General features: G+C 61.9%; 58 protein-coding genes and 2 pseudogenes (1 of these 60 cut by a window edge). 32 read left to right on the forward strand and 28 right to left on the reverse strand.

All coding sequences use genetic code 11. The annotated features are described in order from the left end of the window. From ACR3FF_RS10265 to ACR3FF_RS10280, 4 genes are all read left to right on the forward strand, one after another. A partial coding sequence (locus ACR3FF_RS10265; RefSeq protein ID WP_458187917.1) for a transposase occupies positions 1-202 on the forward strand: 202 nt, incomplete at its 5' end. 478 nt (positions 203-680) lie between these two features. Then, the gene (locus ACR3FF_RS10270) at positions 681-881 is read left to right on the forward strand and encodes a DUF7835 family putative zinc beta-ribbon protein (RefSeq protein ID WP_458187918.1); all 201 of its coding nucleotides are present in this window, start codon (positions 681-683) and stop codon (positions 879-881) included. A 14-nt stretch (positions 882-895) separates the two neighbouring features. After that, on the forward strand, positions 896-1,078 hold the full coding sequence (locus tag ACR3FF_RS10275; RefSeq protein ID WP_458187919.1) for a DUF7563 family protein: 183 nt from the start codon (positions 896-898) through the stop codon (positions 1,076-1,078). Then, positions 1,059-1,475 carry a DUF7344 domain-containing protein gene (locus ACR3FF_RS10280; RefSeq protein ID WP_458187920.1) on the forward strand — a complete coding sequence of 139 codons (417 nt, stop codon included), beginning with the start codon at positions 1,059-1,061 and terminating at the stop codon, positions 1,473-1,475. The genes ACR3FF_RS10275 and ACR3FF_RS10280 overlap by 20 nt, the downstream gene beginning before the upstream one ends. 204 nt (positions 1,476-1,679) lie before the next feature. On the opposite strand, the gene ACR3FF_RS10285 is transcribed toward ACR3FF_RS10280, so the two are convergent. Next, positions 1,680-1,997, reverse strand: a complete 318-nt coding sequence (locus tag ACR3FF_RS10285; protein ID WP_458187921.1) for a hypothetical protein — start codon at positions 1,995-1,997, stop codon at positions 1,680-1,682. A gap of 483 nt (positions 1,998-2,480) precedes the next feature. Here ACR3FF_RS10285 and ACR3FF_RS10290 point away from each other — a divergent pair, with 483 nt between their 5' ends. Next, on the forward strand, positions 2,481-3,131 hold the full coding sequence (locus ACR3FF_RS10290; protein ID WP_458187922.1) for a helix-turn-helix domain-containing protein: 651 nt from the start codon (positions 2,481-2,483) through the stop codon (positions 3,129-3,131). A gap of 33 nt (positions 3,132-3,164) precedes the next feature. Here the strand turns inward: ACR3FF_RS10290 and ACR3FF_RS10295 are convergent. Together ACR3FF_RS10295 and ACR3FF_RS10300 are read right to left on the reverse strand one after the other, a co-directional pair. After that, positions 3,165-4,462, reverse strand: a pseudogene (locus ACR3FF_RS10295) (IS4 family transposase). 371 nt (positions 4,463-4,833) lie between these two features. Further along, complete coding sequence (locus ACR3FF_RS10300) at positions 4,834-5,016, reverse strand: hypothetical protein (protein ID WP_458187923.1); 183 nt, start codon at positions 5,014-5,016, stop codon at positions 4,834-4,836. A 203-nt stretch (positions 5,017-5,219) separates the two neighbouring features. Between ACR3FF_RS10300 and ACR3FF_RS10305 the strand changes: the two genes are divergently transcribed. The 8 genes from ACR3FF_RS10305 to ACR3FF_RS10340 all read left to right on the forward strand — a co-directional run bounded on the left by ACR3FF_RS10305 (position 5,220) and on the right by ACR3FF_RS10340 (position 10,609). Continuing rightward, entirely contained in the window at positions 5,220-5,417 is a 198-nt protein-coding gene (locus ACR3FF_RS10305) for a site-specific integrase (protein ID WP_458187924.1), read from the forward strand. 38 nt (positions 5,418-5,455) lie between these two features. Then, the gene (locus ACR3FF_RS10310; protein ID WP_458187925.1) at positions 5,456-5,617 is read left to right on the forward strand and encodes a DUF7563 family protein; all 162 of its coding nucleotides are present in this window, start codon (positions 5,456-5,458) and stop codon (positions 5,615-5,617) included. A gap of 353 nt (positions 5,618-5,970) precedes the next feature. Beyond that, positions 5,971-6,597: an MBL fold metallo-hydrolase gene (locus tag ACR3FF_RS10315; RefSeq protein ID WP_458187926.1), complete on the forward strand. Its 627-nt coding sequence runs from the start codon at positions 5,971-5,973 to the stop codon at positions 6,595-6,597. Positions 6,598-6,822: 225 nt separating this feature from the next. Next, positions 6,823-7,272, forward strand: coding sequence for a hypothetical protein (locus tag ACR3FF_RS10320; protein ID WP_458187927.1), 450 nt, complete (start codon positions 6,823-6,825; stop codon positions 7,270-7,272). Between the two features lie 177 nt (positions 7,273-7,449). Then, the gene (locus ACR3FF_RS10325) at positions 7,450-8,043 is read left to right on the forward strand and encodes a peroxidase-related enzyme (protein ID WP_458187928.1); all 594 of its coding nucleotides are present in this window, start codon (positions 7,450-7,452) and stop codon (positions 8,041-8,043) included. A gap of 236 nt (positions 8,044-8,279) precedes the next feature. Further along, positions 8,280-9,467 carry an MFS transporter gene (locus ACR3FF_RS10330; RefSeq protein ID WP_458187929.1) on the forward strand — a complete coding sequence of 396 codons (1,188 nt, stop codon included), beginning with the start codon at positions 8,280-8,282 and terminating at the stop codon, positions 9,465-9,467. Between the two features lie 81 nt (positions 9,468-9,548). After that, positions 9,549-9,824: a hypothetical protein gene (locus ACR3FF_RS10335; RefSeq protein ID WP_458187930.1), complete on the forward strand. Its 276-nt coding sequence runs from the start codon at positions 9,549-9,551 to the stop codon at positions 9,822-9,824. Positions 9,825-9,991: 167 nt separating this feature from the next. Next, positions 9,992-10,609, forward strand: coding sequence for a class I SAM-dependent methyltransferase (locus ACR3FF_RS10340; protein WP_458187931.1), 618 nt, complete (start codon positions 9,992-9,994; stop codon positions 10,607-10,609). 127 nt (positions 10,610-10,736) lie between these two features. On the opposite strand, the gene ACR3FF_RS10345 is transcribed toward ACR3FF_RS10340, so the two are convergent. From ACR3FF_RS10345 to ACR3FF_RS10355, 3 genes are all read right to left on the reverse strand, one after another. Continuing rightward, positions 10,737-11,921, reverse strand: a complete 1,185-nt coding sequence (locus ACR3FF_RS10345) for an AI-2E family transporter (RefSeq protein ID WP_458187932.1) — start codon at positions 11,919-11,921, stop codon at positions 10,737-10,739. A 206-nt stretch (positions 11,922-12,127) separates the two neighbouring features. Then, a complete protein-coding gene (locus ACR3FF_RS10350; RefSeq protein ID WP_458187933.1) occupies positions 12,128-13,258 on the reverse strand; it encodes a hypothetical protein in 1,131 nt (376 codons plus the stop codon). Between the two features lie 154 nt (positions 13,259-13,412). Continuing rightward, a complete protein-coding gene (locus tag ACR3FF_RS10355; protein WP_458187934.1) occupies positions 13,413-14,633 on the reverse strand; it encodes an SLC13 family permease in 1,221 nt (406 codons plus the stop codon). A 7-nt stretch (positions 14,634-14,640) separates the two neighbouring features. On the opposite strand from ACR3FF_RS10355, the gene ACR3FF_RS10360 reads away from it, so the two are divergent. From ACR3FF_RS10360 to ACR3FF_RS10375, 4 genes and pseudogenes are all read left to right on the forward strand, one after another. Further along, positions 14,641-14,925, forward strand: a complete 285-nt coding sequence (locus ACR3FF_RS10360) for a hypothetical protein (protein WP_458187935.1) — start codon at positions 14,641-14,643, stop codon at positions 14,923-14,925. A 138-nt stretch (positions 14,926-15,063) separates the two neighbouring features. Continuing rightward, on the forward strand, positions 15,064-15,300 hold the full coding sequence (locus tag ACR3FF_RS10365) for a hypothetical protein (protein WP_458187936.1): 237 nt from the start codon (positions 15,064-15,066) through the stop codon (positions 15,298-15,300). A 264-nt stretch (positions 15,301-15,564) separates the two neighbouring features. Beyond that, positions 15,565-16,159, forward strand: a pseudogene (locus ACR3FF_RS10370) (SLC13 family permease); the annotation flags it as partial. Between the two features lie 35 nt (positions 16,160-16,194). Next, positions 16,195-16,935, forward strand: a complete 741-nt coding sequence (locus ACR3FF_RS10375) for a universal stress protein (protein ID WP_458187937.1) — start codon at positions 16,195-16,197, stop codon at positions 16,933-16,935. Positions 16,936-17,174: 239 nt separating this feature from the next. Here ACR3FF_RS10375 and ACR3FF_RS10380 read toward each other — a convergent pair whose 3' ends face one another. Further along, positions 17,175-18,794 (reverse strand): alpha-amylase family protein, encoded by a 1,620-nt coding sequence (locus tag ACR3FF_RS10380; protein WP_458187938.1) that lies wholly within the window; start codon positions 18,792-18,794, stop codon positions 17,175-17,177. A 120-nt stretch (positions 18,795-18,914) separates the two neighbouring features. Then, positions 18,915-19,655: a CPBP family intramembrane glutamic endopeptidase gene (locus tag ACR3FF_RS10385; protein WP_458187939.1), complete on the reverse strand. Its 741-nt coding sequence runs from the start codon at positions 19,653-19,655 to the stop codon at positions 18,915-18,917. Positions 19,656-19,863: 208 nt separating this feature from the next. Here ACR3FF_RS10385 and ACR3FF_RS10390 point away from each other — a divergent pair, with 208 nt between their 5' ends. Both ACR3FF_RS10390 and ACR3FF_RS10395 read left to right on the forward strand, forming a co-directional pair. Then, on the forward strand, positions 19,864-20,076 hold the full coding sequence (locus ACR3FF_RS10390) for a DUF8070 family membrane protein (RefSeq protein ID WP_458187940.1): 213 nt from the start codon (positions 19,864-19,866) through the stop codon (positions 20,074-20,076). Between the two features lie 256 nt (positions 20,077-20,332). Continuing rightward, positions 20,333-21,472, forward strand: coding sequence for an MFS transporter (locus tag ACR3FF_RS10395; protein WP_458187941.1), 1,140 nt, complete (start codon positions 20,333-20,335; stop codon positions 21,470-21,472). Between the two features lie 129 nt (positions 21,473-21,601). On the opposite strand, the gene ACR3FF_RS10400 is transcribed toward ACR3FF_RS10395, so the two are convergent. The 5 genes from ACR3FF_RS10400 to ACR3FF_RS10420 form a co-directional block, all read right to left on the reverse strand. Further along, positions 21,602-22,507, reverse strand: a complete 906-nt coding sequence (locus ACR3FF_RS10400; protein ID WP_458187980.1) for an NmrA family NAD(P)-binding protein — start codon at positions 22,505-22,507, stop codon at positions 21,602-21,604. Positions 22,508-22,532: 25 nt separating this feature from the next. Next, positions 22,533-24,017 (reverse strand): MATE family efflux transporter, encoded by a 1,485-nt coding sequence (locus ACR3FF_RS10405; protein ID WP_458187942.1) that lies wholly within the window; start codon positions 24,015-24,017, stop codon positions 22,533-22,535. Continuing rightward, the gene (locus ACR3FF_RS10410) at positions 24,014-24,622 is read right to left on the reverse strand and encodes a TetR/AcrR family transcriptional regulator (RefSeq protein WP_458187943.1); all 609 of its coding nucleotides are present in this window, start codon (positions 24,620-24,622) and stop codon (positions 24,014-24,016) included. The genes ACR3FF_RS10405 and ACR3FF_RS10410 overlap by 4 nt, the downstream gene beginning before the upstream one ends. An 86-nt stretch (positions 24,623-24,708) precedes the next feature. Then, on the reverse strand, positions 24,709-26,043 hold the full coding sequence (locus tag ACR3FF_RS10415) for a serpin family protein (RefSeq protein ID WP_458187944.1): 1,335 nt from the start codon (positions 26,041-26,043) through the stop codon (positions 24,709-24,711). 142 nt (positions 26,044-26,185) lie between these two features. Further along, positions 26,186-27,511, reverse strand: a complete 1,326-nt coding sequence (locus ACR3FF_RS10420) for an aspartate aminotransferase family protein (protein WP_458187945.1) — start codon at positions 27,509-27,511, stop codon at positions 26,186-26,188. A gap of 280 nt (positions 27,512-27,791) precedes the next feature. Between ACR3FF_RS10420 and ACR3FF_RS10425 the strand changes: the two genes are divergently transcribed. Further along, entirely contained in the window at positions 27,792-28,319 is a 528-nt protein-coding gene (locus ACR3FF_RS10425) for an Lrp/AsnC family transcriptional regulator (RefSeq protein WP_458187946.1), read from the forward strand. Positions 28,320-28,338: 19 nt separating this feature from the next. On the opposite strand, the gene ACR3FF_RS10430 is transcribed toward ACR3FF_RS10425, so the two are convergent. From ACR3FF_RS10430 to ACR3FF_RS10455, 6 genes are all read right to left on the reverse strand, one after another. After that, positions 28,339-29,778, reverse strand: coding sequence for an amidase (locus ACR3FF_RS10430; protein WP_458187947.1), 1,440 nt, complete (start codon positions 29,776-29,778; stop codon positions 28,339-28,341). After that, a complete protein-coding gene (locus tag ACR3FF_RS10435; RefSeq protein WP_458187948.1) occupies positions 29,775-30,569 on the reverse strand; it encodes an ABC transporter permease in 795 nt (264 codons plus the stop codon). The genes ACR3FF_RS10430 and ACR3FF_RS10435 overlap by 4 nt, the downstream gene beginning before the upstream one ends. Next, complete coding sequence (locus ACR3FF_RS10440) at positions 30,566-31,516, reverse strand: ABC transporter permease (RefSeq protein WP_458187949.1); 951 nt, start codon at positions 31,514-31,516, stop codon at positions 30,566-30,568. Before ACR3FF_RS10440 ends, ACR3FF_RS10435 begins: the two co-directional genes overlap by 4 nt. Positions 31,517-31,576: 60 nt before the next feature. Beyond that, positions 31,577-32,785: a M24 family metallopeptidase gene (locus ACR3FF_RS10445; RefSeq protein ID WP_458187950.1), complete on the reverse strand. Its 1,209-nt coding sequence runs from the start codon at positions 32,783-32,785 to the stop codon at positions 31,577-31,579. Then, a complete protein-coding gene (locus ACR3FF_RS10450; protein WP_458187951.1) occupies positions 32,782-33,885 on the reverse strand; it encodes an ABC transporter ATP-binding protein in 1,104 nt (367 codons plus the stop codon). Before ACR3FF_RS10450 ends, ACR3FF_RS10445 begins: the two co-directional genes overlap by 4 nt. Before the next feature lie 76 nt (positions 33,886-33,961). After that, positions 33,962-35,077 carry an ABC transporter substrate-binding protein gene (locus tag ACR3FF_RS10455; RefSeq protein WP_458187952.1) on the reverse strand — a complete coding sequence of 372 codons (1,116 nt, stop codon included), beginning with the start codon at positions 35,075-35,077 and terminating at the stop codon, positions 33,962-33,964. 232 nt (positions 35,078-35,309) lie between these two features. On the opposite strand from ACR3FF_RS10455, the gene ACR3FF_RS10460 reads away from it, so the two are divergent. Genes ACR3FF_RS10460 through ACR3FF_RS10480 form a run of 5 tightly spaced genes read left to right on the forward strand, consistent with a single transcriptional unit; the run spans position 35,310 to position 40,702 of the window. Then, positions 35,310-36,608 carry an ArgE/DapE family deacylase gene (locus tag ACR3FF_RS10460; protein WP_458187953.1) on the forward strand — a complete coding sequence of 433 codons (1,299 nt, stop codon included), beginning with the start codon at positions 35,310-35,312 and terminating at the stop codon, positions 36,606-36,608. Next, a complete protein-coding gene (locus tag ACR3FF_RS10465; RefSeq protein ID WP_458187954.1) occupies positions 36,598-37,470 on the forward strand; it encodes a creatininase family protein in 873 nt (290 codons plus the stop codon). The genes ACR3FF_RS10460 and ACR3FF_RS10465 overlap by 11 nt, the downstream gene beginning before the upstream one ends. Positions 37,471-37,473: 3 nt before the next feature. After that, the gene (locus ACR3FF_RS10470; RefSeq protein WP_458187955.1) at positions 37,474-38,379 is read left to right on the forward strand and encodes a CoA transferase subunit A; all 906 of its coding nucleotides are present in this window, start codon (positions 37,474-37,476) and stop codon (positions 38,377-38,379) included. Beyond that, the gene (locus ACR3FF_RS10475) at positions 38,376-39,329 is read left to right on the forward strand and encodes a CoA-transferase subunit beta (RefSeq protein WP_458187956.1); all 954 of its coding nucleotides are present in this window, start codon (positions 38,376-38,378) and stop codon (positions 39,327-39,329) included. The genes ACR3FF_RS10470 and ACR3FF_RS10475 overlap by 4 nt, the downstream gene beginning before the upstream one ends. After that, a complete protein-coding gene (locus tag ACR3FF_RS10480) occupies positions 39,326-40,702 on the forward strand; it encodes an aminotransferase family protein (RefSeq protein ID WP_458187957.1) in 1,377 nt (458 codons plus the stop codon). Before ACR3FF_RS10475 ends, ACR3FF_RS10480 begins: the two co-directional genes overlap by 4 nt. Positions 40,703-40,759: 57 nt before the next feature. On the opposite strand, the gene ACR3FF_RS10485 is transcribed toward ACR3FF_RS10480, so the two are convergent. Both ACR3FF_RS10485 and ACR3FF_RS10490 read right to left on the reverse strand, forming a co-directional pair. Continuing rightward, positions 40,760-41,971 carry a GNAT family N-acetyltransferase gene (locus ACR3FF_RS10485; RefSeq protein ID WP_458187958.1) on the reverse strand — a complete coding sequence of 404 codons (1,212 nt, stop codon included), beginning with the start codon at positions 41,969-41,971 and terminating at the stop codon, positions 40,760-40,762. 59 nt (positions 41,972-42,030) lie between these two features. Beyond that, positions 42,031-43,650 carry an AMP-binding protein gene (locus ACR3FF_RS10490; RefSeq protein ID WP_458187959.1) on the reverse strand — a complete coding sequence of 540 codons (1,620 nt, stop codon included), beginning with the start codon at positions 43,648-43,650 and terminating at the stop codon, positions 42,031-42,033. A 141-nt stretch (positions 43,651-43,791) separates the two neighbouring features. Here ACR3FF_RS10490 and ACR3FF_RS10495 point away from each other — a divergent pair, with 141 nt between their 5' ends. Next, positions 43,792-45,216, forward strand: a complete 1,425-nt coding sequence (locus ACR3FF_RS10495; RefSeq protein WP_458187960.1) for a carotenoid oxygenase family protein — start codon at positions 43,792-43,794, stop codon at positions 45,214-45,216. A 43-nt stretch (positions 45,217-45,259) separates the two neighbouring features. Here ACR3FF_RS10495 and ACR3FF_RS10500 read toward each other — a convergent pair whose 3' ends face one another. The 4 genes from ACR3FF_RS10500 to ACR3FF_RS10515 all read right to left on the reverse strand — a co-directional run bounded on the left by ACR3FF_RS10500 (position 45,260) and on the right by ACR3FF_RS10515 (position 48,296). Beyond that, complete coding sequence (locus ACR3FF_RS10500) at positions 45,260-45,832, reverse strand: MaoC family dehydratase (protein ID WP_458187961.1); 573 nt, start codon at positions 45,830-45,832, stop codon at positions 45,260-45,262. 75 nt (positions 45,833-45,907) lie between these two features. Beyond that, positions 45,908-47,476 (reverse strand): long-chain fatty acid--CoA ligase, encoded by a 1,569-nt coding sequence (locus ACR3FF_RS10505; protein WP_458187981.1) that lies wholly within the window; start codon positions 47,474-47,476, stop codon positions 45,908-45,910. Positions 47,477-47,519: 43 nt separating this feature from the next. Beyond that, positions 47,520-47,843: an ATP-binding cassette domain-containing protein gene (locus ACR3FF_RS10510; protein ID WP_458187962.1), complete on the reverse strand. Its 324-nt coding sequence runs from the start codon at positions 47,841-47,843 to the stop codon at positions 47,520-47,522. Between the two features lie 39 nt (positions 47,844-47,882). Next, positions 47,883-48,296: a cupin domain-containing protein gene (locus ACR3FF_RS10515; RefSeq protein WP_458187963.1), complete on the reverse strand. Its 414-nt coding sequence runs from the start codon at positions 48,294-48,296 to the stop codon at positions 47,883-47,885. Between the two features lie 143 nt (positions 48,297-48,439). Here ACR3FF_RS10515 and ACR3FF_RS10520 point away from each other — a divergent pair, with 143 nt between their 5' ends. Next, on the forward strand, positions 48,440-49,030 hold the full coding sequence (locus tag ACR3FF_RS10520; protein WP_458187964.1) for a DUF6663 family protein: 591 nt from the start codon (positions 48,440-48,442) through the stop codon (positions 49,028-49,030). Here ACR3FF_RS10520 and ACR3FF_RS10525 read toward each other — a convergent pair. Further along, positions 48,997-49,713, reverse strand: coding sequence for an SRPBCC family protein (locus ACR3FF_RS10525; protein ID WP_458187965.1), 717 nt, complete (start codon positions 49,711-49,713; stop codon positions 48,997-48,999). The two genes, ACR3FF_RS10520 and ACR3FF_RS10525, sit on opposite strands and share 34 nt — an antisense overlap. 141 nt (positions 49,714-49,854) lie before the next feature. On the opposite strand from ACR3FF_RS10525, the gene ACR3FF_RS10530 reads away from it, so the two are divergent. Continuing rightward, complete coding sequence (locus tag ACR3FF_RS10530) at positions 49,855-50,559, forward strand: bacterio-opsin activator domain-containing protein (protein ID WP_458187966.1); 705 nt, start codon at positions 49,855-49,857, stop codon at positions 50,557-50,559. 145 nt (positions 50,560-50,704) lie between these two features. Beyond that, positions 50,705-51,547 (forward strand): alpha/beta fold hydrolase, encoded by an 843-nt coding sequence (locus tag ACR3FF_RS10535; protein WP_458187967.1) that lies wholly within the window; start codon positions 50,705-50,707, stop codon positions 51,545-51,547. Between the two features lie 54 nt (positions 51,548-51,601). Here the strand turns inward: ACR3FF_RS10535 and ACR3FF_RS10540 are convergent, their stop codons facing one another. Beyond that, positions 51,602-52,645: an NAD(P)-dependent alcohol dehydrogenase gene (locus ACR3FF_RS10540; protein WP_458187968.1), complete on the reverse strand. Its 1,044-nt coding sequence runs from the start codon at positions 52,643-52,645 to the stop codon at positions 51,602-51,604. A gap of 96 nt (positions 52,646-52,741) precedes the next feature. On the opposite strand from ACR3FF_RS10540, the gene ACR3FF_RS10545 reads away from it, so the two are divergent. Both ACR3FF_RS10545 and ACR3FF_RS10550 read left to right on the forward strand, forming a co-directional pair. Continuing rightward, positions 52,742-53,794 carry an amidohydrolase family protein gene (locus tag ACR3FF_RS10545; RefSeq protein WP_458187969.1) on the forward strand — a complete coding sequence of 351 codons (1,053 nt, stop codon included), beginning with the start codon at positions 52,742-52,744 and terminating at the stop codon, positions 53,792-53,794. Between the two features lie 3 nt (positions 53,795-53,797). Continuing rightward, on the forward strand, positions 53,798-54,568 hold the full coding sequence (locus tag ACR3FF_RS10550; RefSeq protein WP_458187970.1) for an iron-sulfur cluster assembly protein: 771 nt from the start codon (positions 53,798-53,800) through the stop codon (positions 54,566-54,568). Between the two features lie 93 nt (positions 54,569-54,661). Here the strand turns inward: ACR3FF_RS10550 and ACR3FF_RS10555 are convergent, their stop codons facing one another. Then, positions 54,662-54,817: a hypothetical protein gene (locus tag ACR3FF_RS10555; protein ID WP_458187971.1), complete on the reverse strand. Its 156-nt coding sequence runs from the start codon at positions 54,815-54,817 to the stop codon at positions 54,662-54,664. 189 nt (positions 54,818-55,006) lie between these two features. On the opposite strand from ACR3FF_RS10555, the gene ACR3FF_RS10560 reads away from it, so the two are divergent. Beyond that, positions 55,007-55,519: the 5' portion of an FAD-binding oxidoreductase gene (locus ACR3FF_RS10560; RefSeq protein WP_458187972.1), read on the forward strand. Its footprint extends 888 nt past the window's final position; the window shows 513 of its 1,401 coding nt (coding positions 1-513); the start codon lies at positions 55,007-55,009; its stop codon lies off the right edge, out of view.

Raw genomic sequence — 55,519 nt, forward strand, 5'->3', positions numbered from 1 at the left:
GCACAGGGAGCAGACACCGTTGCAGAAGGCCCACAACGCACGAATGAACGATGACTACAACCAGCGCTGGATGAGTGAAACCGGCTTCTCGCAGTTGAAGCAAGACGACGGCGAGAAGCTCCGCTCCCGGAGCTGGCACGGCCAGTTCCGGGAGCTAACTCGCAAGTGCATCGTGCATAACCTAACGCAGGCGGCGAGTTAGGGCTCGCCGCCTGCTCCCCTTTTCCGGACATATCCGGGAGAGGCATCGCCGTCGTCACCGGAACAACGGAGCAAGGTACCATAGTTTTGACTCATCAGCAATTGCTGTGACTGACAGCTACTGCATCTTCTGAGGTCGAAAAGCCGTCTCTAACGCCGTGAAATTGTAGATCAGCAACCCCACCCCGATGCCGTCTTGCGTTCAACAAGGCAACAAAGAAACAAGATATGAACAACATTCCGACTTATGGTCTAACAGCGATTTTAGAGCCATCAAGAGCGGTATAGTGTCGCTAAGGAGTGTAAATTCCCTGATTTTCAAGCAGCTGTACCAGTGACATCAAAGAGTGGTATCTGCCGGGTTTAGTATGACTTGCATTCAAAGACAGTACATAAAGAGGGTTCCTCATTGTTCTACTCTACTGTAGCAACGTGCAACTGATCGGGATGCAATGCAGTCCTCCGAACCTACCAAAATCATGGTCACCACATCAACTGCTGACAGTCAATCCGGCGAACTGTGCGAGAACTGTGATGCGATGACGCCGCACCAAGTGACGATCGAGATCGTTACCGAGAACGAGGAGAATTCAAATGCAGCGTTCTCCCGAGAGCCCTATCGTGTCACGGAGTGCCAGCAGTGTGGCACCACGAGCAAACAGCGCGCAAACAACATGTAGAGTGGTGATGATTCATGTCAAGAGCGACTACGCCGAAGCAAACAAAGTCACGAATCGCAGATACACAATGTCAGAACTGTGGGAGTTTCGTCACCCGTGATTTCGCACGCGTCTTTGGTGATAATCAAAACACCGTCCACGGGTGTTTAGACTGTATGAATGGCACCGACGTGAAGAATGGCCAAGCAACCCACTGATAACAGATTAGATAATCATCACATGATATCTGGAAAAGCGACCGGAGATCCCGGAAGCACAACCGACGAAGAAACCGACCAGAGGCTTTCGGAGACAGAAATCAATGAATTGCTTGCGAACCGCCGGCGACGAATGATCCTTTCGTACTTACAAGTACAGGACGGTCCGGTCGAAATCGAATCGCTAATCGAACACCTCACGTACCAAGAATTGGAGGGGTGTTCAGGTGACACACCAACTCGGCTCTTCGAAGAGATTTCAGAGACTGTCTGGAGCGATCATTTGCCACTACTCGCTGAGCACGATGTCATTAAGTATGATCGGGAGAGCGGAAAAGTGAGTGGATGGACTAATGTCGGCCAGCTCACGCACCGCCTGCAAGAGTACAACAGCTAATTGTCATCAGTGGAATACATCGGTCATCAACTCAGTCTGGTATCTGACAGTAGGAATTAACGCTAAAAAACGGGAGTCTCGGAGTTGGTTCACTACTGCTTATGATTTTAGGTGGCAGAAACCCGGCTTCGTGGTGTTTTGAAACCAGGTCTGGCATGTTTCTAAGGAAGGAGCCTTAGTCCACGCGTCAGTACTGAAATCGGATTAGTCAGCGTGTGAGGGGGCGGAGTGCGTTGCGTTCTTGGTTTCGGTCTGTGGCGTCGACATCGGGGACGAGTCCCGGAGTGGGCGCGGCGAGCGGAGGGCAACGATAGCCAGCCAGATACTACCGGTGAGGAGTGCGCCGAGAGCGGAGAGTGCCATATCCATGGTGAAGAACGCGGTTGCATAGACGAGGCCGATCACCGCAGAGGGGAAGCTCGTGCTGAAAGGGACGTTTGCCATAGAGTCGCGGAGAGTAGGGAGGAGAGCAATGAGAGAGAAGACGTTTCCAGCAAGGAAGACAAAGTCTTGCCACATCATTGTCGACCACCTTGGTTTCTGGATGCTGCGAGTTGTGTTTGAGTTGCTTTCTGTTTCATCACTACTGGGTAGGAGATGGATACGGAAAAAACTTACTCAGTTCCGTGTAAATATTTCGTGAACAGTTACCACACTAGGTGATCACACAGCAAAATCTCTCAGAAGTAGATGATTATAATAGGCGTAAGGGATGATGTACACCACTCAACACGACAGCTATGATAGATAACGAACCACCCCACCTACCGTGAAATCGGCGAACACTTGCTGCGCATACTCGTAAAGTTTTGTTAAATACGCATCACGAACTCTGCACAGATTGAGACGAGGGTCCCAGAGCCATTGCACTGCCGCTTAGATGCGAAATTTCAGCCGAATAGCTTATAATAATATGTCTACACATACGTCAATATTTTGCAATAACCAGGCGTACTCAGGTCACCTATACATGGGTTTTTGGGTCTCCAGCCGCTATCGGCCCGCATGTTCGTTGCGACGTTTTCACTCCCAGCACAGGGGTTCGCCCTTGGGCACACGCTCGAGGCCGCACCAGACATGGCGGTCAAAGCCGAGCGCGTCGCCGCTCATGGCACCGTCTGGGTCATGCCGTGTCTGTGGGTAACCGGTGGCGATTTCGACGCTTTCGATGCAGCGCTAAACGCTGATCCGACAGTTGAGAGAGTCATTGAAACAGAAGCATTTGATGAGGAGACGTATTATCAAGTGGAATGGAGTGACTCAGTCGCCCAGTTTGTTGATGCCCTCATTGATACCGAAGGCTCGGTACTCAATGCCGAAGCGCATGACGGCACGTGGGAGCTCCGAATTCGCTTTGCGACGCGGGAGCAACTCGATATCTTTCAAGACTATCTCTCGCTCCAGGACCATCCGTATCGATTGTTGAATCTCATTGAGCCGCGATTCCCCCGACAAGAGCGAGCACAACTCACAGCAGCCCAACGCGACGCGCTTGTCGCTGCCGTCGAACAAGGCTACTACCGCGTTCCTCGTGATATCGCATTAGAAGACCTGGCGGACTCACTGGATATTTCTCGCCAGGCTACGTCAGAACGACTTCGTCGAGGCATCGAACAGCTCGTGACGACTGTTCTTATCGAACCTGAAAACGTGTAATCAATTTCTCGGTAGTATATCATTGGTGTTCGGTTAAGCACTGGATCGCCTCATGAAGGCTTCAGCCACTCGTTCGCTGAGTAAGAGGCGTGATTTCTCTGGTTGGCGGGCGTCACGAAACAGCAACTCCGACAAGTTCGGCGGTGGATACCCCAACGACTGGGCCAACTCTTCGAGGATGAGCTGGGCGAGTGACCGGAAGGTCCTCGCCCAGCGTTCCCGGGGGAACACCGTCTCAGGGAACCGCTCCTGGAACACGCCGAGCAAGGCTCTGCTGACCGTTAGCGTCAGCAGAGCCGCCACAACCAGTAACTCAACGATCACTGGATTACTCGTCTGGAACGTCTCCAACCCGTACAGCGATTTCAGCTCCCGGAACAGCAACTCCACCTCCCACCGCAACCCGTACAGCGCCGCGACCTGTCGGGGGGTGAACTCGTCAGGCAGGTTCGTGACGTACAGATGGTAGTCGTCGGTGTCCTCGTTGCGGACACCGACGACACGAAACTCCACCGTGTCAGTTGACTGCTTCCCAGCGTATGACCGTCGCTTGAACGTGAGTTCCACAGTCACGTCGACGATCTCTCGTGTGAGATCACCCAGAACATCCTGGAGGCGACGTCCTGGCAAGGAAATGGCGCGCCCGCGCCATTTCCGCCGCTTCCCGACGATCAACGGGTTCGCGTTCGCCTTCAGCCGCGTCAGAAAGAACCCGCCGTTTTCCTCGATCAACGCGAACCGGCGGAAGCTGTAGAACCCCAGATCGAACAGCAACAACCGGCCTCGCAGCCAGCTCCCCGTGCGGAGCTGGCTGCTCTCGTGGGTGCGTTCGTCGGTGAGCTGGAACTGTTCTAGCGTCTGTGTCGTCGTGTTATGCACGAGGTGAAGCTTCGCACCGGATTGATCTGCGTGAGTCGCTGGAAACTCGCTGAGGAGCCGATGCAACCGGAAGACGGTTGCATCGGCGATCAGCACCTCACGGAACAACTCGAACCGTGGCGCGATCATATGGGGAACCGCGACCTCCTCGAGAGCGTGCTCGAGGAGGTCGCTCAACAGGGCACCAAGTGCCGGTGTGAACCGGTCGTAGAAGCTGGAGCGAGCAACGGTCTGGTTGGTCGCGGCGGCGTAGGCCCGCTGAAACCCGGCGATAGTACGGGCTTCGCCGTCGACGGCGAAGCCCATGATGAGCGTCCAGACAAGCATCGTGATGTCGATTGTCCGGTGGCGTTGGACGACATCGCGCTCCGCGCGATGTCTTCGATAAGCGCTACTGGAAAGAGGGAAGTCAGTCGCCGTCGTATGAGTGTTGGAGAGAGTTCTGTTAGCACAACCTCTCTCTACGCGGTTTCTGAAGATGACCTTATCAAGACAGCACCGTCTGCCGGTTTCGCTCCTTAACCGAACACGGATGGTACAGCGACCAACGAGGCGGATGTTCCCAGCAGTGAACGCCAGCCTGACGTCAACGTTGAGGCTCAGATTCTGTTTGTCGAGCTCATCCTTGAGGTGTTGGGAGAGGATTCGGCCGGCTTTGAAGCGGCCGTGGAGGTCTGTGATATCTGAGAGGCCGAGCTTTGAGAGGTAGAGTTGCCGCTTGCACTGGCCGATTCGATGCGCAGAGTACGTCTGAAAGTCGAAGGTCGTGGTGTCGCTCAGCGTGGCGGATTGGATGACGTGCTCGGCGAACTCCCAGCCTGGGTCATCCATCTCCGGTGTCGAAGTAGTGCGGTTCTTCGTCTGGCATGTTCGTCCGGACGAACTCCACCTCGTGGCCGGTGTTCTGTTCGTGCAAGTGGCCCCATCCGAAGACGCCGTCGGCGTTGATCCCGACCCGCACTTTTCCACAATTAGGGTCTTGGCAGCAGGGGTGATACCGTTCCATGCGCCGCAATTCTCTGTCTTCTCTAAAGACCGTTGCAGGGTGATTTCCATTTCCGATTCCGGTGCACGGTCGGTGCGCGTGAGACTACTGTCCGGGAACCCCGCATTCGCACCCAGATGAGCGCTGGAATCTCCCTCTCGATCCACGCCTGGTGAACTATCCTTTAAGTACTCCTGTCCTAAATTCTAGAATAAAGGACACCCATGTGCCTCGACCCCACCCGCGACGACGGCATGCGCGTCTGGCTCAGTGCCGACGAGATGGAACAACTCATCAACGAGGCCGACGGCCATCAACAGAAGATCGCGTTCCTCCTCGCCGGGCGGTGTGGCCTCCGGCGAAGTGAGATCATGCAGGTCTGTCCGAAAGACTTCGTCACGGGCTGCGTACGATCTGGATAGTCGAAATATATATTAACCTAATAACGAATAGAATAAATATGCCCCACTGTGATAATTGCGGATCGTTTGTGACCCGACAATATGTCCGTGTGTTCACACCAGATGAAGTCGAGAAACCTCGTGTCTGTCCGTATTGTGAAGACATAGTTCGAGATGGAAATGAGATACGGCAAGCACGCTCTGCGCGAAGAAATTCATGATAAAAAAGAAGGGAGTCCGGTAGCCATCGACGAGAAACGTAGCATTCGAGAGATCATCAGTACCTCACGAAGTTCCGTAGTGAAGTCCTGTTGAGGCTGGACTCAGAAGCGAACGTGAGATTGGGATCGCTTCTAGATGGTTTCGTTCGTAGTTGAGCAGGGCAGTTCCATACTCTCCAGCATGACACCCTTCCGTACGAGATAGACGGACTGGAAGACGCGCTCGAGGAGCCCTACGCATATTGTGGGCAGGCGACGGACGGTGTCGTTCCTGACGGGTAGGTGGCGTGGATTGTCCCCGAAGGGTGACAACCGATACCACTATCTTCACGAAACAGGTACGTACCGTCGATATGACAGCCGAAATCGTGAACGATGTATACGACATCACGTGTCTCGACGAACCGGCCGGGAAGCGGTATCGCGCGTTTCTGTTCACGGCGAGGACGCCAACGCTCTTCGACGCTGGGCTTGAGAGCACCACGGACGCCCTCATCGAGGGGATCGACTCGATTGGCGTCGACCCAGAGCGGTTAGTGATCACCCATGGCGACGGCGACCACATCGGAGGCTTCGACCATGTCGTCGAAAAGTACGGTGTGGAGACGTGGGTTCCCAAGCAACTCGCCGTCGAGACCAAACATGAACCCGATCACCGCTACGGTGACGGCGACACTATCGGTCGATTCACGGCCGTCCATCTCCCTGGGCACGAGCCAGAAAACCACGCCCTGATCGATCGAGACGCCGGAATCGCAGTTCTCGGTGACGCCCTGTCGGGAGCCGACCAACGAGGACTCCCGTCCGGGTACTTCCACCTCCCGCCAGCCGTCTATTCCCAGGATCTAAATCAGGCAGAGGAAAGCCTCAAACGGCTTCTGGACTACGAGTTCGACGTCGGGTTGGTGTACCACGGATCGTCGGTCACAGAGGACGCACGTGCGAAGATCGACCGATACGTGAACTTTCCTGGGAAGTAGTCTCGCGAACTAGGATTCGACTAGTCTTCCATGTTATCAACGGCTCTCTCCGCTGATCCGCACGAAGACGGTCGCATTCGTTTAGCCACACCCCCAGGGTGGTTGTCGTAGAATAGCCACGAAACGTTCTACCAGTTCGTACCGACACACGGCGTCCGAAAACTCGACCGCGACCCACACGGAAACGTTTCGGCCAGCGCCGTCACCATCGACGGAGAGGACGTCGTGGAGGAATGTCTCGTCCACGGAGCCACCAACGGTGGGGCAGACGTCTACCAGTTCTCCGGCCGGTTGTCGTACGTGAACTTCACCGGTCCAGGGTTCCAGGACGGAACTGTCGAAGTGTATCTCGACGGGCAACCGGTCGACCCGGCGCGATTCCAGCGCGGGACGCCGCCGAAGAGTGACACCGATACCGACTGCGCCGGACAGAGCCGGCAACGACGGTCAGAGCTCGTCTTGGAACCGACCGAGAGTACGCAAACGGCAGTCGTGGACATCCAGGTCCAGGGCCGACTACTCGACACACCATCCACACAGCGGTCGATACGCGTGGTCGTGACCGGAGTCGAGGAGGCGACCGTCGTTCCCTTCACGGAGGGGTTGGTCTGCGTCGAGGTGAAACGGGGTGACGTGAACATCCAAATAAAAGCGCGAACACGAGGGCGTCGCTAATTTCAGGAACCGATAGACTGCGCTTCGACGTGGCAAGCTACGCAGACGGAACACCGGATGTGACTCACGGAATCGGGACTGGCATTCGAATCACAGCACACCATCGAATCACCGCACGCTACCGTCCACAGTCACCCGCGCTACATCGTTAAGTGCCAACACAACGAATTCGGCGCTATGCCCGACACAACGCTCGACACCGAGGCACAGCAGCGATTCCCGGTTCCCGACTACGACGAACTACCCGACGACCTCCGCGAGCGCATCGATACGGAGGCCGAACGCGCGGGGTTCACGCCGAACGTGTTCGCCGCACTCGCGTACAAACCCTCCCACTTCCGCGCGTTCATGGCCTTCCACGACGCGCTCGTCGACGACACGTCGCTCGACCGCGAGGAGGTGGAGATGATAATCGTCGCCGTCTCCGGGGTCAACCACTGTTACTACTGCAACGTCGCCCACGGCGCGCTCGTCCGCATCTACGCGAAGCACCCGACGCTCGCCGACCAGCTGGTGGCGAACTATCGACAGGCAGACGTGAGCAAGAAACGGATGACGATGCTCGACGTGGCGGTGAAACTCACCGAACGCCCGACGGAGGTGTCCGAGACCGACTTGCAACGACTGCGCGACGTCGGCTACACCGACGAGGAGATCTGGGACATCGGAAGCGTGGCGGCCTTCTTCAACTTCTCGAATCGGATGGCGACGTTCGCCGACTGGCGACCCAACGACGAGTTCCACACGATGGGTAGAGAGTCACGGGAGTAAGAGTCGTCCACCGATGCGACTGTTTCGACGGTCGCCACGACTCGTCTCCGACGGACGGCCCGAATGGAGGCTTTCGACCGTTCGCAATCTCGAACGTGACGTAGTCGCTGCCATCCGCAATCGGTTCTGAGTCGTGGTTACGAGCCACCGACGACGGGCCAGTCGTTCGAAAACGCGTAGCCTTTCTCCTGCCGTTTCCGGAACGGTTGAGTGACCCGCCTCGGTACGACTACGTAGTGAGGAGACAGCTGTTCGGAACGCTCTGTGGGTTGGTCTTCCTGATGAACTTCGGGCGAACCGTTTTCGCACCACTGCTGGAGCCGCTAATGGTCGCCTTCGGGGCTGACAAGGCGACCGTCGGCGTGTTAGTCTCGCTGGTGTGGCTCGGAACCGCGATTGCGCGCATTCCGACGGGATACGTCCTCACCCATCTTCCTCGTCATCGTGTCGTCCTCGCAACTGGCGTCGTTTTGGCCGGTGCATCGGTGTTCATCGCGGTCGCGAATTCTCTCGTCTTATTGCAAGCGGGGACGTTTCTACTCGGCCTGGCCAGCGGCGCGTACTTCGTCGCTGCGGTTCCGCTCATCGCGGAACTGTATCCGAATGCAGTCGGACGAACCGTCGGCATCCACGGCACGGCGGCTCAACTGGCAGCGGTTCTCGCACCGACCATCGTGATTGGACTCCTGTTCGTCTCCTCGTGGCGAACGGTATTCGTCGTCCTGGCGGTGGCCGCAGTCACGGTCAGTGTTCTCCTGACGACCGTCGTTCGAGGTTCACAGTTCGCCGACGACGCCGTTCCCGACCGAATGTTTCTCCGCTCCGTGCGGTCTCACTGGCGACTCATCGCGACCGGACTCCTGATGGTCAGCGTCGCCGGGTTCCTGTGGCAGGGACTGTTCAACTTCTATGTCTCGTATTTGGGAGCGGTCAAAGGGATGTCGAACGCGACGGCGAATCTCCTCCTAACCGTCGTGTTCGCGGCCGGATTACCCGCATTCTGGTTCGGCGGCCGACTCGCCGACCGGCTGCCACACGTTCCGTACATCCTGGCGATTTTATCAGGGTTCGGTGGCTCGGTGGTCGTGTTGACCCGCGTCGACGGCCTCCTCCCGGTGCTCGTCGTTTCGATTGCCATCGGGTATTCCATCCACAGCCTCTTTCCCGCGTTAGACACCTACTTTCTCGATTCGCTTCCAGACGAGAGCCGTGGCGCCACGTACGCGGCGTTCTCCGGCCTCTCTCTGTTGGTCGAGGCGAACGGCACCGCGTTCGTCGGAACGACGACGGACGCCGGATACCGATTCGACGTGGTCTTCGGCGGATTGTCGTTGCTCGTCGGGTGTGTCGTACTCGTACTCGCAGGGCTCTACGCGACGAATCGACTGCCGGGTGCGAGTTGGCGCGAGGACATCGGCCGCTGAGAGAGCGCCCGGCGGCGTCCGCAGAGAGGCGAGTGTCAGCACACCGAATACTTCGACGGACTCAGCGCCACGACCCCGGTCGTGACCGATGGGATGGTGCTCGTCGCTTCGTCGCCCCACAATCTCGACCCCGTCTGGCTCGAATCGGACGGGTACACCCGGGACGAGATTCTCTACAGCCTCCAATCGACCGACGAATCGGGTGACAGTTCCGAGGACGACGACACCGACGAGGACTCGGACGAAGACGAGTCCAAAGAAGACGGGTCGAAAGACGAATCCGAAGGAGATGATTTCAACGGAGACGAATCGGACGAGGACGGTCAGCAAGAGAAGGACGAAGACGACGACTGCTGACTGGCGAGCCGTGGCAACCTCTTTTTGACGGTCTGAGTGCGGTCGAATCGTCGACCCGACTGTCGTCAACGGGTCGGTAGGCCCGCTAGCTGTCCCCTGCGGCGAACGCCGCGTTTCCGATGGGAGGCGAAGACGAACCTTAACTCCCTGGCAACGAGACAGTCGCTATGGAACCGGACGACAATCACCGCGGCTGGGCCGAACGTTCGGGCAAGTTTTCGCCCGCCCACTACGCCCGTATCGGTCCGAACGAGGTGAGTGAGACCCTCGCAGCCGTGTTCGAGTACTACGTCCGTGAGGACGCCGCAATCCTCGAAGTCGGCTGCAGCTCGGGCCGTCATCTCGCTCACCTCCGCGACGACGGATTCGAGAACCTCACCGGTATCGACATCAACGACGAGTCGTTCGACGTGATGGCCGAAGCGTATCCGCAACTCGCGACGACGGGAACGTTTCACACGGGTGCTATCGAGGAGGTACTTCCGGAGTATCCCGACGGTGCGTTCGACGTCGTCTACTCGGTGGAAACGCTACAGCACATCCACCCCGAAAACGAGTGGGTGTTCGAAGAGCTGGTTCGCGTCACGAGCGACCTGCTCATTATAGCCGAGAACGAGGGGAACAGTCCACAGCGCGGCCGGGAGGGTACCGAAGTGAGCTACGTCGACAACGACTTCCCGCTCTACTACCGGAACTGGAAGCGAGTGTTCTCGGACCTGGGGCTCGCCCAGCTCGTGTGCGAACCGAGCAAGCGTGACACGGTTCGCGTTTTCCGGGTGCCCTGAGGAGGTCGGAACTGCCTCGACGTCGGTGGCCCGAGCGCAACGGACCCGACCTCCTCGTCCCGAAGTTCGGATTCGCTCGAAACGTGAAGGTGGGGAGCGGCGACTGCGACGTCGTGGTCGTCTACGATTACCGACCCCCGTCGGTGGCCTCGCCGCCTTTCGTCGCGTCGTCGAGGCCGTCGTCGGTCTCTCGAATCGGCGTCGGGCCGACGTCGAGACCGGTGGTCGGTTCCTCGCCGCGGAGTTGCGGGACGACGACCTGAAGGAACTGGACGACGACGACCATCACCAGCGGGCCGAGGAAGATACCGTACCAGCCGAACAGTATCGGGCCGAGCAGATACGCGAACATGACGAGCGACAGGTGGAACATCTTCCCCGAGAGGTACGGTCGGATGTAGGTTCGAACGACGTTGTCGAACGCGAGGGTCATGAACAGGAAGAACACGACGGGGTACCAGAGGGCGGTCGGGTCGCGTTGAATCGCTCCGAGTACGAGGAACGCCGCGATTGCGAGGTAGACGACGGACCGGCCGACCAGCGGCACGAGCGTGAAGATACCCGTGACGACCGCCAGCAGCACCGCCACCGGGATGAGGAGGTTTGCCGGCGCGAAGAAGTTGAACACGTTGTAGATGATGGCGGTCAGAATCATGATGACGAAGATGGTCAGCGTGTATCCGAAATAGATGGAGTTCAACCCCGCGTCGACCGCCTGAAGATAATCGACGGACAGTGCGTCGTCGCCGAGAATCTGTTCTTTGCCCCACCGGGCGAGGCGCTGGTCCTCGACCAGGAGGAAGAAGGCCAATAGCAAGGAAAGAAACAGCATGAAGACGCTCGATGCGGCGGCACCGACGATGGTTTGCACTTCAGTGAGCACCGCTTGCACCGACGGATCTTCGAGTGTGGTCGTCGTCTCTCGTATCAGCTGATCGGGGTCGTCCGGTACCGTCCCGGCGTCTATCGGTGACTGTTCGAGGAACTGTGCCGCCGTGTCCGAACTCGCGAAGGTGGCCAACTGTCCGACCGCTATCGAGAGGAACACGCCCAGAAACAACACGACTGGGACGACGATGAGAAGTAGCGCGAGTGCAGCAGAGAGATTCCCTCTCCCGATTCGATTCCGAAGCCGACGGTTGATCGGGCGGGCGACGTAGTAGACGAACACCCCGAACACGACCCACGGCAGGAACGTGAACGCGACGGCGGCGATGACCCCGAACACAATCAGACCGGCAATCCACCACTTCAGACCCGGCCGCACGATACGGATTCGCGTCGCTTCTGGACTCCCCCCACCCATAGCCATGTGGTATCATAAAACACCGATAAAGTTAACTCTGCCCGAAACTATCCGGATACTGACTTTCGGGATGCGAACGATGGCGACTCGAACGCCTCAGGCTCGTTCCGGCACGTCTCGAAGACCCGGGTGTCGACTCACTTCGGGAGCCGCTGCTGGTGGGTGTCGTGACCCATCGGTTCTCGGAGAGCCTCGACGAGCGAGACTCCCCATCACACGCCCGAGAGACCTCGCACGATGTGTTCGCGAAGCGCTCCCGTCGCGACAGACCCGGTGACGTGACCCTTGTTCAGGACAGTCGGTGACAGCCCCTCGTAACTCGGTCGCTGTCGGTCGTGCTCGATGATTCGGTCGTAGCGTGCGAGGAGTGGGAGACAGTCGTCCGCCTCGACGGCGGTGAACTCCGCCTCGAAGTCCAGCACGTCACGGAGTCGTTCTGGCCGTCTCCGTGCCGATTCTGCGGTCAGCTTGCGGTACGCGGACGAGACGAACATCTCACCCAGTGCCGCGCCAGCGAAAATCGGGAGGTAACGGTCGACGGAGTCGAAGCAGGTCCGGTGGAGGTTGACCGCCCAGCCACCGAGGCTGATGCCCGAGGCGAAGACCGGACTCCCGGTTCGTTCGCTCGCCCGTGTTGCGAGCGCCTCGACGAGGCCAGCCGAGGTCGCGAGCATCCCGACGAAGTTCTCGAGTTCGCCCATCGCCCTGGCGTAGTCCATATTCGACCCGGCGTGGAACGGCGCTCGAACGGCGACGATGTTGGCCGGAATCTCCTCGTCGGTCGAGACGAACAATCGTCGAAACGAGTTCGTATCGAAGCGGCCGAAGTCGAACGGTCGTTCGCCACTTCCGTGATGGTAGACGAGTGTGGGGTAGTCCGGACCGAGCCACTGCCAGGGCATATACGCCGCCTCGAACTCTCCGACCGGCGTTTCGGCGGTGACAGTCCGCTGTCCAGCACGACTGAGATTGTCGACACTGACCGCTGTGTCGGTCGCCACGTCCACCAGCGGCGGCGAGTCGAGCGACCGAGCGAAGAACTTCGCGTCGCCCAGGAGATATTTGCTCAGTTCGACGGTTCCGACGTCGAGGAGTTCGTGGACGTTCATCATCGTGTTCGGTTTTCGGAACTCTCCGCGTTCCACTTCTACCTGCTGGCGTTCGTGACCGTCACCGGCCAGCGGTAGCAAAACGCTATCTGCTTTTTCGACCGATATGAGGTCGTGGCTCTCGCGTGCCACGGCGAGATGCGACCACGACCCGCCGGCGAACAAAGTCGACGTGCTGTTGCTCTGGTTGCTTCCGGTCAGTTGGGTCGTCTTCGACCTAGAAGAAGTCGCCACTATCGAAGTGTGGTCCAGTCGCCTGGAGAGTGCCGGACGAGACGACGGGTCCGCTCTTCGACAACGACCGTCTAGACGCTCACGGGAGAGACGGCGTGTGTAACCGACCCCGTGTATTCACCCGGGTCTCGGGGGCGGAATCTCCCCACGACGGTCACACCGTCCAGAACAGATCGATGGCCAGCGGTGTCACCACCGTCAACAGTAGCTGGAGGGGAGCACCGACCCGGAAGTAGTCGGTGAAATGATAGCCGCCCGGTGAGTAGACCATGAGGTTGGTCTGGTAGCCGATCGGCGTCATGAACGCCGTCGAACCGGCGAAGGTCACGCCGAGGGCGAAAGCGAACGGATCCGCACCGATTCGGGCTGCCGCATCGATGGCGATGGGGAAGACGAGGACGACGCTGGCGACCGGTGTAATCACGTTCGCCAGCAGGCCCGTCAACAGGTAAAAGAGCGCGAGAACGGCCACCGCCGGAAGGATGTCCGCGACACCGACGATCAACCCACCGAGGAACTCTGCGCCCCCCGTCTTCTGCATGGCAAGTCCAAGCGGGAAGACGCCCGCGAGCAGAAAGATGATTTCCCAGGAGACGGACTCGTACGCGTCGCTGGGGTCGACGACGCCCGAGACGACCATCGCGACGACGCCTCCCAGCGCGGCGATGGAGATGGGCAGGAAGTCGGTGGCCGCGGCGGTGACGACGCCGACGACGATTCCTGCAGCGACGACGGCATCCCACCCGAGCGGCGGCGTCTCACGGGGGCCGTTCATGTTTGCCTCCTCGGTTATCACCAACTCGCTGGATTTGTGAATCGCCTCGACAGACGAGCGGGTGACGTGCAACAGGAGTGCATCCCCTGGTGAGAACGTAACCTCGGGCAACCCTTCGTGAATCATCTTCCCGCTCCGGCGAATCGCGAGCAGAGTGTCGTCGAACCGGTGTCGGAACTGGCTGTCGGCGATGGTACGACCGACGAGCGAGGAATCCGACGGAACGACCACCTCGAGGAAGGTTCCCTTTCCCTGGGGCTCCGAGAGTTCGTCTTCGGTGACGAGCGCGCGAGGAAGTCGGCGTAAACCCGCCTGCTCGACGAACTCTCTGTGGACCTCCTCGCTGGCGCGGAGGGTCAACACGTCACCGGCTGCTATCTCCCTGCCAGTCGAAGGCGTCACGAACGTCCTGTCGCCACGGACGATCTGGAGCACGTCCAGGTCGAGACCGTAGTCTGCGACTGCTTCGCCGCCGACGACGCCGATAAGGGGTGAGTTCCGCGGGACGTACACTCGCCAGAGGTACCCGTCGAGGTCGTACTTCTCGGTGAGGTCGACGGCGTGGATTCGTTCCGGGAGCAGGTGTTGGGAGACGGTCATGAAATAGATGCGTCGTGATTCTCATTCATCGGTCGAGGGCATCGCAAACAACGTAACGGGCCGTGAACGACGGGTCGGGACCGCGGTCACTAACCGACACCACTCACACGTCGAAACCGGACGATACTTCCGGCAGTCTGTCTACCCCCTCCCATCGGCGACGGGGTTCACATCGACCGACGAGACAAGCGGCGAGGGTGACAACCTCACGACCGTACATCGTAGCGCTCCGGTCATCCGCCACCCGCGACGAGCGCTCACGACTGGCAAACTGTCGAAACGAGACGGGTAGTCGTCTCTCTGCGGTCGACGTGGACCACTCCCTCTCGCTTTGCTACGTGATACAGGCCAAGTCGTATCCTGATGTGAACTGCCCCACGGTTCAATTCCGAGGCACTCGCCTTTTAATTCTGTAGAACCAAAGTCTCGCATGTCGCGATACGAGGCTTCCTTCGAGATAAACTCGAAATCCGATTCGTATGCGAATCGGCGACTCCTGGAGAAAGCGTACGATACGATTCGAGAAGAGTCCCAAAGCGTCCAAGAAGACACAGACGACGAATCTGAACTCATTCGAGAGTTCAAATCACTTCGAGACGCTGCGAGGCAACCAGCGGCAGGGAAACTGACGATAGTCTACGAACAGTACGACGAATTCGACGACTGATCTGTCGGCGTATCTCTCGTGGCGAGGGACATCGAGTTCGTCCTCACGAGGGGTCGTCGACGCTGCATCCGTGACTCCTCGTGACGCCGTTCGTGACATCGGGGATGGCGCCACGCCAACGTGGATACCTACTGTCAGATATACTATAGAACGTTCGGCGGAGATACGAGCCCTTTTCCCTCGCTACGACCTTATTTTAGTATGTCTTTCCTTGTAGCCCCGCAAGCAATCCAGAGTGGGGCTTCGACTCAGGTGACGGGTGATATGCTCGTCGTCTTCGCGCTCATTCTCCTCGCGCTCGTTCTGTTATGCGACCGAACGGTTCCCAATCGACGTCACTGCCATCCTGGTGATGGTCCTGCTGATGGTCCTCGAACCGTGGACGCAGATTTCAGCGCGCGAGGGTATCTCTGGCTTCTCGAGCCCAGCCACCATCACCGTGTTGGCGTTGCTCATTCTGAGTACCGGCGTCAATCGAACCGGCATCGTCCAGACGCTCGGACGGAAGATGGCGTCGTTCGCCGGTACCGACCGGCGGAAGCAACTCGCCGCGACCATCGGCGTTACCGGCCCGGTCTCGGGAGTCATTAACAACACGCCGATCGTCGCGATACTGGTTCCGGTCATCGCTGACCTCGCACACGAAGGGAATACTTCTCCGTCGAAACTGCTCATGCCGCTATCGTTCGCCTCCATGCTCGGCGGGACGCTGACGCTCATCGGGACGTCGACGAACATTCTCGCGAGCGATATCGCAGCCCAGATTGGTTCGGAGTCGCCCGGTCTCGGCCTCCGCGCCTTCTCGATGTTCGAGTTCACCAAACTCGGTGTCATCGTCTTCGCGGTCGGTGCCGTCTATTACGCTCGCGACGTGAACCTCAAGGGGGCACTCTGATGTTAGACCCCGACTGGACCGTCCTCGTACCGGTAGAGATAATCGAAGGGGAGACCGTTCCCGAAGCGGTCATCGAGCTCCTGTCGACGCTCCCCGTCGTCGTGCTCGGCTATCACGTCCTCCCCGAGCAAACGCCGCCGGGACAGGCGCGCATGCAGTTCGAAGAGCAGGCGCAGACGAAACTCGACGACCTCGCCGTCGCGTTCCGCGAGGCTGGCGGTGACGCCGAGACGCGGTTGGTGTTCACCCACGACGAAGAACAGACGCTGAATCGCGTCGCCGACGAGACGGGCTGTAGTGCGATTCTAATCCCGAATCCTGCGTCGGCCGTCGAGCGGGTGCTGGTGCCGGTTCGCGGAGAGGTCGACGTCGCGCGCATCGTGACGTTCGTCACAGCCATGGTCGGCGACCGGGACATCGAAATCACGCTCTTCGACGTCACAGCGAGAGACGGTGGTGGCGACAAAGGAAACTCCGTAACCGAAGCGAGAGAGTACCTCCGGAGCCACGGCATCACAGTCGACGTAATCGAACGGGACGGGAGCGTCACGAACACACCGGTCCAGGCCATCGCGACGGCGGCCGTGGACCACGACGTCATCGTCATGGGTGAGAGCGCCCCCTCCCTACGGACGTTCCTCTTCGGGGAGACCACCGAGAAGGTCGCTGCGCGCTCGCTCGGGCCAGTAATCGCCGTGCGTCGTGAGCGTGACAGGGAGACGGCCGAGAACACCGACTGAGGTAGCTCACGAGTTCGACCCTGGAGATACCGACCGCCGGATTCGGTTTCTGAAACGAGGTCGAGAATCGCGTCGTCCGCACTTCGTTCGTTGCTGGTGTACACCGAGTGGAGACCGTCCTCGTTACGCTATTCTGTTCGCCCCGTCACGTCTGTCGGGTTCGTCGGGTTCTCCGGTCGTGGTGGGCGAGAAGTCCTCGCTGGACCATCGTGACTGCGGTAGAAAACTACAGACGAACGTCAGGGCCGGAACCAGCAGTAGCCGTACGGAGCGAGCGAGACGTGCAGGTCGTCGCCGTCTTGCCCGAAGCGGGCGTCGCCGAAGACCGGCATTGGGTCGGCGTTCAGCCTCAGCGTGACCGTCGCCGTCTCGTCGGCGAGGTTGTGGACCGCGACGACGGTATCGCCGTGGAGTGAACTCGCGTGGGCGAACACCGCCGGATGCTCCGCGTCGAGGATGGTGCAGTCCCCTCTGGCGAGTTCGGGGAATTCCCCGTGCGTTCGAACGAGCCGACTCGTCCAGTTGAGCAGGGAGTCGGGGTCGGCCCGCTGGTCGGCGACGTTCACTGCCTCGGGGGCAAACTCCTCGTCCGAGACGAGGGGGCGAACGAGGTCGTCGGGGTCGGCGGTCGAGAAGCCGGCGTTCGGTGCATCGGACCACTGCATCGGCGTTCGGACCGCGAAGCGGCCGGGCTGGTTCAGGTCCTCGCCCATCCCGATTTCGTCGCCGTAGACGATAATTGGCGTCCCGGGCAGCGAGAACAGCAGACTGTTGGCGAGTTCGATGCGGTCGCGGTTACCGTCGAGTATCGGCGCGAGTCGGCGACGGATGCCCCGGTCGTAGATGCGCATGTCTTCGTCGGGCGCGAACGCATCGTACACGTCTGCCTGTTCCGCCTCAGTGAGCGCGCCGACGTTGAGTTCGTCTAAGTTCCGCAGGAAGTTCGCCCAGCCAGCACCGGCGGGTGGGTCGGGCAGTTTCTCGAGCACCGAAGCCAGCGGTGCGGACTCACCGCGAGCCAGTGCGAGCGTGAGGTGAGCGTTGAGCTGGAAGTTCAACAGGAGGTGCATCTCGTCGCTGTCGCCGAAGTACTCCCCGAGTTCGGCGGGGGGCCTGTCGGCCTCCGCGAGGAGGACGGCGTCACTGCGCCGCCGGGAGACGAACTCCCGCATCTCCCGCAAGAACCCGTGCGGGTCGTCCAGGCGCCCCTCGGCCATTCCTTTCGTCTGGGTGAGCAACCCGGCGGCGTCGATGCGGAAACCGGCGACGCCGAGTTCCAGCCAGAACCCGAGTATCTTCTTGACCTCTTCCCGTACCGCAGGGTTGGCGACGTTCAAATCCGGCTGGAAGTTGTAGAAGCGGTGGTAGTAGTACGCATCCGCCCGCTCGTCGTACGACCAGACGTGGTCTTCCTCGCCGGGGAAGATGGGTCCGCGGTCGGGACGGAGGTCCGGTCTCTCGTTCGCCCAGAGGTAGTAATCCCGGTACTTCGAGTCGGGGTCCTCGCGGGCGGCCTGGAACCACGGGTGCTGGTCTGACGTGTGGTTCACCACGAGGTCGACGACGACCCGGATACCCCGTGATTCTGCCGCGCGGGCGAACTCCACGAAATCGCCGAGCGTACCCAGCCGGGAGTCCACACCGTAGTAGTCCATCACGTCGTAGCCGTTGTCACGGCCAGGCGACGGGTAGAACGGCAACAGCCAGATGCAATCGACACCGAGCCTGGAGAAGTAATCGAGGCGCTCGGTGAGTCCCTGAAAGTCGCCAATGCCATCGCCGTTCGCGTCCCTGAACGCCTTCAAGTCCACGGAGTAGATGGTAGCGTCCTGGTACCACGAATGCTTTTTCTCTCGCACGACCGCAACCAAGAAGAGAGGGTTGGAAAATCATTTGGCCCCGGTATCGTAACTTTGAACCGACGCCGAGCGTCTCCCAGGCGACGGCGCTACGGGCTGGATGGTGCGGAGCCAAGTCGTTCAGCTCGTGAGGAACGCGACCACGAACAGGACGACGTTGTACGTGCCGTGGGCGAGAATCGAGACGGTCAGGTTCGAGGTCCGCTCGTAGAGCATCCCGAACACGCCGCCCACGGACGCGATGAGCAGGGCTCCGGCCACGATGGAAACGACGTTCCCGGTGTAGTTCGCGAGATGCATCGAGCCGAACAGGAGGCTCGCACCGGCGATGGCCCCTACCGGCCCGAACGCCTGCCGGAGTCTGGTCTGTATCACTCCACGGAAGAGAAACTCCTCGGCGGGTGCGACGAGCACCACCGAGAGGATGGCCAGTCCGAGAAAGAGCGTGGGGTTCGTCGTCCCGGCTTCGGCGATGACGGAGCCGGGAACGAGGTCGAGCAGTGACAGAAGGACCGAGAGACCGACCGCGAGGACGAGCGCGCCGACGGCCCCTCCAACGATGTAACCGACGTCGCGACGGTCGGGAACGGCTATTCGGACCTGAACGTCGGCGTACCGTGCGTAGCCGTACCCCACCGCGAGAAAGCCGAGTTGTCCCGCGGCAGTGAGCACGAGGAGCGAAGAGACGCTCTGAATGTCCCGTTCGAAAAGAAGCACCGGGATTGCCAACGCGACGCCGCCGGCCACCGAAGCGAGGAGTGCGGCGACGGTGAGACCAACCGAGAGCACGAGGATACGTGCCGGACTTTGCGTCTCTCTCGTTTCGCCGGCACCGGATTCCGCATCTGTAGTGATGCTCATATCCGGTTGATAAGTACCCACGTCATATAATCCTGATTACAGAATCTGACACGAATTTTCCTTCTGTTTCGCACCGAACCCTCGAATCATCGACCGAAAAACACGGATTTCCGGTTCACACCGCTGTCTGACGGCTGTAAGGTCCTGCCGAGAGGAATCCGATACGCACCGGCCGTAGGTTGAAGTCTATTTGGAGAGAAATTAAATCATGAAACGGACGTCGCTCACGACCGCGCTCCTCGTTTACACCGTCATCGCGGCTGGCGTGACCATCGTTCCCCTCGCATTCGTCATCGGTCGCGCAATCGTCTTTTTCCTGATCGCCGCCCTATTCGTCGTTTCGATTCTCCACGCCCGCGCCGGAAGCAGTCCGAGCATGTCGATGGAGGCGGCGGCGGGGAGAGCGACTTCACCGAGATAGACGCCGCTCAGTCTCGAATCGACACCTCGTACTCGCTTCCCGGAGACGGCCGGACCGCGCTCACGTTCTACCTCCTCGGAGTCGTCCTGTGGAGTATCGTCGCTGCCGTGGTCGTCGTCTGACCGTCATCCCCGCGCTCTATTCTCGTCGCCGTTCGATTAACGTCGGGATAACAGAAATATAAAGAAACGTGAATCCATCGGTAGGGACAGTGAGGAATCGTCTCGGCCGTTGGCATCGTCGGCACACGGTGTTGATGCTCTGTGTCGTCGGCTACTTCGGCGTTCGATTTATCGAGTTCGTCGTCAGCATCGTCTTCGCCGACATCAAGACTGCACTCGATTTACCGCCTCTCGTCATCGGTCTCGCCGTCGCCGCGAGCACGATCACCTACGCGGCCGTGCAACTCCCGAGCGGTGCCCTCGGAGACCAGTTCGGTGAGCGGTCGGTCATCCTCGCGTCGCTGGGGCTCACTGGGGTCGGGAGTATCGTGCTGGCGGCATCCCCTTCGGGCGTGTTCGTCGTCCTCGGGATGGCACTCGCCGGGTTCGTCAGCGGGGCGTATTACAGTCCGGCGACGTCGCTCCTGACCGATCTGTTCGACGAAACGGGACGGGTGATAGGAATCCACCGCCTCGGAGCACAGTTCGTGGGGTTTACCGGGCCACTCGTCGGGGTCGTCGGTGCCGTGTACGGCTGGCGCGTCGTGCTCCTCCTCGGGGCAGCCGTCGCGTTTCCTGCGCTTGTCGGGTTTCGGTTCTTCGTTCGACCACGACCACCCGTCCAACCCGCGGCGTCGCTCCGTGAGCAGATTTCCCCCGAAACGACGTTCGACCTGCTCTCTCGACCGTCTATCGCATTTACGACGGGGCTCGCAGCAATCGCCCAGTTCGCGGACACCGCGACGTTCTCGTTTCTCCCGCTCCTCCTTCGAGAGTATCACGGCGTTTCGATCGAACTGGCCGGCGTGCTCTTTACGGTGTACTTCGGGGCGGTCACGGTCGGGCAGCCGATTGCAGGGTGGCTCTCCGACCGATTCGGTCGAGATATCGTCACGACCGGTGCGTTGCTCACCGGAAGTGCAGGATTCGTGCTGTTGACCATTCGATGGACGTTCGCCGCGGTCGTCGCGGCCGTCGTACTGGTCGGACTCGGCATGGGATGGGGGCCGCCGGTGCAGTCACGGGCGATGGACCACCTCGACGAAACCGAGCAGGGCGTCGGATTCGGACTCGTTCGAACGGTGTACATCGGGTTCGCGGCGCTCAACGGCATCGTCGTCATGGGGGTCGTGACGCTCTCCGGATGGGGCGCTGGAATCGGTGTCCTCGCCGCTTCACTCGCCATTCCAGCGGTCGCGATAGGGGTGAACCACGTGGCCGGGTGGGGGTTGTAGTCCACGGCTCGACGATGGCGGTCGTTTCTTCGCCACGGCTGGTGTCGTCTCGCAGTATGCGAAGGGACTCGTCTGGAAACGAGCCACGTCAACGGACGCGGTCGTCGGGCAGGACTCGGTCGTCGACGGTCAGTCGGAGAGCCCGCTGTCGGAACGAAACGCGTCGGCGTAATCACGGACGAACTCGCGCATCGTTCGCGGTGCCCGCCCGAGAACGACCTCGACGTCGTCCGTCGTCCGACCGGACCGTCCGAGGCGAACGACCGAGTACTCGACGGTCATGAACGCGACGAGCGACGCAGGCACGCCTCGTCGATATATGTGCCGGGCGAACGCGAGCCGAGAGGGGTCGGCGTAGGTAATCGGTCGACCGAGCACGTCGGTGAAGACGTCGGCGACGGTGTCAAAATCCAGGGCAGCAGGGCCGGTGAGGTCGTACGCACGGTTTTCGTGGGCGGGTTCGGTGAGAACCGCCGCCGCTACCGCCGCGACGTCACGAGCGTCGACGAAACTCAGGGTACCGCCGCCCGCCGGGACGAACAGTTCGTCTCGTTCGACGACCTCCGGGCGATGAACCTCGCTCAAGTTCTGCATGAAGTAGGACGCACGGAGGAACGTGTACGCCATCCCGGTCCGTTCCAGGTGCGTTTCGATTCGACGGTGGGGGAGGACCGGCAGTTTCTCCGCGCCGAGAATCGAGAGGTACGTGACGTGGTCGAGGCCGACCCGCTCGGCGGCGGACAGGAACGAACGAACCGGGTCCACACCGACTCCGGGCGGGAACAGGAGGAACATCCGGTCGACGTGTTCGAGGACGCGACCCCACGTCTCCGGATGGGCGAGGTCGAACGCGACGTACTCGGCCTCGTCACCGAACCGTCGACGCGCGCTCGCCGGAGACCGTGTGGCGATACGAACCGAAACCGGTGCGTCGAGTAAACGAGCGACGAGCGGACTGCCGACCGTTCCCGTCGCGCCGACGACGAGGATGCGGTCTCTCCCTTCTTCGTCGGTCACGTCGCTTTCGCTTTCCATCTCGTCTTCGTCGGTCTCGTCGCGGTCAGTCGTCAACGGGGGTCACCTCCTGGGCAGGCTGTTCGCGCTCGACGACGCCGTCGGTCCACGTCCCGCGCAGGAAGTACGCTCCGGAGAGTAGTACCATCAGTACGTTCGCCACCGCGATGCCGTACCAGACGCCCGTCGCACCCATGTCGAACCAGGCGACGAGGACGTACGCGGGCGGGATTCGAAGCAGGATGAGCCCGAGAATGCCGAATATCATCGCCAGGCGAGTGCTCCCGCTCCCGCGGTAGGCACCCTGCACGACGTGAAATGCACCCAGGAAGACGTACGTGAGACCGACAATACGCAGGTAGTCCGCACCGGTGGCGACCACGGTCGCGGCCTCGTCGCCGGTGATGAAGACGCCGACAATGGCTGCCGCGTTGAGATAGACGACGGCCGAGATGCCCAGGAGGGCGGCGGCGATGACGCCTGCGCTGGCGAAGACCGCCCGTTTCGCACGGTCCGGTTGCTTCGCGCCGAGGTTCTGGCCGACGACCGTCTCGGTACCACGCGCGAGACCGAGCGCAGGAAGCACTACGAGCGAGGTAATCCGCGTTCCGATACCGAACGCGGCGACCGCCTCGGCACCCGCGAGCGCCACCAGCGCCGTGACGACGGTCACGCCCAGCGATTGCGTGCTCATCTCGACGCTCGCGGGGGCGCCGATACGGACGATTTTGCGCACCATCTCGCGCGTCGGGACGAAGTCGTGGAGCGAGAGGTGGATGCCGACGTGACCGGAGAGGAGCAACCCGATAGCGATGACCGCTCCCACGCCGCGAGAGGCAATCGTCGCAATCGCGGCCCCTTGCACGCCGTAGCCAGTGAACCCCGTCATCTCGAAGAGCGTGGTCTGGAGAGTGGTCAGTCCCGTCACCTCGAACAGCAGGTTGTTCTGAAAGCCGAGGATGAGAAACGGGTCGAGGACGACGTTCAGGACGACGCCGAACAACATCAGGTATAACGGCGTCTTCGTGTCACCCCAGCCTTGCAACAGCGACTGGAAGATGAAAAACCCGAAGACGAACGGGATGCCGATGAACATCGTCCGCGTATACACGACAGAGAGGCGGTAGACCTCGGTTCCGGGCGTCGAACCGATCAACTGGAGCAACCACGGCGCCAGCAGGTAGCCGGCGAGGGAGAAAACGACCGAGAGTCCGACGACGAAGGCGATGGTCTGGCCAGCCACCTCGCTGATTCGGTCGAGATTACCGGCACCTTTGTTCTGGGCGACCAGCACCGTGCCCGCGACCGTGAATCCGGCCGCGAGGGTAATGAAGAAGAACACGAGCGCCCACGAGAACGAGAGCGCACTGACTGCGTCCTGTCCGAGTCGCCCGACCCAAAACGTGTCAGCTAGATTGTACGCCACCTGCAGCATGTTCGTGAGTACGATCGGCAGCGAGAGGAACAACAGCGGCTTGAGGAGGGGTCCGTCGGTGACGTTCACGGCACGGCCGGGACCGGGGCCGCTCATGCGTCCCCCTTGAGTACGGTCCGGACGTACGTCTCGACCTGGTCGCGAACCGTCGACGTCGTATCGTCGTCGCTGGTGACGCGCTGTGTCATCGACCCGTTGACGGCCGTGACGAGGAACGTCGCCGTCGCTTCGGGGTCGCCGTCCTCGAACACCCCGGCCTCGACACCGGATTCGATGATTCGTGCGATACCGTCCCGGAAGAAGCGGTCGCTTCGAGTGAAGTGGTCACGGTATCGTTCGTCGTGGGCCGCCTGGGCGCGGAGTTCGACCATCGCCCGCGCGAACTCGCGTCGCTCGTCCGGGAGTGGGGTCGCGAGGACGTGGTCGAGAACTGCACAGAGGTGGTCGTCGGCACCGTTTGCGTCTTCGACGGGGACCGTTCGCTCGAAGCGTTCGAGCATGAACTCGAGAAAGTCCAAGAGGAGTTCGTCTTTCCCGTCGTAGTGGTGGTAGATGAGCGACTTGCTCTTGGGAAACTCGGCGGAGATGCGCTGAATCGTCAGACCCGCGTACCCGTGCTCGCAGAGGGCGAGATAGGTCGCACACATAATCTCTTCGCGAGTGCCCTCGGGTGAGTCGAGGAACGAATCGGACGCTTCCATTACTGACTGAATATTCATTCAGTGGCAAAAACCCTTCCCATTCCACCTGGGCATGCGACGACCAGTCGACGACCGAACGAGTGGACTCAGTCGGCCTGGGCGGCACTCGCGTCGACGACGCGACCGAGGAAGAGGACGGTGTCGGTCGGACGATGCCGGATCAGGAAGTAGAACGGTCTATCGACGGTCATCTCGAACGGGTCGAGCGGTGCCGACGTCTCCACCATCTCGACGGCGGTGGCCGCCGCCGCCTCGGTTCCCTCCTCGTCGACGGCGACGTAGCTCTTGTGAACCACGTCGTCGATTCGCAACCCGCCACCGGTCTTTTCGAGGTCTGCCATTCCGCCGAAGTCGGCGGCGTTCGTGAACGCGACGGGCATCCCGAGGGCTGCGAGCGTTTCGGGGAGTGAAAAAGACGATTCGACGGTGAACCGCGGGAGCGAAATCGTCCCCTTCTGAGATTCCATCTCGCTCAACACCGACGCCACGCGGTCGGCGGAAAGCGACCCCACGAACTCCTCGAATCGGCCTTCTTTGAGGAGGAAAACGACCATCCCCACGTCGTCACCGACGTAGGGGAGTTCGATGGCCTGATGGCCGTCGACGCTCGCGTAGGGGAACGACCCGAACTGACGCATCATCGGAACCCGCGAGGTCGTTCCATCGAGCGCGGTGAATCGTTTCTGTTTCGTCTGATCTTTCTCGAAGGGCTCTGCCCACGTCGCTCGGAAGTAAATGGCGTTGGTCAGGACGAGCCGAGTCAACGGACCGAGCGCACCCTCCGGGAGCAGGTCGGTGATTTTCTCCTCAGTCCGGTCGGCGACCCACTCGTTGATGGTTCGGGTGGCTTCCTCGTGGTTCGCTTCGAAATCGCAGACGTGGAGGTTGGCGTCGTAGTAGGTCTTGAGCGTGGTGAGAAAGTCGTCTCTCCACGGGTACTCCCGTTGGCCCCAGATGGCGTTCGCGGTCGTGAGTTGGAACGGGACGTCCGTTTTCGAGTCCCCACCCTCGTCGCTCGCGGCCAGTCGGTCCTCGGTCTCGCCGAACGCGGCGTGCAGCTTCTCGTCGGCCATTGGAAACCGGAGCGCGTCGGCCATCTGGGTTCGCGTCTCGCCGCGAGCGCCGGCGTAGGTCATCGCCAGAGCGACCGAGATGCTGTAGGGAGAGACGAACTGGTTCGTCGTGGGTTCGTTCTCCGCGAGCGAGGTGAGCAACGCCAGGCCGAATTCGGTGTTCCCACGGGCTAGCGTACGAATCGTCTCGTCGGTCGCCGTGGCCGGATTCGGGTCCGAATCACCGGTCACGGTCTGGACGTTCGTCTCGGGGTCGTTCGACGACAGCGGTGAGAGGCAACCGGGGAGGAGAGCACCCGCGACGAGCGCGTTCGAGAGGGCGAGTACCGTGCGGCGAGTCGGCGACATACGATAGGAGAGGCTGTCAGAGACGAAAGGTGTTGGGTAGACTCAAAGAGGGATTTGATATACGACCGACGACGCGGTCGACTGTACCCGCGAGACGAAACTCGGAGAGTTCACGAGAACTATCGTAGAAGAGAGACGCGAGTCAGTCCGCCGTCGCCTCGATAGCGCGTTCCAGACCCGCCACGGCGCGCTCTAACTGGTCGCGGGAGATGGTGAGTGGCGGCTGGAACCGCATGACGTTCTTGTAGAACCCGCCGACACCCATGACGATTCCCTCCTCGCGGAGGTGTTCGCTGACCTTCTTGGCCAGTTTCGGGTCGGGCGCGGCCGCAACGCCTGCTGGACCGGCCTCGTCGGTGTCCACCAGTTCGACGCCGCGCATCAGGCCGAGGCCGCGGGTGTCACCGACGACGTCGTAGTCGGCTTCGAGTTCGGTGAGACGGTCTCCCAGCCACGCACCCTGTTCGGCCGCGTTCTCGACGATGCCACCCTCAAGTTCGTCGATGTTGGCGAGCGCCGCCGCACAGCAGACGGGGTTGCCGCCGAACGTCGAGAGGTGGTCGCCGGCCTCGAAGCTATCAGCGAGTTCTGCCGAGGCCGTGAACGCGCCGAGCGGCAGGCCGTTCGCGATGCCCTTCGCCTGGGTCAGGATGTCCGGAGTGACGTCGAAGTGGTCGCAGGCGAACATCGACCCCGTGCGGCCGTAGCCGGTCTGTACTTCGTCGAGTATCAGGAGTGCGCCGTGTTCGTGGGTAATCTCTCGAACCCGCTGGAGCCACTCCTCGGAGGGGACGACGATGCCGCCCTCACCCATCACGGGTTCGACGACAACAGCGGCGATGTCACCGGAAGTGTGCGATTCGATGACGCGTTCGAGGTCGGCCGCGCAGTCGGCCGTACAGCTATCGCCGTCACATCGCGGACACCGATAGCCGTACGGCGGCGCGAAGTGGGAGACGTCATTGAGCGTCGGTGCCATCCCGTTCTTGTACGACTTGTTGCCGGTGAGCGCGAGGCTCCCGAGCGTCCGGCCGTGGAAAGACATCTCCAGGGCGACGACCTCCTTGCTGCCGGTGTGTTTGCGCGCCAGTTTGATGGCCCCTTCGACGGCCTCAGTCCCCGAGTTACAGAAGAAGGACTTCTGGAGGTCGCCGGGCGTTATCTCGGCGATACGTTCGGCGAGGGTCGCCATCGGTTCGTTCGGATGGACGTACGAACAGCCGTGGACGAATTCGTCGAGTTGCTCTTTGGCCGCGTCGACCACCGCCTCGTTGCCGTGACCAGCGTTCGTGACCGAGATACCCGAGAACACGTCGAGGTACTCGTTGCCGTCGAAATCCTCCAGCGTGCAGCCACCCGACCGGCGGACCGGAACGTCGAGCGACTTCCAGATTGGCATCACGTAGTCATCGTACTGATTTTCGACCGAATCGTTTGACGAAGTTTCTGTTATCTCGTTCTGATTCATACTATGGTAACCCATTCAGTTCTATAGCTAACAACGGTAGAGAGGGTGAAATAGATACCGGACGGGGAAGGGTCGGGGATAGCACACGGTCGAACGAGACGGTCGATACGAGGTGTGTAGACGCGGGAATACCGGACGAGTCATCAACTTCTCGACCGTGCCTAATCGAACGATTCGACGTGCTGTGAACTGTCGTCACACGTTGAAAGTAACCTGAAGACGGCGTTGTATCACCGTCGTGACCGACGGGGTTTTTGCGCCTGCACACTGGATAGCTTATATGGCCGACCGTCCGACCCCCGACGGGGTAGACTGGAAGTTCAGGGAGCGCGATATCAAGATTCTCCGCGAACTGTCTCGGAATCCCGAACTCTCGTCGCGGCAACTCGCGGAGATTCTCGACGAGAAGTACGATATCGAAGTGTCACACGTCACGGTCAGCGAGACCATCCGCAAGATGCGCGAACAGGGCGTCTTCCGCGAGGCTATCATGCCGAACGAGACGTACTACAACTTCGCGCTGTTCGAGTTCAAGTTCAACCCCGAACACTTCGAAGCGGGGTGGAAAGACGCGATGGAGTACATCGAAGCCGACGAGCACACGCTGATGTTTTTCATCTCGAACGGGGAGTACCAGTGGAAGACCATCATGATGTTCCGGACCCGACAGGACGAATCGAGGTGGATTCACCAGTTCTACAAAGAACACGGGGACGTGGTCGACAACGTTCGCAACTCCGTGGTTCACAACCTGCTCAAGTTCCGCACTGACCCGGACCTGTTCGAACTTCTCGACCCGGAGGGGTGACGCGAGGGGGCCGAACGAGTCACTCCCGTCCGGGGTAGCGGTCCGCCCAGGGTTCGAGTCGCTCGAACGCCGCACTCGCGGCGAGGACGGTGTCGTCGGCGAATCTTCTGCCGACGACCTGCATCCCGACCGGAAGCCCCTCTACCGACCCTGCTGGCACGGACGCCGCCGGATGGCCCGTCAGGTTAAACGGCCAGGTGAGATACCAGCCGAGCAGCGAGTTCACTTTCTCGCCGTCGATTTCGGACGGTCCGATTCGACCGTGTTCGAACGGCGGGACGGCGACGGTCGGCGTGACGAGCAGGTCGTATTCGTCGAAGACGTCCTGTATCGCGTCGAAGACGCTCGTCCGAGGGACGTCGGTGCGCTTGTACTCAACGCCGCCGACGTCCGACCCCGATTCGAGGAGGTCGACGATTACGTCTGCGACCTCCTCTCGGTGGTTTAGCAGATCGACGCCTTCGTCGCGGAGATTCTCGGCCATCGCGGCGTACTTCACGCGCGAGACGGTCAACCAGTGGTCGACGAGTTCCTGTCGAGTGTACCCGAAGTCGACGTCTACCTGCTCGACGGTCGCGCCAGCGTCGGCGAATCGCTCGACGGCATCGCCGACGACGCGCGAGACGCGGTCGTCCACGGCGAAGATATCGAGGTCGGAGCTGTACGCAATCGAGAGGTTCTCGATGGAGCGTCCCACGGCCCCACGGAAGTCGGTGCCGTCGTCCGGCACGCTCATCGGGTCCCGTGGGTGCGGGCCAGCGAGCACGTCGAGCATGAGCGCGGCGTCCTCGACGGTCCGGGTTATCGGACCAGCCAACGCGAACGGGGTGTGCGCGGAGAACGCGTCCGGTCGGCCCTCGTATGGGACGCGGCCAAACGACGGTTTGAGGCCGTAGACGCCGCAAAACGCGGCGGGAATTCGTATCGACCCGCCGCCGTCCGACCCCTGCGCGAAGGGGGCCAGTCCGTCGGCCACCGCGGCGGCGCTCCCCCCCGAAGACCCGCCGGCGGTCCGGTCGGGGGCGAAGGGCGTGCCGGTCGGGCCGAACAGGGCGTTGTCGGTGACTCCCTTGTGACCGAACTCCGGCGTGTTGGTCTTGCCGAGGACGATTGCACCGGCGTCTTCGAGGCGTTCGACGACGAGAGCGTCTTTCTCGGGGACGTAGTCGGCGAACACCGTCGAGCCGTAGGTGTTCGGAACGCCCCGCTTGTATGCGTAGAGGTCCTTTATCGCGACCGGCACGCCGTGGACCGGTCCCAGGTCCTCGTCCGCCTGCACTGCGCGTTCGGCCTCACGGGCCGCCTCCCGCGCCATGTTCCCGCAGACGGTGACGTACGCGTTCGTGACGTCGTTGCGGTCGCTAATGCGCTGGAGATACGTCTCCACGACGTCGACCGGCGACCGCTCACCCCGTCGAATGGCGGCCGCCAAACTGGCGGCCGAGTCGAACGGAGTCATGTCCGATGGAGGTTGAACTGCCGACGGACGAGCAATCCGACGAGCGGTATCGCGACGGTCACGACCAGCACGAGCGTCGCCAACACGTTCACCTTCGGCGTGATGAGCGTCCGCACCATCGAGTAGATGACCACCGGGACGGTTCGGGTCTGCCGGGTGACCCAGAACTGGGTTGCCGTGAACTCACCGAACGAGATGACGAACGCGAGCACCATCGCGGTGACGATGGCCGGCGACACGATGGGGAAGGTCACCTCGCGGAATGTGGTGAGGCGGTCGGCACCGAGCGTCTGGGCGGCGTCCTCCAGCGTGTCGTCGAACAGGAACAGCCGACTTCGGACGATGAGGAACGCGTAGGGGAGCGCGATGAGCGTGTGCATCACGACGATCCACCAGATGCTCCGCTCCCAGCCTACCTCCGTGAAGAAGATGGTGGACGCGACGCCGATAATCACCGGCGGCACCAGCATCGGCGCGAGGAGTGCGATGACCAGCGAATTCTTCAACGGGAAGCGTTTCCGGACGAATCCCATCGCGGTGACCGTCCCGATGAGGCCGGTCAGGAGCGCCGTGACGATGCCGACCTTCAGACTGGAGGCGACCGCGTTCATGAACAGTTCGTCCTGTACGAACGCGGAGTACCAGCGCAAGCTGAGTTCCTTCGGCGGAAAGCCCGCGATGCGCTGGGCGTTGAACGAGTTGATCACGACCACCGCGAGCGGGACGAGCATGCTCAGGTAAACGAGCAGCGAGACGCCCTTGACGGCACGCCAGTTCCACTTCCGTTTCATAGTGAGGTTCCCTCCAGTGCGTCTTCGAGGTCGGCTTTGCGCGTGAACACGTACAGGAACGAGCCGATGAGCAGGAAATAAACCATCGAGAGAGCGGCCGCGAACGGCCAGTTGAAGTCCTGCGTGAACACGGTTGCGATGACCGGCGCTATCATCCGGTCACTCGTGCCACCGAGTAACGTCGGCGCGATGTACGACCCCGCCGACAGGATGAACGTAAAGAGGATGCCGGAGACGACGCCCGGCCACGACAGCGGGAGCGTCACCTCGAAGAAGGCGCGAGCGTCGCTCGCACCGAGCGTCTTCGCGGCCTGGATGACCTCGTCGTCGATGGTGTTGACTGCCGAGTAGACCGGCAACACCATGAACGGGAGGATAGACACCACGAGGCCGATTAGCATCCCCTGTGTAGTGTACAGTATCTTCACCGGCTCGGAGACGAGCCCGACGCCGGTGAGGAACTGATTGATGACCCCGGTACGGCCGAGCAGCGTAATCCAGGCGTAGGTGCGGATGACGAGCGGCACCCAGAACTGGACGACGACGAGGCCGAGCAACACGACACGCCACTTGCTCTTCGTCCGGCCGAGGAAGTACCCGAGCGTGTACCCGACCGGGAGAACGATGAGCGTCGTCACGACGCCGATGATGAACGAGTCGACGATGATCTCCCGGTAGACGGGGACGTCGATGAACCGCTGGTACTGCGCCAGGGTGAACTCGGTGACGATACTGCCAGCCTCGCCGGATTTGAAGAAGCTGAACGCGACGATAATCGTGAGCGGCACGAACAGAAACAGGAGCGTCCAGAGCAATCCGAGCCCCGGCGAGATGAAAAAACGGAAGCGTCGACTCTCCATCAGCCGGCGGCGTATCCACGAGAAGCGGCCGAGAGCGTCCTCGACGCCGTCTTTCATCCGCGAGAACGGTACTGCGCTGCCGCTCATCGGTACACCTCGTGGTGAGCGATTCGTCGGTCGGTCGACTGGTCGATTACTCGCATAGTATCACGTGAATTTGTCGTGGTGTGGATGGTCGGTTCTCGACAGTACTTCGTGGCCGCTCTCCGTGACGCGCACCATGTCCTCGAACCGAACGCCGACGACGCCCGGACGGAAGAAGCCCGGTTCCATCATCACGACCATGTCGGGTTCGAGCGTGACCGTCTCACCGTCGGCCCCCGCCGGGCCGACGTACGGTGGTTCGTGGGTCACGACGCCGATGCCGTGGCCGATGTTGCCGTCTGTCAACCACTCGGCGTAGCCGTACGCGTCGAACACCGCTTCGGCGGCCTCGTACACTTCGGCTCCGGTCACGCCGGGTGCCATCGCGTCGATGGCCGCACGGTGGGCCTCGTAGGTCGCCTGGTACATGTCGCGCTGTTCGTCGGTCGGCGTACCGACGAACATCATTCGAGCGAGTTCGCTGTAGTAGCCCTTCCACATCGGCCCTTCGTCCAGTTGCACGAACTCGCCACGACGGATGCGTTTGCGCGAGGGGTACTCCTGGCAACGCGACCACCGTACGCCGGAGCTCACGATGGCGGGCAGCGCGTACGCGCCCGCACCGCCTGCGGAGATGATGGCGTCCATGATGGTACCGGACACCTCACACTCCCGAACGCCGACTTCGACGGCCTCGATGCCCGCTTCGATGCCGAGTTCGGCGATTTCGAGCCCTTCGTCGATGATGGCGAGTTCTTTCGGCGACTTCGTCGCGCGAGCCCGCCAGAGCAGGTCGCCGGCATCGGTCAGTTCGGTTCCGGACAGGTGCTCGTCGAGGCGGGTCGCGAATCGGTACTCCGTGTGTGGGTCGAGACCCACTCGACCGCCGGTGAGACCACGGTCGTCGAGGACGTCGGCCACCCGCTCGGCGGGGTCACCGCGCACGTCGAATCGTTCGACGTCCGACAGCCAGTGCCGGTCGCGGATGTCGGGCGCGAGGCGGGGCGCGGCGAGGAAGGTGGGCTCACCATCTCGTGGAACGACCGCACCGTGTTCCATCGACAGCGAGAAACTGTCGTACGGTCCGTAGCCGGTGAGGTATCGAACGTTGTCCGAACGGGCGAGTACGAGCGCGTCGAGCGACGCGTCGGCCATCATCCGCTGGACCTTCGAGAGGTTCTCGCGTACGACCTCCTCGAGCGCGCGAACGTACTCCTGTCGCTCCCGGTCGCGAACCGACGAATCGCCGACCTCGTCCCGTCGAACGGTCATGCGGTCCTCGGTATCGCCTCACCGGTTCGGCCCGTGTAGACGACGTCGGCGGGGTGGAATCGAATCCAGACCGTGCTCCCGATGTCGAAGATGGTCATCTCGCCGCGTTCGCTCGTCCCGCTGACCAGCACCATGGTTCCGAGTGCGGGTACCTCCACGTTGTACAGCACGTCCCGGCCCTGGTAGTCGACATCGCGGACGGTGCCTTCGAAGGCGTTCTCGCCGTCGAGTCGGGTCTGGGAGACGTCGACGAGTTCGTTCCGGACGAACACCGCGACGTCCTGGCCATCAGAGAAGCCCTCCTCCGGTTCGACCGCTATCGAGACGTCGTCGTCGAGGCGGACGGCGGGGCCGCCGCCGTTCTGTTCGAGCGTTCCGTCGAGTCGGGTCGACTGCCCGAGGAAGTCCGCGACGAACGGCGACCCGGGGCGCTGGTAGGCCTCTTTCGGCGTGCTGAACTGTTCGAGTCGGCCGTCGTTCATCACGGCGATGTGGTCGCCCATCGAGAGCGCCTCGGTCTGGTTGTGGGTGACGTAGATGGTCGTCACGCCAGTCTCACGCTGGATTCGCTTGAGTTCCGTCCGCATCGACTGTCTGAGCTTCTTGTCCAGGTTCGAGAGCGGTTCGTCCATCAACACGAGGTCCGGGTCGAACGCCAGTGCCCGCGCCAGCGCGACGCGCTGTTGTTCACCACCACTGCATTCGTGGGGGTAGACGTCCTCGTACCCCTCGAGATTTATCATCGTCAGCATCTCGTCGACTTTCGCCTCGCGGGTCGACTCGCTCGCACCGCGCATCTTCAACCCGAAGGCGATGTTCTCGGCGACGGTTTTGTGGGGGAACAGAGCGTAGTCCTGGAACACGACGCCGATGTCGCGTTCGTAAGGGGGCAGTTCGGTCAAATCGTCGCCGCGCAGGCGAATCGTTCCGGAGGTCGGTGTCTGCAGGCCTGCGAGCGTGTGCAACGTCGTCGTCTTACCACAGCCGGACGGTCCGACGACCGTGACGAACTCGCCCTCCTCGACGTCGAAGGAGATGCCATCGACTGCAACCGTGTCCCCGAATTCCTTTCGTAGGTCGTTGATTTCGAGAAATGTCATATGTTACCGTTCAGCAGTTCTGGTCGATTGTCGTAGCTACCGGTCTTCAACGTGTCGAATCGTTCGGATGAGTCGGTCATCCAGACTGGATGGTCTCCCACGTCTGAGACCACTTGTCGTTGTGTTTGTCCTTGTACGCCGGGTCGAGGAACGTCAGGCGCTTGCCGCCGGACGGGTCGTAGTCGTACAGGTTCTTCACTGCCTTGGACGTGGCACCCGTCGCCGGCGGGTAGCCGAGCATCTCACAGAGCGGCAGGATGACGTCGTCCTGCGAGAGGAAGTTCATGAAGGTGAGAGCCGTCTTCTTTTTCTTGTCGCTGACGCCGTCGACGATGACCCAGTTGTCCGACCAGCCGTACGCACCCTCTTTGGGCACCACGTAGTCTAAGAAGTCGTAGCCGTCCTGGACCGCGCCGTAGATACGCCCGCCCCAGGCTTCCCCGATGAGCGCCTGCTTCTGGGTGTACAGTCGGACGTGTTCGTCACCGCTGGTCCAGTACTTCGTCACGAGTGGCTTCTGTTTTCTGACCGAGTCCCATACCTTCTTGATTCCCTTGTTGTAGGAGCCGTTCACCTTGATGTCGTTCGGGTCCATCCCGAGTTGCAACGCCGTGGTGAACACGCGAACGAATCCGAACCCTTCCATCGTCACACGGCCTTTGTGCGCCGTGTCCCAGCAGGCCTTCCACGAATCTTGCTTGCCGAGTTCTTTCTTGTTGTACGCCATCCCGACGGTGCCGTAGACGGTGGGCAGCGCGTGTATCTTCTCGCCAGGGTCGTAAATCGGGTTCTTGAAGACGTCGAGAAGCTTGTTGTAGTTTTCGAGCTCACTCGTCTCGAGCGGGAGCCAGACGTTCTCTTTCGACCCCATGTAGAGGGTCGACGCCGACGCGATGGTGAGGTCGGCGTCCGACTGCCCAGTTTTGATTTTCGAGTAGCCGTCGAACTGGTCGCTCACCAGGTTGAACTTCACGTCGACGCCGTACTCGTCGGTGAACTTGCTGAACACCTTCTTCTTGTACGAATCGAGGTAGTGACCGCCGCTCATCTGAACCACGAGCGAGTCGGCGAGGTCACCGCTGTCCGAGTTGTCCTTGGAGCCGCCGCCGGTGAGGCCACCGAGACATCCCGCGAGGCCGACCGTCGACCCGCCAGCGATGGTTTTCAAAACGCGCCGTCTGTCCTGTAACATCCCGCTAGGCCCCGAATTTCGGGAACTAGACGTGTGTTCGTCCACCACTTCCGACCGGTTCCGAGTCATGTACATAGGTAGCAAGAAGCGCAAGTATAATAAAGTTTGGTAATTATAGACAGAGAGTGAAGCAACGATAGCAACGATATCCGATTAATACCTAACATTGTAATACAGACCAACATCGACCACCCATGGAAGGACGAACCCACCAGTCGGCCAGACAGCGACTATGAGACGAATCGAACACGAAACAAGACGCCGCGTCGAGCGTGCAATCGACGCGCTCTCGGGCGACATCGAGGCGTTCGCGGGTGACCTCGTGCGCGTCGAGAGCGTGCAGGGAGAGGAGAGAGATGCGCAGTCGCTCGTGCGTGAGAAGCTAGACGAGTTCGGTCTCGACGTCGACCTGCTCCGCGCGTCGGACGTCGAGGGAATTCGCGACCACCCCGAGTACGCCGACGAGGGACAGTCCTACGAGGACCGCCCGAACGTCGTCGGCGTGCTCTCGGGAGGGGGGGACGGTCGGTCGCTCCGATTCAACGGCCACGTCGACGTCGTTCCCGCGGGCGACGAAGACCAGTGGTCGTTCGACCCGTTCGCCGGATGCGTGGAGGACGGCAATCTCCTGGGGCGGGGGGCGTCGGACATGAAAGGCGGGGTGGCGGCGATGGCGTTCGCCGTCAAGGCACTCGAAGAGGCCGGCATCCGACTGCAGGGGGACCTGGTCGTCGAGTCGGTCGTCGAAGAGGAAGCGGGAGGCTTCGGTGGGAGCCTCGCCACTGCGCTGGCGGGGCCGAAGACGGACGCCGTCGTCATCCCCGAACCGACCGACTTCGACTGCTGGATCGCCAACGACGGGGTGTCGTACTTTCGCGTCACCGTGGAGGGGAAGGGGGCACACGCCGCGGAGACCGACAACGGCGTGAACGCGATCGGAAAGCTCATTCCCATCTATCAGGCGCTCTCCGCCCTCCACGACGAGCGGAAGACGACGGTTCACGACGAGCTGTTCGAGCAATGGCACGAACACACCGTCTCGCTGAACCTCGGTACGCTCCACGCGGGCGAGTGGGCCTCCAGCGTCCCCGACGAAGCCACGCTCGAAGCCCGTATCTCTCACGCTCCGGCAGAGTCCCGCGAAGAGGTTCGAGCCGTCGTGGAAGAGACCGTCCGCGATGCGGTGGTGGGCGACCCGTGGCTCGAAGAGCACCCGCCGACCGTCGAGTGGTTCGGCTGGCGCGGCAGTTCCGCGAAGATATCGCCGGATGCGGACATCGCCCGGACCGTCGCGGACGTCGTCGACGAGACCTACGACCGCGACGTCGCCATGAAGGGATTCCCCGGCGGCATCGATACGCGTTTTTTCGTCAACGAGGCCGACACGCCAGCGCTGTGTTTCGGCCCCGGTGCGTACAACATCCACGGGACGGACGAGTACCTGCCCGTCGAGGAACTGCACCGAATCACGGAGGCGCTCGCACTGATAGCCATGCGATGGTGTGGCTACGAGGTGACGGATGAGTGCTGAGACGCCGACGCGATACGACCGATTGACCTGGCCGGAGATCGACGAGGCAGCCGAGGCGGGGAAGACGGTGCTGGTACCGGTCGGCGCGACGGAAGACCACGGCCCGCATCTCCCGCTCGACGTCGACCGACGCATCGTCGAAGGCATCTGCGAGCCGACCGTCGAAGACCGGGACGACACGTTGCTCTTTCCGACCATCGACCACGGCTATCTACCCCACCATATGGACTTCCCCGGCGGGGTGACCATCGGCTGGAAGACGTTCGTCGACCACTGCATCGACGTCTGCGTCTCGCTCGCCCACCACGGGTTCGAGAAGATACTATTCGTGAACGGGCACGGGTCGAACCACCACCTTCTGGAACTGGTCACCAGACAGGTCATCCTCCAGTATCCGGATGTCCACTGCGCGATGCTCTCGTGGTGGCAAATCGAGGAGGTACGCGAGGTCGCACGAGAGATTCGTGAGGCTGGCCCGCAGGGGTCGGCCCACGCCGGCGAGATGGAGACGTCCATCTACATGTACCTCTATCCCGACCGCGTCGACCTGACCGAGGCAGTTTCCGACGTGGGCTACCCCGAAAGTACCCACTTTAACTCCCTGGACCTTGCCGGTGAGCCGCGTCCCGAAGATTCCACGCCGGTCACCATGATGGAGTGGTGGAGCCAGATTTCTGAAACCGGAGTGATGGGCGACGCCACCGCCGCGACGGCCGAGAAAGGCGAACAGTTCCTCGCCGCGGCCGTCGCCGGACTCCACTCCGTGCTCGACGAGTTCGCAGACCACCCGATTCGACCAGTCGACGACCACCACAGCCGTGACGTTACGCCAGACGAATACGACCCCTTCCGACCGAGGTGACAGATGACGACAGATAAAACAACCAGTCTCGAAGCAGCCATTGCAGAGTACGTCCCCGACGGCGCGAGTATCGCGTTCGGCGGGATGGGCGGCCGCGACCCGGAGGCCGCAGCCCGTGAAATCATTCGCCAGGAGAAGACCAGACTGACGGTCGTAGACGACGCCCGGACGACCCTGTTCGACATGATGGTCGGCGCGGGATGCGTCGACGAGTACGTCGGGTCGTGGGTCGGCACGAGCCTCATCTCGCAGGGGCACAACATCCGCAACGCGGTCGAGAACGACGTTCCACACCACCTCACGATGAAGGACGTGTCGAACTTCGGGTCGTCGCTGATGTTCCTCGCGGGCGCGATGGACGTTCCGTTCGTCCCCACTCGGTCGATGCTCGGGACCGACATCGCCGCGAAGAACGACGACATCGAGGTCATCGAAGACCCCTTCGGCTCCGGCGACGACCTCGCGCTGATTCCCGCCGTGAAACCCGACGTGGCAATCATCCACGTCCAGAAGGCCGACGAACAGGGCAACAGCCAGATCTACGGCAACGTCGTCAACGACCATTTCAAAGCCCGCGCGGCCGAGCACACGGTCATCACGTGCGAGAAGGTCGTCTCTACCGAGGAGATAGAGCAAGCGCCCGAGCTTACGAAGATTCCATTCTACTCGGTCGACGCCGTGGTCGAGGTCCCCTTTGGCTGTCACCCGTGGCACTGTTACGGCCACTACTACGCCGACCTCCCGTTCTACCGGGAGTACGGCCTCGAATCACAGGACCGCGAGGCGTTTCTCGACTGGCTCGACGAGTGGATAGTCCCACACGACGAGTACCTGGAGAAGGTCGGTGCGGACAGGCTGGCGAGACTCGAGACGATGGAAGATACGATAAACGGAGGTAAGAACCGATGAGTGAGATGCGATCCGAATCGACTGCACTCGCGGAGTCGAACGTCGAGTATCCCCTCGACATCCCGAATCCGCACGAACCAGCCGACGACTACTCGCTGACCGAACTGCTCGCGGTGACCGCCGCACACGAGATCGGCGACGGCGAGACCGCGTTCATCGGCGTCGGAATGTCGCTCATCTCGGGCGTGTTGGCAAAACACACCCGTGCGCCCAACTGTCAACTCGTCACCGAATCGGGCTACGTCGGCTCGCGGCCGCCCGGCGTCGTCCAGTCCATCTCCGACAGCATCCTCGGGGCCGGGTCGCTAGTCGCCACCAACCAGTTCCAGATTTTCGTGGACAACCAGCGTGGCCTCTTCGACATCGGCATTATCGGCGCAGGACAGATAGACGAGTACGGCAACACGAACTCGACGGTCGTGACCGACGAGAACACCAGTTACGACCATCCGAAGGTGAGACTTCCGGGGTCGGGCGGGAGCAACGACATCATGACCTCCTGCGGGCGTACCGTGGTCATGATGCGTCAACAGCGCCGCGCGTTCACCACCGAACTCGACTACGTGACAGCGCCGGGCTATCTCGACGGTCCAGGCGCGCGCGAAGAACTCGGCATCGAGGGTGGCGGCCCCGAGGCGGTCATCACCGACATGGCGGTGTTTCGGTTCGACGACGAGACCAAGCGGATGGTGCTGACCGCGACCCACCCCAGCGTCTCTGTCGAGGAGGTCGAGGCCGAGGTGCAGTGGGACCTAGAGGTCGCCGACGACGTGGCGACGACCCGCGTGCCGACTCGCGGCGAGGTGGCGATGCTCCGGGCCATCGATCCCACGGACATCGTGTTGCGCGGAACCGACCGCATCTACGACATCGGATTCGAGGAGTGGACCGACGAAGTCGAATCACACTGGAAACAACTGATGGATCTAGAGGAGAAGAACCTAGAATGACCGAACGAACACGAACGCTGACGCCGGGAACCGAACTGGGAGGGATGTTCCCTCGAGTGTTCCAGAAAGAGTACGTGACGATAGTCCGGGGCGAGGGCTACCACGTCTGGGACGCCGATGGGAACCGCTACATCGACGCCATCTCTGGCAACCAGAACGTCAACATCGGCCACGGTCACGAGGAGATCGCCGCGGCCGCGAAAGAGCAGATAGAGACGCTGGAGTACACCTCCAGCATGCTGTTTGCCAACGAACCCGCGATGGAGTACACCGAGAAGATTGCCTCGTTCACACCCGACGGGTTCGAGCACACGTGGCTGGTCGGGAGCGGGTCGGAGGCAAACGAAAGCGCGGTCAAGATGGCCAGACAGTACCACTTCGAGCGCGGCCACGAGCGAAAGTACAAGGTCATCTCCCGTCGGCGGAGCTACCACGGCAACACCGCCGGCGCGATGGCACTGTCCGGGTTCCCGGCGCGCAAGGACAAGATGGAGCCACTGTTTCGTAACTTCCCGAAGGCTCCCAGCGGGTCACCGTACCGCTGTGAGTTCTGCGGCGGTGCCGGCGGGCGAGAGTGTGGAATCGAGTGTGCCGACGCGGTCGAACGGCTGATTCAGGACGAAGGCCCCGAGTCGGTTGCGGCGTTCATCGCGGAACCGGTCACCGGTGCGGCTAACGCGGGAGCGTACCCCCACGACGGCTACTTCGAACGCATCCGCGAGATTTGCGACGAGTACGACGTGCTCTTCATCGTGGACGAGGTGATGGCCGGGTTCGGTCGAACCGGCGAGAACTTCGCCATCGAACACTGGGACGTGACCCCCGACATCATCACGGGAGCGAAGGGAATGAGCGGTGGCTACACCCCGGTCGGTGGGACGATGCCCCACGAAAAGGTCGTGGACGTGTTCGAAGACGTAGAGGACGGTTTCCAGCACGGCCACACGTACTGTTTTAACCCGACCTCGGCAGCCATCGGGAAGGCGGTACTGCAGTACATGCAAGACCACGACCTCGTGGCCAACGCTCGGCAGGTCGGCGAGCACCTGCTGGAGCGGTGCGAGGAGTTCTACGACTACGACATGGTCGGCGACGTTCGCGGGAAGGGACTGATGGTCGGCGTCGAGTTCGTCGCGGACCGCCAGACCAAAGAACCGCTGGACGAGACCGGTGCTGAGTTCCAGAACCTGCTGTTCGAGACGGGACTCGACAACGGTATCATCACCTATCCGAGCGGCACCCACGTCGACGGCGAACGCGGCGACCACACCCTGATTACGCCACCGCTCACCATCGACGAGGCGACCGCGGACGAAATCGTCGACCGGATGCACGAGACGTTCGCCACCGTCGAATCCGAACTCTCCCTGTAGACCGCGAACTGTCGGCAGAGAGAGAGGGCGACGAATTTTTGAAGTGGCGACAGCGCCTCAGAAGTACTCCCGCAGGTAGACGTCCGACTCCGGAAACGCCTCGTCCAGCACGTCGATGACGTCCGGGTTCGAGACGGTCGCCTGATTCGTTCGTTCGAGGTCGGCGAGAGACCGGGCTCCGACGTACAGCTGCGAGAGGCGTGCGACGGACAGTTCGACGTCGGGACGTTCGTCCGTCGGGACACACGTCGCGATCCCGTCCTCGACGGTGACGGCGAAGGTACCGTCGTTACACTCGGCGTGTTCGTCCGAGACGGCAAGCACGAAACGCCCGGCGGCGTTCGTCGGGTACTCCAGCATCTCGATGGCTTCGGGGACGTTCACGAGACGGACCATCGCACCGGGGTGGACGTGGCAATCGACCGATTCGGGGTCCGAGACCAGGTCGAAAAGTCGCAAGTCTGCGGAGCCGTAGAGACGAACCGAATCGACCTGGGAGTCGTGGTTGAACAGGAATCGAAGCAGGTTCACGTACGCCTCCTGGTCGACCCAGGCCCAATCGTGGACCTGCAACTGCGTCTCCCCGTGGTCTCTGTCGTCTACGGGTTCTACCTCCTCGACGGTGTACGCGAGATAGCCCCGCAACTCGCCGTCGCGTTCCCATCCATAGACGTACCGGTCGCGGCCGTGGCGGGCGAACGTTCGCCCGGCCCACCACCCTTCGGGGCGTCTCATCGAGAGTTCGTACGGTTCTCCGTGAGCTTCGAGAATCGGTTCGAGGTCTCGGTACTCGTCGGGTGAGAGGCGACGAAACGAACCGGATGCCGAATCCGCAGCGAAATCGAGTGCGCGAGGTGGGCACTCGTAGGAGACGAATTCGTTCGCCATTCCCCACCCAAAAGAGCGGTAGAAGTCGTAGTCGAACGGCCACAGTGTCGAAACGTGGATGTCGCGCGACCGATACTCTTCGAGCGATTCGGTCGTGAGTTCGCTGACGTAGCCCTGGCGTCGGTGCTCCGGGGGCGAGGCGACGACGGTCAACCCACCCATCTCGTACCACCCGCCCCGAATCTTCGTGTCGAGGAAGTAGTGTCGGCAGACACACCGGAGATCGTCGTCGACGTACAACCCACGTCGCTCGCCGAACGACGGGTAGAGATGTTCGTCCGCGTCCGAACCGAGCGGCCCCTCGTGGAGCCGAAACGCGTAGTTGACGATTTCCAGGAACGTCTCCGCTTCGTCGTCCGATATTTCGCGGTACTCGGCCATGATTGGTTCACGAAGGATGCCAACAAGTAGCTTGGGAACTCGTCGAAAACGTCCCCTCGTCACCCGACGTTTCGGTCGTCGTTCGCCCAGAAGCGTCGGCGGGCTGCATTCTTGTCGAGTTTGCCGACCGCCGTCGTCGGGAGGTCCGTGGCGAACTCGACGATCTTCGGTTTCTTGTAGGCCGCGAGGTGGTCGCCGACGTGTTCGACGAGTTCTCGCTCGGTGACGGCACCAGTGTCGATCGGGACGACCACGGCGTACACCGCCTCTCCCCACTCGTCGTCGGGAACGCCGAAGACGATGACGTCCTGAACCAGCGGGTGTTCGCCGAGGACGTCCTCTACCTCCTGGCTGTAGACGTTCATCCCACCCGAGATTATCACGTCTTGCTTGCGGTCGAGCAGGTATAGATAGCCGTGTTCGTCGATGCGGCCGATGTCGCCGGTGTGCACCCACCCATCACGAAGTGTGCGCGCCGTTTCGTCCTCCCGTTTGTGGTAGCCTTCGAACGCGTAGGGGGCCGAGACCGTAACTTCACCCGGTTCACCCCGGGGCAGAGTCTCGTCAGTGTCGGGGTCGACGATACGGACGTCGGTCAACAAGCAGGGCTGGCCCGCCGACTGGAGACGCTCGGTGTGGCCGTCTTCGGCGGCCACCACGTGTTCGTGACGACCCATCGTGGTGATGAGGTTCGGAACCTCCGTCTGACCGTAGAACTGGACGAACACCGGCCCGAGCGCGTCGAGACCCTCTCGGAGTCGGTCGGGGCGCATGGGTGCGGCACCGTAGACGATGCGGTCGAGCGACGACAGGTCATGGTCGCCGACGCCGTGGTCGAGGAGTCGATACACCATCGTCGGGACCATGAACGTCCACGTCACGCCGCGGTTCTCGATGGCGTCGAGGGTCCGTTCCACGTCGAACTCCCGCTGGACGACCGTGGTGCCACCGGCGAGCAGATTCGCCCAGAGAAAGGTACCGCCGGAGTGCGAGAGCGGCGTAACGACCAGTCCGGTGTCATCGCCGTCGAAGCCAAGTTCTGCGAGGTGAGCGTAGAGGTTCAAAGCGAGGCCGCCCTGCGAGTACAACACCCCCTTCGGTTTCCCGGTCGTGCCACCGGTGTAGAAGTGGCCGGCCACGGCGTCCGGCGAGACGTTGACCACCGGAGCAGCGTCGTCTCCCTCGGCTACCAGTCGGTCGTACCGCCGGAATCCAGTGGATGGCATCGGAACGTCACGGTCGCTATCGCCGACGAGTATCACCTCCGGCGACACCGACGACGAGTCGACCACCGCCGCAACGGTCTCGGCGTGTTCGGCGTCGCAGACGACCGTTCCCGCCCCCGAATCGGCCAGGACGTGGTGAACCTCTGCCTGCGACAGCATCGGATTGAGCGGGAGACGAGCGGCCCCCGCCTTCACGATGGCGAGGTCGACGACGGGGTACTCCGTTCGATTCGCGAGCAACACCGCCACCCTGTCCTCGGGTTCGACCCCCATATCGACGAGCGCATTCGCTAGCGCAGACGACCGAGCATCGAGGTCGGCATACGAGAGGAGTCTACTCGCTCGGCCCGAACGTCCCTCCGCCGGCCCCACGACGGCGGCTCTATCGGCGTACTTCCGGAGTGCCCTCCCAAATAGCGCCGGGAGCGTGAGGGACGTGGTGGCGTCGTGCATAACGGTTCTTGCCACCAGGACTGGATAAATGCTTAGCTCTTCCGTCTCGACGGGCAGCGTCGGCCATCGCTCCTTCGAGTTGCGACCGTGGCGGCCGAAATGTTCTCGACGGTAGCGCTTGTCGACTGGTTCGGACGTCGCATGCCGTCACAGCAACCAGTGGGCTTCCACTCGCTCACGAACGAGATTCGGACCGACCTTCCGGTCGACGGCACGCTTCCGGAGTGGCTCTCGGGAACGCTCGTTCGCAACGGACCCGGAGCGTTCGAAATCGGAGAGACGGAAGTCGACCACTGGTTCGATGGCCTTGCGATGCTGCATCGGTTCACGTTCGACGACGGGGTCAGCTACCAGAATCGGTTCCTTCGCACCGACGCATACGACGCTGCCGTCGCTGGCACGTTCGAGGGCGGATTCGCGACCGGCGAGACGTCGGTTTTCAAACGCCTGAAAGCGTTCCTCTTCGAGAAACCGTACGACAACACGAACGTCATCACCGAACGCGTCGGTGAAGACTACCTCGCGCTCACCGAGACGCCCCGCTGGGTCGAGTTCGACCCGACCACGCTCCGAACGCTCGGTGATTTCCAGTACGACGGTCCCGAACCGGCCGGGCGACTCGCCTGCGCGCACATGAATCGGGACGTCGAAACCGGTGCGATGGTGAACTTCGAGACGGAGTTCGGGCGGACGTGTACCTACCACGTCTACTCGATGTCGAACCCGACCACCCGGAGACGTCTCTGTTCGATTGCGGTCGAGCAACCGGCATACATGCACAGTTTCGCGCTGACCCCGCGCTACGTCGTCCTCACGGAGTTCCCGTTCGTCGTCGACCCGCTCGATTTCCTCCGCCCGGGAAATCGCGACCCGTTCATCGAGAACTTCGAGTGGAAACCCGAGCGAGGAACGCAGTTTTTGGTCATCGAGCGGGACAGTGGGTCCGTCGTCGCTGAACCCAGAACGGACGCGTTCTTCGGCTTCCATCACGTGAACGCGTACGAATCCGACACCGGACTCGTCGTCGACCTCGAAACGGTGCCGGACGCGGTTTCGCTCGACGCCCTCTACCTCGACCAACTCCGCTCGGGAGAACTCGGCGTGTTCGGTGGCAGACTGGAACGATTTCACGTCGACCTCGGTCGGTCTGGCGAAGCGTCGATTCGCCGCGAGATGCTGTACGAGGGAGGAACGGCCTTGCCGACCGTCTCTCCGGCGCGGTGGTGTCACGAGTACCGGTACGTCTACGCACAGGGCACGGACCAACCGGTGACCGAATGGCCACGCGCGCTCCGAAAAATCGACACCGAGACGGGCGGGGTGACGGAGTTCACCGACGGAAACAACCACTGCAGTGAGCCGATATTCGTTCCGCGGCCGCAGGGCACGTCCGAAGACGACGGTGTCGTCCTCACCGTCGTGCTCGACGTCGCCGCCGAACACTCCTGGTTGGTCGTCCTCGACGGGTCGTCGTTCACGGAACTCGCGCGGGCGGCCGTCCCCCATGCGATTCCGTTCGACTTCCACGGCCGGTACTTCCCCGAAGTCGGTGCGACCACGGGTTAGGAGCGACACCTCCTGCAGAGCGTGATCGAACCGAACGCTCGCCTCACCCGAGGTCGTCCGGACTGGTACCGACCTCACTGGGCCACCCGGGCGGCGTCGCAGCGCTCGGATTCGCGTGCTCGCGTTTGAGTACCATCGGCGTTCGTTCGAGCGAGAGCACGTGTTCGTCGTCCTGATTGTACGCGCGGAGTTCGGTCGTGACGATGCCAACGTGGTCACGGGAGTCGCTCTCGCGTTTGGAGAGCACCTCGCTCTCCGCGAACAGGGTGTCGCCGTGGAAGACGGGTGCGTGGTGGCGGATAGCATCGTAGCCGAGATTCGCCGTCGCGTTCGTCGAGATGTCGACGACGCTCATCCCGACGGCGAGCGCGATGACGAAGGTTCCGTCGACGAGGCGTTCGCCGAATTCGGTTTCGGCGGCGTACGCCTCGTTGAAATGCATCGGATTGAGGTTCATCGTGAGGTTCGTGAACCAGACGTTGTCGGTCTCGGTCACGGTTCGTCCGTAGGGGTGTTTGTAGATGTCGCCGACGGCGAAGTCCTCGTAGTAGCGGCCGTGCCAGCCGGCGACGAGTCGGCGGTCGGGAGCGTCGTCCGGTTCTTCTTCGTCTGCCATAGTCACGATATTCACCGCCACACCACTAATCGTTTCCCGGGCAACGCGTCTTTCGTCGCCCGGTTTCCACCGGGCTCACGTTCCCGGCGTGAACCGGAGACTGACGTCGTCGAACTCCTCGCGCAGCACCTTCTTGTCGAACTTGCCCGTCGCAGTCTTCGGAACTTCGTCGACGAAGACGACGTCGTCGGGAAGCCACCAGTCGGGGTGTTCGCCTTCCAGGAACGTCCGCAGGGTAGCCGCGGTGACGTCCGCATCGTCACGGACGACGACGCAGGCGAGGGGCCGCTCCTGCCAGCGCTCGTGGGGGACGGCGATGACGGCCGCCTCGACCACGTCTTCGTGTGCCATCAACTCGTTTTCGAGGTCGATGCTGGAAATCCACTCCCCGCCGCTCTTTATCACGTCTTTCGTCCGGTCGACGACTTCGATGTACCCGTCCCCGTCGACGGTCACGATGTCGCCGGTTTTCAGCCAGTCATTTTCGTAGTCGGTTTCGTTGGCGTCGGGTCGGTCGTAGTACTCGTCGACGACCGTCGGCCCTCGAACGTAGAGTTCGCCGACCGACTCGCCGTCCCAGGGGAGCGTCTCGCCGTCATCGCCGACCACTTTCATCTCCAGGCCCGGCGAGAGCAACCCCTGTTTGGCACGTTTCTCGTACCGCTCCGCACGACGCCACGTTTGCATGGCAGACGTGGGCCGGGAGACACTGCCGATGCTCATCGTCTCGGTCATCCCCCAGGCGTGTTCAATGGCAACGTCGTACTCGGTCTCGTACCGGCGCATCACTTCCTTGGGGGCGGCGCTGCCGCCCACGACGATGCGTTCGAGACTGGAGACGTCGGCGTCGTGGTCGTCCAGATAGTCCAGCACGTCGATCCAGACCGTCGGGACGCCCGCCGTGAGGGTAACGTCCTCCGCTTCTATCAGAGCCACGAGGTCGGATGCGTCCGGTCTGGGACCGGGGTAGACCTGCTTGGCCCCCGCCATCGTCATCGTGTAGGGGAACTCCCAGGAGTTGACGTGAAACATCGGCACGACCGGCATCACCACGTCGTCCTCCTCGATTCCAATCGCCGCGGGGGTCAGCACCATCATGGCGTGGGCGTATATCATCTCGTGGGTGTACTCGACGCCCTTCGGTTTCCCGGTCGTCCCCGACGTGTAGCACATGCCGGCCCGCTGGTCTCCCGAGAGGGTCGGCCACTCGAATCCCGACGAGCCACTGGCGACGAGTTCCTCGTACGAGTGAGCCGGGATGGTGGTATCGGGAACCTCCTCGGCCATCACGACGACCGATTCGACGCTTTCGAGACGGTCCCAGAGTCGTTCTATCGTCTCCAGTGGCTCCCCGGGGTCGACCAGCAACACGTCGTCTTCGGCGTCGCCGACGATGTATTCGACGTGGTCGTCTCCGAGGAGGACGTTTATCGTGTGGAGCTGTGCGCCCCCGAGGGGAACGGCGTAGTACGCCTCGAAGTGGCGGTAGTGGTTCCAACCGAAGGTCCCGACTCGGTCTCCGGATTCGACACCAATGTCGGCCAGCGCGGACGCAAGCGACCGCACCCGGTCGCCGAAGTCGACGTAGGTGTAGCGGTGGGTTCCGGTGGGTGTTCGGGTGACTATCTCCTTTTCGGGAAACAGGTTCGTGGCCCGCCAGAAGAACGACGGATGGTCAGGTCGAACGTCATGGGTCGTGTTCTGTTATCGGGATTCGCGCAGTTCGGTGCTCGAAACGGACAGGTACGTCTCGAGGAGGTCCTCGGGAGCGCAACTCCTCGACCGATCCCTCGAAGACGACCTGTCCGTTGTCGATGACGTAGCTCCGGTCGGCGACGTCGAAGGCGAAATCGACGTTCTGTTCGGTAAGCAACACCGTCACGTCCTCGGCCAACACGTCCGCGAAGGTCTCCCGAAGGTCGTCGACGATGACGGGAGCCAACCCCTCCGAGGGCTTGTCTAACAGGAGGACGTCCGGGCTCTGGACGAACGCTCGAGCCACGGCGAGCATCTGTTGTTCGCCCCCGCTCAAGTTCTGGAGCGTTCGGGTCTAGCGTCCGCCCGGCGGCGACTCCACGAACACACCGACCTTCTCGGAATCGGGGTAGACGACCACGTCCGGGTCGACCATCGTCGAGACCATCAGGTAGGTGAGCGGTTCGTCGGAGTCGTTGATGACCCGATGACCGCCGGACTCGTCGGCGGGGAGGGCGACGTAATCACCTTCGGTGAGAGACGTCTTCTCGTCGTCCAGACGGAGCGTCCCCCTACCGGAGAGGACGAACATCGCCTCCTCGTTCGCCGTGTGGTGGTACGGCCACGACCGTCGCCCTAGCGGCAGGTCGTACAGACTGCACCCGAGCTGGTCGCCGTCGACAACCGCACCGAGTTGCTTTCGTTTGAAACGCGTCGCTCCCCGTTCGAGCGTCGTCCACTCCACGTCGTCTTCGTTGACCTTGCCCATAGCCTCACTGGACACGCGCGATTCGTTTAGTGATACGGGACACAGCGGGACGACGAGGAGTACGGGACGCGGGGGACGACTGTCGTTTCCGGTCGAGGCTGGCGATGCGAGCACTTTTCCCACGTCAAGTCCGTTCTCGAAGCATGGACGACGACCAGCGGTACCGGGTACTCGCCGTCTCCGATGGAGGCTCACTTCGGTTGCTCGACCGGGAGACCTACGAACCAGTCGTCACGGCTGCGTCCGGCCACGACGCGCCAGTCGCTGACCTCGCATCGGGATACCTCGTCGAGGCCGACCTCGACTGGTCGAGGGCCGAGCCCACGGTTCGGTCACTGTCGGTGCGACGTCCGACACTGTACGCCTTTGCCGACCGAATCGACCCGGTCTTCGAGGTCGCCCGGAAGACCTGGACCGAGGCACGCAGGGCTGGCGATTCGATGAACAGTCGCGTGACTCGCAACACCGACAACGTGGTCAACGGCGTTCTCTACGTGTTCGCCGACGACGGGGCGAACGACCTGTTCGAGGCGTTTCAGAGCGGTGTTCGCCCGCTCGAACCGCTGGTCGACAGGGTGAACGACCGCGACGAGGGCGCTCCGCGGGAAGTGTTCATCTTCCGCCCCGCAGAGGGGCAGTACGTCGTCGTCACGATAGCGCTCCAGAAAGGTGGCCGATTCGCGGAGACGCTGCGGGATACCTACGACTGTCCCCGACCAGCAGAGTCGCTATAGAGATAGAGCGTCTCGAATCGCTCGAGTCGGCGGCAGTTCACTCGACCCTTCGAGAAGGCGGGCCGTGCCGTCGTTTTGCTGATGCTGTGTTGGTCGTTCGACGTTCGATGGCGGCTTCGGGCCCCGGTTCGTCGGGTGGTTGCGGTCCGCTGTGTTTCGATGGCGGTCGCCCATTCGTCTACCATTCTCGCTATCACTCGGCACATTCGTGGTCGCATCGCTCTGAACATCACCACGCCGAGCGGACCGTACTTCGGCCGGAGTTCGAACTCCACCGCGAGCACCGTCGCATCGGGTCGCGTGGACACCTCGAACGTCCCCAGAAATCGGTCGAACAGTCGATGGATGCTGTTTTCGCTCCCGTCGGTATCGACGGCGAACGAGTAGCGGCGTCCTGGCTCCCACAGGACACACGTTTCGTCCCATCGATTTCCCCGGCCATCCCAGCACCGTCGGCGCATCCGTTCTCCCCTCGGGTCGAGGGCGACAGCCCTGCTGACGTTGGGTGCAAACTCGCTGACGGCCTCGACGTCCGCAATCGCCTCCCAGACCGTATCCGGAGGTGCCCGAACTCGTCGCTCGACTCGAACCGTTCCCATGTCCGTCCAGTGGTCCCGTGAGTGCATATAGTAGAACGTTACCAGCGACTCACCCGCTATCGTCTCCACTACCCCCTGTGACATCTCCGATACCGACCTTGGAAGCGACCGTCTGTGCGGTTCGAGTTTCGGACCCTCCGGAGTGGGTCGTCGGCAAGTTCGCCTGTGTGCGTTCCTCGCCCATCGACCGAGAGATTACTACGATGGGGCACGTCAACGCGGGACATGGGTACCGCGACAGCCCCCACGACCGACTCCCCCGTCGAGCTCGAATTTCAGGTACGCGACAGGAACTGCTTTTTCGTCAAGGCGTCCGCACTCGTCGAATGTCGGGTGAGTCTCGAACACTTCGTCAACCGTTCGGATGGCCGGCTACTGGAGTATTTCGCGTTCGACGACGTCTCGCCCGACCGGGTGCTCTCGATGGCAGCCGACGCGTCCACCATCGTGGACGCCAGACTCGTCAGTCGAGGCGTCGATGGCGGGCTCTTCGAGTTCGTCGTCTCCGGGCAATGTGTCACGACGACGCTGGCCGACGAAGGGGCTATCGCCCGGTCGGTCACCGCGGAGAACGGTGTCGGCCACGTCGTCGCCGACGTCCCGCCCTACGTCGAGGTTCGACACGTCGTGGAGACGTTCCGCGACCGCCACCCGGACTCCGACCTCGTGGCGCGTCACGACTCGGAGTGGTCGATTCCCGTGCAGACCGAACACGGCGCGCAGATGACGCTGGCAGACCACCTCACCGACAAACAACTGGAAGTGCTCAGAACGGCGTACACGAGTGGATACTTCTCCTGGCCACGCAAGAGTACCGCCGACGACTGTGCAGATGCGCTCGGTATCGCCCAACCGACGTTCAGTCAACACATCCGCGTCGCACAGGAGAAGGTCTTCGACAGACTGTTCGACGCGTCGGCACCCGAGTAGTGGAGGACGTCTCTCGGAGACCCCTGACGACCACGCTGTCTCTCGGAACGTGGTCGTGGACGACTCCCGAACCGTCCCGACCCTATCGTCATAGGAAGCAGGCGTTTGCCACTGTTCCACCGATTTGGAGAGGAGGCAACCGAAGATGCAAACCTACTCCGAATGGACGACAGCCCAGGAATCGACGACGGTAGCGGTGGACGGCCACGACCTCGACGTGGCGTTCTACGAGGCGGGCAGAGAGAACGACGACCCCGTCCTGTTCTTGCACGGAATCCCGACCAACTCGTACCTCTGGCGACACGTCGCACCACTCATCGCAGAGGACCGGCACGTCGTCGTCCCCGACATGGTCGGCTACGGCAACTCGTCGATGTTCGACGGGTTCGACCGGTCGCTCCGCGCGCAGGAGGTCGTACTCGACGGATTGGTCGACGAGTTCGGGTTCGACACCGTCTCGCTCGTCGGACACGACCTCGGGGGAGGCGTGTTTCTCCGGTACGCCTTCCACAACCCGAGGTCAGTCGATTCGCTCGTCCTGTCGAACGCCGTCGCGTACGACTCCTGGCCCATCCAGACCATCACCGACCTGGGCCTTCCGGAGTCCGCCCGCGAGAACAGCCCGGAGGACCTCCAGGAGATGCTCGACAAACTGTTCCGGCAGACGCTGCACGGCGACGACCACGACGAGGCGTTTGTCGAGGGGATGAAGACCCCGTGGAACTCGGAGGAAGGCGTCACGTCGCTCGTACGCGACGCGTGCGCGACGAACACGAGCCACACGACGGAGGTCGACCCGAGTGACGTCACCGCAGACACGCTGTTGCTCTGGGGGCTCGAAGACGAATTCCAGCCCGTCCAGTGGGCCGAACGTCTCGAAGACGACATCGCGAACTGCGAACTGGTCGGCCTCGACGAGGCAAACCACTGGGTCCCTGAAGACCGACCCGACGCGTTCGTCGACCACCTGACCGAGTTTCTCCGCTGAGTCTCCCGTCTGGGCCCGGTCGTCGTACAGGATCTGCGGCCGTCGAAGCCGACCTCAGGGAGGCGTGATGACGGCGCGTCCCTCTATCTCTCGGTGTTCGAGCCGTTCGGCGACCGTGTTGATGTCGTCGAGGTCGTACCGCGACGTTCGTAACTCGACGTCGCCCCGGTCGACCAGCGCGACGAGTTCCTGGAGTTCGGAGTACTTGCCGACGAGCGTCCCTTTGAACGAGAACTCGCCGTTGACGAGTGCCTGTGATGGTTCGTGGACGTGACCTCCGTAGCCGATTACGTGGTGGTCGCCTCCGGCCGCGACGATGTCTGGCGCGTACCCCGTCGTCACGTCGGCACCGACGAAATCGAGCACCTGTGCGGCCCCCGTCTCGTCGGTCAGGGCCGCGACCTCCTCGGGAACGTCTTCGGTCTCCGGGTTGATGGTGTGGTGTGCTCCCAGGTCGGTCGCGAGGTCGAGCGCGTCGTCTTTGAGGTCGACCGCGGTGATGGTCGCGGCGCTCATCGCGTCCAGACACTGGAGACCGATGTGACCGAGTCCGCCGACCCCGATGACGACCGCGTGGTCACCGGGATTTAGCTCTCTCACCGCTTTCTTGACCGCGTGGTATGCCGTTATCCCGGCGTCGGCGTGCGGAGCGATGTCGGTCGGGTCCACACCCACCGGGAGAGGGATGACGGCGCGTTCGTTCGTGAGCAGATACTCGGCGAACCCACCGTCGTCTGTCAGGCCGTTGAACGCGCTGTTCTCGCAGTACATGTCCTCGCCGAGTCGGCAGGGACGACACGTTCCGCAGGTTTGTACCGGATGACAGATGACCGGGTCGCCTTCCGAGACCAGCGTGACGTCGTCGCCGACCGCGGAGACGGCACCGGCGTTCTCGTGGCCGAGGGTCATTGGGAGTTCCTGTGGGACGTACTCGGCCCACATCCCCTCGATGATGTGGTTGTCAGTCTGGCACCAGCCGGCGCCCGCTACCTCTACGACGACGTCGTCCGGCTGTTCCGGGACTGGGCGGTCGACGTCGTCTATCTGCAGGGCTTCGCTCATATCGTCGGTGTACTCGTGGAGTCTGGCTGCTTCCATGGTAGCAGGTACCACGTCGAAGCCTCAAAGAGTAAACGGCCTGCCTATCATCATCGGTAGAAGTGATATTGTAATGTGTTACCACAATTCATTCGCATGTACACACACGATGGTGAGGACGTGTTCGTCATCGACGCCCACGTCCACCTCTGGGACGCGACGGAAGAGAACATCGTCCACGAAGGTGGCGAACAGTTCATCCAGTGTTTCTACGACTATCACACGGCGTTCACGCCGGAGGAAGAACAGTGGGACATGGAGACCTACCGGAAGTACGGTAAAGAGAAGATGGTCACGGACCTGTTCGGCGACGGACACGTCGACATGGGCATCTTCCAGCCAACGTATCTCTCGGACTTCTACGACGACGGGTTCAACACCACCGAACAGAACGCCGAACTCGCCGAGCAGTATCCCGAACGATTCGTTCTCAACGGGAGTTTCGACCCGCGAGACGGTGAGGAGGGACTGGAGTATCTCGAAGAACTCGACGAGGCGTACGACCTGAACGGCGTGAAACTGTACACTGCCGAGTGGCGCGGTGACTCCAAGGGGTGGCGACTCGATAGCGAGGAGGCGTTCCGGTTCCTCGAGAAGTGTTCGGAACTCGGTATCGAGAACATCCACCCGCACAAGGGGCCGACGATTCGGCCGTTGAACAAAGACGCGTTCGACGTGGGCGACGTCGACGACGCCGCGACGTCGTTTCCCGAACTCAACTTCGTCGTCGAACACGTCGGGTTGCCTCGGCTGGACGACTTTTGCTGGATAGCGGCACAGGAACCGAACGTCTACGGTGGTCTCGCGGTGGCCGCACCGCTGGCGCAGAACCGCCCGCGGAAGTTCGGGGAGATAATGGGCGAACTGCTCTTTTGGCTCGGCGAAGACCGTATCCTCTTCGGCTCCGACTACGCGCTCTGGGAACCGGACTGGCTCGTCCCGACGGTCATGGAGGCCGAACTCACCCCGGACCAGCGCGATGAGTACGGCATCGAACTCACCACCGAGGTGAAAAAGAAGTTCATGGGCGAGAACGCCGCGGAACTCTACGACATCGACATCGAGCAGAAGAAAGTACAGTTCGAAGACGACGCCATCAGCCGGGAGTTCGACCTCGGCGACCAGTACGGGAGCGCGGCGGCGGACTGACCCATGCCAGCCACTGACGCCACAGACCCCGGTGACGGTGGGGTCGACAAGGAGGCAGTTATCGACCGTCTCCGTCGGGTGGACGACCCCGAACTCGACCGGTCGATCGTCGACCTGGAGTACGTCGGCCGGGTGCGAATCGACGGCAGCCACGTCGAGGTCTCCTTCGTGCTCCCGACGGCGTGGTGTTCGCCAGCGTTCGCGTGGATGATGGCCACGGGTATCCGCGACGAAGTTCAGACCCTCCCGGCCGTCGATGTCGTCACGGTCGAACTCGAAGACCACATGCACGCCGAGGAGATAACGGAGGGAGTCAACGAACGCCGACCGTTTCAGTCGGTGTTCCCGGAGGCGGCATCCGGCGTCGACGCCGTCCGCCGAAAACTCGACGAAAAGGCGAGACTCGCCCGCCAGCACACCGTCGTCGAGGACCTGCTAGATGCCGGACTCTCCGCCGAGCAGATAGCCGCCCTCCGACGCGGCCAACTGGAACTCGACCCCGGACGGGTTGTCGTCTCGCTTCGGGAGGGAGCCCTCTTCGTCGCGGTGGACGACGAACCCGTCGTCCGGTATCTGGAGAAGGCAGAGGAGACCGGCCTCGTGACGGCGGACGACGACCCGTTGTTCGCAGACCCCGATGGCGACCCTCTCGACCCCGAGACGTTCGAACTGGTCCACTCTCGCGCTCGTGCCGCCAAAGTGAACGTCGGCGGGCAGGGCAGCGTCTGTGCTGCCCTCCACGAATCGCGGAACGGCGCAACGGTCGACGACTGACGCGGGAGACGGTTGCGGGAGACGGACGTCACTGGATACCGGTGTCGGCGACGCGTCGAAAATTGTCGAACGACGGCGAACGTCCTCAGACGCCTACTGCCAGGCTTCGGTCGGTTCGTCTTCCACCGTCTCCTCGTCCAGCAACTGTGGTTTGCCGAGGGGCAACGACCCGAAGAGTGCGTAGTGGATAGCGAACGAGACGGCAACGATGGCGACAATAACGGTTAGCACACGCGTTAAGCGAACCATACCGAGTCGAACGGAAAGCGAGAGAAAGAATGCTTCGATACGTCGCAGTGCGCCCCCGAAACCGGCCCGGAGGCGTCGAAACGCCGTCGGAGTCGTTCGGCGTACCGTATCCGAGATTAGTGCTACCGGCGTAGAGTTTGTTGAATGCTAACAATATTCATGTGCTGTCGAAGCGATTGAGATGTCGAGATGGCAATCCAAGACACGCCCATAGACGAGAGCAACGTCGGCGAGTTGGACGAGCAGTATCGCGGCGAACTGCTCGTTTCAGACGACCCGGGCTACGACGAGGCACGTTCGGTCTGGAACGGAATGATCGAACGGTATCCGGCACTCATCGCTCGCTGTCGCGGGGTGGGTGATGTCATTACGGCAGTCGACTTCGCCCGCGAGAACGACCTGCTGGTGTCGGTTCGCGGCGGCGGCCACCACATCGCCGGCAACGCAGTCTGTGACGACGGGTTCATGATCGACCTCTCGCAGATGACGTCGGTGCGAGTCGACCCGGACACGAAGACGGCCAGCGTCGAGCCGGGTGCGACGCTCGCGGACGTCGACCACGAGACACAGCAGTTCGGTCTCGCGACGCCGCTCGGCATCAACTCGACCACCGGCATCGCGGGGCTCACCCTCGGTGGCGGTTTCGGGTGGCTCACCCGGAAGTACGGGATGACAGTCGACAACCTGCGGTCGGTCGACATC

Source organism: Haladaptatus ordinarius (genome assembly GCF_054177595.1).

Excerpts from the sequence above, each read along its gene's own strand:
- ACR3FF_RS10270 (WP_458187918.1), top strand. The coding sequence starts at position 681 with ATGGTCACCACATCAACTGCTGACAGTCAATCCGGCGAACTGTGCGAG.
- ACR3FF_RS10275 (WP_458187919.1), top strand. The coding sequence starts at position 896 with ATGTCAAGAGCGACTACGCCGAAGCAAACAAAGTCACGAATCGCAGAT.
- ACR3FF_RS10280 (WP_458187920.1), top strand. The coding sequence starts at position 1,059 with ATGGCCAAGCAACCCACTGATAACAGATTAGATAATCATCACATGATA.
- ACR3FF_RS10285 (WP_458187921.1), bottom strand. The coding sequence starts at position 1,997 with ATGATGTGGCAAGACTTTGTCTTCCTTGCTGGAAACGTCTTCTCTCTC.
- ACR3FF_RS10290 (WP_458187922.1), top strand. The coding sequence starts at position 2,481 with ATGTTCGTTGCGACGTTTTCACTCCCAGCACAGGGGTTCGCCCTTGGG.
- ACR3FF_RS10300 (WP_458187923.1), bottom strand. The coding sequence starts at position 5,016 with ATGGAACGGTATCACCCCTGCTGCCAAGACCCTAATTGTGGAAAAGTG.
- ACR3FF_RS10305 (WP_458187924.1), top strand. The coding sequence starts at position 5,220 with ATGTGCCTCGACCCCACCCGCGACGACGGCATGCGCGTCTGGCTCAGT.
- ACR3FF_RS10310 (WP_458187925.1), top strand. The coding sequence starts at position 5,456 with ATGCCCCACTGTGATAATTGCGGATCGTTTGTGACCCGACAATATGTC.
- ACR3FF_RS10315 (WP_458187926.1), top strand. The coding sequence starts at position 5,971 with ATGACAGCCGAAATCGTGAACGATGTATACGACATCACGTGTCTCGAC.
- ACR3FF_RS10325 (WP_458187928.1), top strand. The coding sequence starts at position 7,450 with ATGCCCGACACAACGCTCGACACCGAGGCACAGCAGCGATTCCCGGTT.
- ACR3FF_RS10340 (WP_458187931.1), top strand. The coding sequence starts at position 9,992 with ATGGAACCGGACGACAATCACCGCGGCTGGGCCGAACGTTCGGGCAAG.
- ACR3FF_RS10345 (WP_458187932.1), bottom strand. The coding sequence starts at position 11,921 with ATGGCTATGGGTGGGGGGAGTCCAGAAGCGACGCGAATCCGTATCGTG.
- ACR3FF_RS10355 (WP_458187934.1), bottom strand. The coding sequence starts at position 14,633 with ATGACCGTCTCCCAACACCTGCTCCCGGAACGAATCCACGCCGTCGAC.
- ACR3FF_RS10360 (WP_458187935.1), top strand. The coding sequence starts at position 14,641 with ATGCGTCGTGATTCTCATTCATCGGTCGAGGGCATCGCAAACAACGTA.
- ACR3FF_RS10365 (WP_458187936.1), top strand. The coding sequence starts at position 15,064 with ATGTCGCGATACGAGGCTTCCTTCGAGATAAACTCGAAATCCGATTCG.
- ACR3FF_RS10375 (WP_458187937.1), top strand. The coding sequence starts at position 16,195 with ATGTTAGACCCCGACTGGACCGTCCTCGTACCGGTAGAGATAATCGAA.
- ACR3FF_RS10385 (WP_458187939.1), bottom strand. The coding sequence starts at position 19,655 with ATGAGCATCACTACAGATGCGGAATCCGGTGCCGGCGAAACGAGAGAG.
- ACR3FF_RS10390 (WP_458187940.1), top strand. The coding sequence starts at position 19,864 with ATGAAACGGACGTCGCTCACGACCGCGCTCCTCGTTTACACCGTCATC.
- ACR3FF_RS10395 (WP_458187941.1), top strand. The coding sequence starts at position 20,333 with ATGCTCTGTGTCGTCGGCTACTTCGGCGTTCGATTTATCGAGTTCGTC.
- ACR3FF_RS10400 (WP_458187980.1), bottom strand. The coding sequence starts at position 22,507 with ATGGAAAGCGAAAGCGACGTGACCGACGAAGAAGGGAGAGACCGCATC.
- ACR3FF_RS10405 (WP_458187942.1), bottom strand. The coding sequence starts at position 24,017 with ATGAGCGGCCCCGGTCCCGGCCGTGCCGTGAACGTCACCGACGGACCC.
- ACR3FF_RS10410 (WP_458187943.1), bottom strand. The coding sequence starts at position 24,622 with ATGGAAGCGTCCGATTCGTTCCTCGACTCACCCGAGGGCACTCGCGAA.
- ACR3FF_RS10415 (WP_458187944.1), bottom strand. The coding sequence starts at position 26,043 with ATGTCGCCGACTCGCCGCACGGTACTCGCCCTCTCGAACGCGCTCGTC.
- ACR3FF_RS10420 (WP_458187945.1), bottom strand. The coding sequence starts at position 27,511 with ATGAATCAGAACGAGATAACAGAAACTTCGTCAAACGATTCGGTCGAA.
- ACR3FF_RS10425 (WP_458187946.1), top strand. The coding sequence starts at position 27,792 with ATGGCCGACCGTCCGACCCCCGACGGGGTAGACTGGAAGTTCAGGGAG.
- ACR3FF_RS10430 (WP_458187947.1), bottom strand. The coding sequence starts at position 29,778 with ATGACTCCGTTCGACTCGGCCGCCAGTTTGGCGGCCGCCATTCGACGG.
- ACR3FF_RS10435 (WP_458187948.1), bottom strand. The coding sequence starts at position 30,569 with ATGAAACGGAAGTGGAACTGGCGTGCCGTCAAGGGCGTCTCGCTGCTC.
- ACR3FF_RS10440 (WP_458187949.1), bottom strand. The coding sequence starts at position 31,516 with ATGAGCGGCAGCGCAGTACCGTTCTCGCGGATGAAAGACGGCGTCGAG.
- ACR3FF_RS10445 (WP_458187950.1), bottom strand. The coding sequence starts at position 32,785 with ATGACCGTTCGACGGGACGAGGTCGGCGATTCGTCGGTTCGCGACCGG.
- ACR3FF_RS10450 (WP_458187951.1), bottom strand. The coding sequence starts at position 33,885 with ATGACATTTCTCGAAATCAACGACCTACGAAAGGAATTCGGGGACACG.
- ACR3FF_RS10455 (WP_458187952.1), bottom strand. The coding sequence starts at position 35,077 with ATGTTACAGGACAGACGGCGCGTTTTGAAAACCATCGCTGGCGGGTCG.
- ACR3FF_RS10460 (WP_458187953.1), top strand. The coding sequence starts at position 35,310 with ATGAGACGAATCGAACACGAAACAAGACGCCGCGTCGAGCGTGCAATC.
- ACR3FF_RS10465 (WP_458187954.1), top strand. The coding sequence starts at position 36,598 with ATGAGTGCTGAGACGCCGACGCGATACGACCGATTGACCTGGCCGGAG.
- ACR3FF_RS10470 (WP_458187955.1), top strand. The coding sequence starts at position 37,474 with ATGACGACAGATAAAACAACCAGTCTCGAAGCAGCCATTGCAGAGTAC.
- ACR3FF_RS10475 (WP_458187956.1), top strand. The coding sequence starts at position 38,376 with ATGAGTGAGATGCGATCCGAATCGACTGCACTCGCGGAGTCGAACGTC.
- ACR3FF_RS10480 (WP_458187957.1), top strand. The coding sequence starts at position 39,326 with ATGACCGAACGAACACGAACGCTGACGCCGGGAACCGAACTGGGAGGG.
- ACR3FF_RS10485 (WP_458187958.1), bottom strand. The coding sequence starts at position 41,971 with ATGGCCGAGTACCGCGAAATATCGGACGACGAAGCGGAGACGTTCCTG.
- ACR3FF_RS10490 (WP_458187959.1), bottom strand. The coding sequence starts at position 43,650 with ATGCACGACGCCACCACGTCCCTCACGCTCCCGGCGCTATTTGGGAGG.
- ACR3FF_RS10495 (WP_458187960.1), top strand. The coding sequence starts at position 43,792 with ATGCCGTCACAGCAACCAGTGGGCTTCCACTCGCTCACGAACGAGATT.
- ACR3FF_RS10500 (WP_458187961.1), bottom strand. The coding sequence starts at position 45,832 with ATGGCAGACGAAGAAGAACCGGACGACGCTCCCGACCGCCGACTCGTC.
- ACR3FF_RS10510 (WP_458187962.1), bottom strand. The coding sequence starts at position 47,843 with ATGCTCGCCGTGGCTCGAGCGTTCGTCCAGAGCCCGGACGTCCTCCTG.
- ACR3FF_RS10515 (WP_458187963.1), bottom strand. The coding sequence starts at position 48,296 with ATGGGCAAGGTCAACGAAGACGACGTGGAGTGGACGACGCTCGAACGG.
- ACR3FF_RS10520 (WP_458187964.1), top strand. The coding sequence starts at position 48,440 with ATGGACGACGACCAGCGGTACCGGGTACTCGCCGTCTCCGATGGAGGC.
- ACR3FF_RS10525 (WP_458187965.1), bottom strand. The coding sequence starts at position 49,713 with ATGTCACAGGGGGTAGTGGAGACGATAGCGGGTGAGTCGCTGGTAACG.
- ACR3FF_RS10530 (WP_458187966.1), top strand. The coding sequence starts at position 49,855 with ATGGGTACCGCGACAGCCCCCACGACCGACTCCCCCGTCGAGCTCGAA.
- ACR3FF_RS10535 (WP_458187967.1), top strand. The coding sequence starts at position 50,705 with ATGCAAACCTACTCCGAATGGACGACAGCCCAGGAATCGACGACGGTA.
- ACR3FF_RS10540 (WP_458187968.1), bottom strand. The coding sequence starts at position 52,645 with ATGGAAGCAGCCAGACTCCACGAGTACACCGACGATATGAGCGAAGCC.
- ACR3FF_RS10545 (WP_458187969.1), top strand. The coding sequence starts at position 52,742 with ATGTACACACACGATGGTGAGGACGTGTTCGTCATCGACGCCCACGTC.
- ACR3FF_RS10550 (WP_458187970.1), top strand. The coding sequence starts at position 53,798 with ATGCCAGCCACTGACGCCACAGACCCCGGTGACGGTGGGGTCGACAAG.
- ACR3FF_RS10555 (WP_458187971.1), bottom strand. The coding sequence starts at position 54,817 with ATGGTTCGCTTAACGCGTGTGCTAACCGTTATTGTCGCCATCGTTGCC.